This is a genomic window from Halomicroarcula saliterrae (assembly GCF_031624395.1).
GTDB classification, from domain to species: Archaea; Halobacteriota; Halobacteria; order Halobacteriales; family Haloarculaceae; genus Haloarcula; species Haloarcula saliterrae.
In genome coordinates, this window is record NZ_JAMQON010000002.1 from 603,417 (window position 1) to 650,850 (window position 47,434).

The 47,434-nt window shown below is 63.2% G+C and carries 37 protein-coding genes (1 of these 37 running past the window's edge); 14 read left to right on the forward strand and 23 right to left on the reverse strand.

The window, feature by feature from the left end; all coding sequences use genetic code 11:
• Together metX and NDI56_RS11120 are read right to left on the reverse strand one after the other, a co-directional pair.
• Positions 1 to 1,149: the 5' portion of a homoserine O-acetyltransferase MetX gene (metX, locus tag NDI56_RS11115; protein ID WP_310919587.1), read on the reverse strand. The gene continues 48 nt to the left of window position 1, outside the view; 1,149 of the gene's 1,197 nt are visible here — the first part of the coding sequence; the start codon lies at positions 1,147 to 1,149; its stop codon lies beyond the left edge, outside the window.
• Between the two features lies 1 nt (position 1,150).
• A complete protein-coding gene (locus NDI56_RS11120) occupies positions 1,151 to 2,437 on the reverse strand; it encodes an O-acetylhomoserine aminocarboxypropyltransferase/cysteine synthase family protein (RefSeq protein ID WP_310919588.1) in 1,287 nt (428 codons plus the stop codon).
• A 164-nt stretch (positions 2,438 to 2,601) separates the two neighbouring features.
• Here NDI56_RS11120 and NDI56_RS11125 point away from each other — a divergent pair, with 164 nt between their 5' ends.
• Positions 2,602 to 3,555: an AAA family ATPase gene (locus NDI56_RS11125; protein ID WP_310919589.1), complete on the forward strand. Its 954-nt coding sequence runs from the start codon at positions 2,602 to 2,604 to the stop codon at positions 3,553 to 3,555.
• 1 nt (position 3,556) lies between these two features.
• On the opposite strand, the gene NDI56_RS11130 is transcribed toward NDI56_RS11125, so the two are convergent.
• From NDI56_RS11130 to NDI56_RS11145, 4 genes are read right to left on the reverse strand one after another with little or no spacing between them, the layout of a single operon-like run.
• Entirely contained in the window at positions 3,557 to 5,152 is a 1,596-nt protein-coding gene (locus tag NDI56_RS11130) for a DUF7519 family protein (protein ID WP_310919590.1), read from the reverse strand.
• A gap of 2 nt (positions 5,153 to 5,154) precedes the next feature.
• The gene (locus NDI56_RS11135; RefSeq protein ID WP_310919591.1) at positions 5,155 to 6,510 is read right to left on the reverse strand and encodes a DUF58 domain-containing protein; all 1,356 of its coding nucleotides are present in this window, start codon (positions 6,508 to 6,510) and stop codon (positions 5,155 to 5,157) included.
• On the reverse strand, positions 6,510 to 7,109 hold the full coding sequence (locus tag NDI56_RS11140) for a DUF7269 family protein (RefSeq protein ID WP_310919592.1): 600 nt from the start codon (positions 7,107 to 7,109) through the stop codon (positions 6,510 to 6,512). Before NDI56_RS11140 ends, NDI56_RS11135 begins: the two co-directional genes overlap by 1 nt.
• Positions 7,106 to 9,313 (reverse strand): hypothetical protein, encoded by a 2,208-nt coding sequence (locus NDI56_RS11145; RefSeq protein ID WP_310919593.1) that lies wholly within the window; start codon positions 9,311 to 9,313, stop codon positions 7,106 to 7,108. The genes NDI56_RS11140 and NDI56_RS11145 overlap by 4 nt, the downstream gene beginning before the upstream one ends.
• Positions 9,314 to 9,430: 117 nt before the next feature.
• On the opposite strand from NDI56_RS11145, the gene NDI56_RS11150 reads away from it, so the two are divergent.
• The 3 genes from NDI56_RS11150 to NDI56_RS11160 all read left to right on the forward strand — a co-directional run bounded on the left by NDI56_RS11150 (position 9,431) and on the right by NDI56_RS11160 (position 11,745).
• Positions 9,431 to 9,706: a DUF7967 family protein gene (locus tag NDI56_RS11150; RefSeq protein ID WP_310919594.1), complete on the forward strand. Its 276-nt coding sequence runs from the start codon at positions 9,431 to 9,433 to the stop codon at positions 9,704 to 9,706.
• A 78-nt stretch (positions 9,707 to 9,784) separates the two neighbouring features.
• A complete protein-coding gene (locus NDI56_RS11155) occupies positions 9,785 to 10,702 on the forward strand; it encodes an ABC transporter ATP-binding protein (protein WP_310919595.1) in 918 nt (305 codons plus the stop codon).
• A complete protein-coding gene (locus tag NDI56_RS11160) occupies positions 10,699 to 11,745 on the forward strand; it encodes an ABC transporter permease subunit (RefSeq protein ID WP_310919597.1) in 1,047 nt (348 codons plus the stop codon). Before NDI56_RS11155 ends, NDI56_RS11160 begins: the two co-directional genes overlap by 4 nt.
• A gap of 17 nt (positions 11,746 to 11,762) precedes the next feature.
• Here the strand turns inward: NDI56_RS11160 and ligA are convergent, their stop codons facing one another.
• Entirely contained in the window at positions 11,763 to 13,913 is a 2,151-nt protein-coding gene (gene ligA, locus NDI56_RS11165) for an NAD-dependent DNA ligase LigA (RefSeq protein WP_310919599.1), read from the reverse strand.
• A 93-nt stretch (positions 13,914 to 14,006) separates the two neighbouring features.
• On the opposite strand from ligA, the gene NDI56_RS11170 reads away from it, so the two are divergent.
• The gene (locus NDI56_RS11170) at positions 14,007 to 14,636 is read left to right on the forward strand and encodes a protein sorting system archaetidylserine decarboxylase (protein ID WP_310919600.1); all 630 of its coding nucleotides are present in this window, start codon (positions 14,007 to 14,009) and stop codon (positions 14,634 to 14,636) included.
• A 5-nt stretch (positions 14,637 to 14,641) separates the two neighbouring features.
• Here the strand turns inward: NDI56_RS11170 and NDI56_RS11175 are convergent, their stop codons facing one another.
• Entirely contained in the window at positions 14,642 to 15,751 is a 1,110-nt protein-coding gene (locus NDI56_RS11175; RefSeq protein ID WP_310919601.1) for a pyridoxal-phosphate-dependent aminotransferase family protein, read from the reverse strand.
• A 67-nt stretch (positions 15,752 to 15,818) separates the two neighbouring features.
• Positions 15,819 to 16,298, reverse strand: a complete 480-nt coding sequence (locus tag NDI56_RS11180) for a hypothetical protein (protein WP_310919603.1) — start codon at positions 16,296 to 16,298, stop codon at positions 15,819 to 15,821.
• Between the two features lie 78 nt (positions 16,299 to 16,376).
• On the opposite strand from NDI56_RS11180, the gene NDI56_RS11185 reads away from it, so the two are divergent.
• From NDI56_RS11185 to NDI56_RS11195, 3 genes are all read left to right on the forward strand, one after another.
• Entirely contained in the window at positions 16,377 to 16,994 is a 618-nt protein-coding gene (locus NDI56_RS11185; RefSeq protein WP_310919604.1) for a hypothetical protein, read from the forward strand.
• A gap of 33 nt (positions 16,995 to 17,027) precedes the next feature.
• Positions 17,028 to 18,761, forward strand: coding sequence for an excinuclease ABC subunit C (locus tag NDI56_RS11190; RefSeq protein WP_310919605.1), 1,734 nt, complete (start codon positions 17,028 to 17,030; stop codon positions 18,759 to 18,761).
• Positions 18,762 to 19,151: 390 nt separating this feature from the next.
• Entirely contained in the window at positions 19,152 to 19,505 is a 354-nt protein-coding gene (locus NDI56_RS11195; protein WP_310919606.1) for a DUF7344 domain-containing protein, read from the forward strand.
• A 54-nt stretch (positions 19,506 to 19,559) separates the two neighbouring features.
• Here NDI56_RS11195 and NDI56_RS11200 read toward each other — a convergent pair whose 3' ends face one another.
• Positions 19,560 to 20,249, reverse strand: a complete 690-nt coding sequence (locus NDI56_RS11200) for a helix-turn-helix domain-containing protein (protein WP_310919608.1) — start codon at positions 20,247 to 20,249, stop codon at positions 19,560 to 19,562.
• 214 nt (positions 20,250 to 20,463) lie between these two features.
• Between NDI56_RS11200 and NDI56_RS11205 the strand changes: the two genes are divergently transcribed.
• Both NDI56_RS11205 and NDI56_RS11210 read left to right on the forward strand, forming a co-directional pair.
• Positions 20,464 to 20,673 carry a hypothetical protein gene (locus NDI56_RS11205; protein WP_310919609.1) on the forward strand — a complete coding sequence of 70 codons (210 nt, stop codon included), beginning with the start codon at positions 20,464 to 20,466 and terminating at the stop codon, positions 20,671 to 20,673.
• A gap of 219 nt (positions 20,674 to 20,892) precedes the next feature.
• Positions 20,893 to 21,813 (forward strand): M48 family metallopeptidase, encoded by a 921-nt coding sequence (locus NDI56_RS11210; protein ID WP_310919610.1) that lies wholly within the window; start codon positions 20,893 to 20,895, stop codon positions 21,811 to 21,813.
• Here the strand turns inward: NDI56_RS11210 and NDI56_RS11215 are convergent.
• From NDI56_RS11215 to NDI56_RS11225, 3 genes are all read right to left on the reverse strand, one after another.
• Positions 21,810 to 22,745 carry a hypothetical protein gene (locus NDI56_RS11215; RefSeq protein WP_310919611.1) on the reverse strand — a complete coding sequence of 312 codons (936 nt, stop codon included), beginning with the start codon at positions 22,743 to 22,745 and terminating at the stop codon, positions 21,810 to 21,812. The genes NDI56_RS11210 and NDI56_RS11215 overlap by 4 nt on opposite strands.
• Positions 22,746 to 22,848: 103 nt before the next feature.
• Positions 22,849 to 23,247 carry a DUF5518 domain-containing protein gene (locus NDI56_RS11220; RefSeq protein ID WP_310919612.1) on the reverse strand — a complete coding sequence of 133 codons (399 nt, stop codon included), beginning with the start codon at positions 23,245 to 23,247 and terminating at the stop codon, positions 22,849 to 22,851.
• A 233-nt stretch (positions 23,248 to 23,480) separates the two neighbouring features.
• Positions 23,481 to 24,323 carry an alpha/beta fold hydrolase gene (locus NDI56_RS11225; RefSeq protein WP_310919613.1) on the reverse strand — a complete coding sequence of 281 codons (843 nt, stop codon included), beginning with the start codon at positions 24,321 to 24,323 and terminating at the stop codon, positions 23,481 to 23,483.
• Between the two features lie 251 nt (positions 24,324 to 24,574).
• On the opposite strand from NDI56_RS11225, the gene NDI56_RS11230 reads away from it, so the two are divergent.
• A complete protein-coding gene (locus tag NDI56_RS11230; RefSeq protein ID WP_310919614.1) occupies positions 24,575 to 25,330 on the forward strand; it encodes a hypothetical protein in 756 nt (251 codons plus the stop codon).
• Positions 25,331 to 25,335: 5 nt separating this feature from the next.
• Here NDI56_RS11230 and NDI56_RS11235 read toward each other — a convergent pair whose 3' ends face one another.
• Positions 25,336 to 26,631, reverse strand: coding sequence for a PKD domain-containing protein (locus tag NDI56_RS11235; protein ID WP_310919615.1), 1,296 nt, complete (start codon positions 26,629 to 26,631; stop codon positions 25,336 to 25,338).
• Between the two features lie 160 nt (positions 26,632 to 26,791).
• On the opposite strand from NDI56_RS11235, the gene NDI56_RS11240 reads away from it, so the two are divergent.
• On the forward strand, positions 26,792 to 27,655 hold the full coding sequence (locus NDI56_RS11240; protein ID WP_310919616.1) for an SDR family oxidoreductase: 864 nt from the start codon (positions 26,792 to 26,794) through the stop codon (positions 27,653 to 27,655).
• A gap of 158 nt (positions 27,656 to 27,813) precedes the next feature.
• Here NDI56_RS11240 and NDI56_RS11245 read toward each other — a convergent pair whose 3' ends face one another.
• The 3 genes from NDI56_RS11245 to NDI56_RS11255 all read right to left on the reverse strand — a co-directional run bounded on the left by NDI56_RS11245 (position 27,814) and on the right by NDI56_RS11255 (position 32,143).
• Positions 27,814 to 29,196 carry a TIGR00341 family protein gene (locus tag NDI56_RS11245; RefSeq protein ID WP_310919617.1) on the reverse strand — a complete coding sequence of 461 codons (1,383 nt, stop codon included), beginning with the start codon at positions 29,194 to 29,196 and terminating at the stop codon, positions 27,814 to 27,816.
• A 918-nt stretch (positions 29,197 to 30,114) separates the two neighbouring features.
• Entirely contained in the window at positions 30,115 to 31,788 is a 1,674-nt protein-coding gene (locus NDI56_RS11250) for a hypothetical protein (protein ID WP_310919618.1), read from the reverse strand.
• Entirely contained in the window at positions 31,775 to 32,143 is a 369-nt protein-coding gene (locus tag NDI56_RS11255; protein WP_310919619.1) for a hypothetical protein, read from the reverse strand. The genes NDI56_RS11250 and NDI56_RS11255 overlap by 14 nt, the downstream gene beginning before the upstream one ends.
• 90 nt (positions 32,144 to 32,233) lie before the next feature.
• Here NDI56_RS11255 and NDI56_RS21855 point away from each other — a divergent pair, with 90 nt between their 5' ends.
• Positions 32,234 to 32,464, forward strand: a complete 231-nt coding sequence (locus tag NDI56_RS21855) for an HVO_A0114 family putative DNA-binding protein (protein ID WP_470303407.1) — start codon at positions 32,234 to 32,236, stop codon at positions 32,462 to 32,464.
• A gap of 313 nt (positions 32,465 to 32,777) precedes the next feature.
• Positions 32,778 to 33,947, forward strand: a complete 1,170-nt coding sequence (locus NDI56_RS11260; RefSeq protein WP_310919620.1) for a homing endonuclease associated repeat-containing protein — start codon at positions 32,778 to 32,780, stop codon at positions 33,945 to 33,947.
• A gap of 88 nt (positions 33,948 to 34,035) precedes the next feature.
• Here the strand turns inward: NDI56_RS11260 and NDI56_RS11265 are convergent, their stop codons facing one another.
• The 6 genes from NDI56_RS11265 to NDI56_RS11290 form a co-directional block, all read right to left on the reverse strand.
• On the reverse strand, positions 34,036 to 37,245 hold the full coding sequence (locus tag NDI56_RS11265; RefSeq protein ID WP_310919621.1) for a PD-(D/E)XK nuclease family protein: 3,210 nt from the start codon (positions 37,243 to 37,245) through the stop codon (positions 34,036 to 34,038).
• Positions 37,242 to 39,347, reverse strand: a complete 2,106-nt coding sequence (locus NDI56_RS11270; protein ID WP_310919622.1) for a hypothetical protein — start codon at positions 39,345 to 39,347, stop codon at positions 37,242 to 37,244. The genes NDI56_RS11265 and NDI56_RS11270 overlap by 4 nt, the downstream gene beginning before the upstream one ends.
• Positions 39,344 to 42,079 carry a DEAD/DEAH box helicase gene (locus tag NDI56_RS11275; protein ID WP_310919623.1) on the reverse strand — a complete coding sequence of 912 codons (2,736 nt, stop codon included), beginning with the start codon at positions 42,077 to 42,079 and terminating at the stop codon, positions 39,344 to 39,346. The genes NDI56_RS11270 and NDI56_RS11275 overlap by 4 nt, the downstream gene beginning before the upstream one ends.
• Positions 42,076 to 45,447: a coiled-coil domain-containing protein gene (locus tag NDI56_RS11280; protein ID WP_310919624.1), complete on the reverse strand. Its 3,372-nt coding sequence runs from the start codon at positions 45,445 to 45,447 to the stop codon at positions 42,076 to 42,078. The genes NDI56_RS11275 and NDI56_RS11280 overlap by 4 nt, the downstream gene beginning before the upstream one ends.
• On the reverse strand, positions 45,440 to 46,186 hold the full coding sequence (locus NDI56_RS11285; protein WP_310919625.1) for a hypothetical protein: 747 nt from the start codon (positions 46,184 to 46,186) through the stop codon (positions 45,440 to 45,442). The genes NDI56_RS11280 and NDI56_RS11285 overlap by 8 nt, the downstream gene beginning before the upstream one ends.
• Before the next feature lie 129 nt (positions 46,187 to 46,315).
• A complete protein-coding gene (locus tag NDI56_RS11290) occupies positions 46,316 to 47,251 on the reverse strand; it encodes a DUF5797 family protein (protein WP_310919626.1) in 936 nt (311 codons plus the stop codon).
• Between the last annotated feature and the right edge of the window lie 183 nt (positions 47,252 to 47,434).

Consider the following 47,434-nt stretch of genomic DNA (forward strand, 5'->3'; position numbering starts at 1 on the left):
GTCCACCGTCTCCTCGGTGTCGGAGATGGCGCTTCCGTCGAGTCCCACCTCCAGGAAGTCCGCGAGCGGCGGTCCGACGCTGTCGGGCTCGACGAGGAACGCGTCGTGACCGTAGTCGGAGTCGACGACGTGGTGGGCGACCGGCGTGTCGCTTCCGCGCAGCGCGTCGGCCAGGGCCTCGCTCTGCTCGCTGGTGAAGTGCCAGTCCCCGGTGAACGACATGACGAGGGCGTCCCCGTCGAAGGCCGCCAGCGCGTCGGCGTCGGACTCGAAGCCGCTGGCGAGGTCGTAGTTGTCCATCGCCCGCGTGAGATAGAGGTAGCTGTTGGCGTCGAAGCGCTCGACGAACTTCGAGGCGTTGTAATCGAGGTAGGACTCCACGTCCCGGTACGGGAAAAAGCGGCCGGCGGGGTCCGTGGGGAAGGCCCGCTCGGCCTCGCGGGTCGCGGCCCGGCGGCCGAACCGCCGCTCCATGCTCGACTTCGAGAAGTACATCACGTGGCCGATTTCGCGGGCGAGTGCCAGCCCCTGGTCGGGGTGGTCGCCCCCGTAGTAGTGCCCGCCCTGCCAGTTCTCGTCGGTGGTGATGGCCCGGCGGGCGATACCATCGAGGGCGAGACACTGCGGGTCGAGGCGGCCGGCGGCGGCGATGGGGACGATCTTCTCGACGTGGTCGGGGTGGCGCTTGGCCCATTCGAGGACGTTCATGCCGCCGACGCTGCCGCCGACGACGGCGTACAGCGCGGGCACCCCCAGTTCGTCGAGGAGTCGCCGCTGGGCCTCCGTCCAGTCGGCGACCGTGACGGGCGGGAAGTCGGGGCCGTAGGGCTCGCCGCTCTCGGGGTTCTCGCTCGCGGGGCCGCTCGTCCCGTAGCAGGAGCCGGGGACGTTCACACAGATCACGAAGTACTCCGTGGTGTCGATGGCCTTGCCCGGCCCGACGATGTCGTCCCACCAGGCGTAGGCCTGGTCGCCCTCCTCGAAGCGGCCACGCGAGGCGACGTGAGCGCTCCCGGTCAGGGCGTGACAGACCAGCACGGCGTTGTCGCCCTCGAACTCGCCGTACGTTTCGTAGGCCAGCTCCAGGTTCTCGATGGTCTCGCCGCACTGGAACTCGAACTCGCCGACGGAGACGGTACTGGAGTCCATCTCAGCTCACCCGGGACACGGCGTCGTCGATGTCTTCGATGATATCCTCGGGGTCCTCGATGCCGACGCTCATGCGGACGAGGTCCGGGCTGACGCCGCTCGCGCGCTGTTCTTCCTCGGAGAGCTGTGCGTGGGTGGTGCTGGCTGGGTGGATGACCAGCGTCTTCGCGTCGCCGATGTTGGCCAGGAACTGTGCGAGCTCGGTCTCCTCGCAGAAACGCTTGCTCGCCTCGTAGCCGCCCGAGAGCCCGAACGTGACGACGCCGCCGTACCCGCCCTCCAAGTACTCCTGTGCGAGCCCATGGGTCTCGTGGTCGGAGAGCCCGGGGTAAGTGACCCACGCGACCTCGGGATGGTCCCGGAGGTGTTCGGCCACCGTCAGGGCGTTCGAGCAGTGCCGCTCCATCCGAAGCGAGAGGGTCTCGGTCCCCTGCAGCGTCACCCAGGCGTCGAAGGGCTTCTGGCCGTCGCCCAGCGCGCGCAGGCCGCGCTGGCGGGCCGCCACGGCGAAGGCGCGGTCGCCGAAGCGCTCGGCGAAGCTGAACCCGAAACCGGGGTTCTCCCCGCCGATTTCGGGGTACTTTTCCGGGTGTTCGCCCCACGGGAACGAGCCGCCGTCCGCGAGCACGCCACCGACGGTCGAGCCGGAGCCGTGAATCCACTTGGTCGTCGACTCCCAGACGATGTCGGCGCCGTGGTCGAGCGGGCGACAGAGCGCGGGCGTCCCGAAGGTGTTGTCGACGAAGAGGGGGACGCCGTGGTCGTGGGCCACGTCCGCGATCTCCTGGAGGGGCGGGACCACGAGTGACGGATTGCCGATGGTCTCGCAGTGGACGTAGGCAGTGTCGTCGTCGATAGCCTCGGCGTAGGACTGCGGGTCGAGCGTGTCGACGAAGCGCGTCTCGATACCGCGCTGACTCGCGGTGGTAGCCAGATAGGAGTGGGTGCCACCGTAGATAGAAGAGGCCGAGACCACGTTGTCGCCCGCGCTCGCGAGCACGGTCGTCGCGGCGTCCAGCGCGGCCATTCCGGAGCCTGTGGCGACGGCGTCGACGGCGCCTTCGAGCGACGCCAGACGCGTTTCCAGCATCCGCACGGTCGGGTTGTCGAACCGCGAGTAGACGTTGCCGTCGTCCTCCAGCGCGTACCGGTCGGCCGCAGTCTCCGCGTCCTCGAAGACGTACGAGGAGGTCTGATAGATCGGGGGCGCTCGCGCCCCTGTAGCGGGGTCCGGCTCCTCCTGGCCGGCGTGGACACAGCGTGTCCCGAATCCGTAGTGGTCAGTCATGTGTGGTGTGCATATATCTCCACGCATCTATAACCACGAGTTACGGCAAAACTCTCCCCCATACCTGCGACGGTGTGACAGCCCACGTTTCACCGCGGTCCGGGCCCACCGTGTGCAACTGCGACAGCAGCGGGATATTTCATGCAGGCACACTATCCCGGAATATGGACCACACCGCTGTCGGCGACGCGTGCGACCGCGTCCTCGACACCGTCGGAACCGCGGTCATCGCCGACGAAACGTTCTTGCAGACGGTTCTGAGCGGGGTTCTGGCCCGCGGCCACGTCCTGCTGGAGGACGTGCCCGGCACGGGGAAGACACTCACCGCGCAGTCTTTCGCTACCGCGCTCGGCCTCTCGTTCAACAGAATTCAGTTCACTCCCGACCTGTTGCCGGCCGACATCACCGGGTCGAACGTGTTCGACGAGGCCGCGGGCACCTTCGAGTTCCAGCCCGGCCCCGTCTTCGCCAACGTCGTCCTCGCCGACGAGATAAACCGCGCACCGCCCAAGACGCAGGCGGCGCTGCTCGAAGCGATGGGCGAAAAGCAGGTGACCGTCGACGGTGACACCCACGAGCTCCCGGAGCCGTTTTTCGTCATCGCGACGCAGAACCCGGTCGAACAGGAGGGGACCTTCGGGCTGCCGGAGGCCCAGCGGGACCGCTTCATCGTCAAGACGGAGATGGGCTACCCCGAGTTCGACGGCGAACGCGAGCTGCTGGACCGCCGGGCCGACCGAACGGCACAGGCGCCGACGGTGTCGGCGGTCATCGACGGCGAACGCGTCACGGCGCTGCAAGGGGCCGTCGAGGCCGTGACCGTCGACGGGAAGCTGCGGGACTACATCGTCGAACTCGCTCGCGCCACGCGCGAAGACGACCGGGTCAGCGTCGGCGTCTCGCCGCGCGGTATCCAGCGCCTCTTCGAGGTGAGCCGCGCGGCCGCCGTCATAGAGCACCGGGAGTACGTGGTGCCCGACGACATCAAACGGGTCGTCGAGCAGGTGTTCGCCCACCGCCTCGTGCTGACGGCCGACGCCAGCGTCCGCGGCGTCGACCGGGCGACGGTCGTCCGGGAGGTCGTCGACAGCGTCGAGGTACCGGCGGTCACCGCGTAGCTCACCGCAGCGACACGACCAGTGCGACGGCGGCACACAGCGCGACCAGCAGGGTGAGGTAGCCGGTGTCGGGCGCCGGCGATATCGACCCACGGGCGACCCCGAGGACGGCGACCGTCAGCGCCACGCCCACGCCGCCGACCGCGACCGTCCCACCGGTGTGTGTCAGTTCCGTCCGGCGGGTCGCCGCGACTGTCCCGACCTCGCGGCGGAGCCGCGTCCCGAAGGCCCCGGCGTCCCAGACGACGACGCTCCCGACGAGCCCCGCGAGGACGACCGGGGTCGACGCACCGAGCGTCGCCGCGAAGGTGCTCGCGGCGAACAGCCCGGCCGCCGCGACGTGGACGCCGGCGTACTGCTCGTCGATGTACCGGACGACCAGCGCGAGCCAGAGGCCGCTGGTGAGGGTGCCGGCGACGCTGAGAACGGCGAGAGACGCGAACAGGAGAACCGGCCCGGCGCCGTAGCTCGCTACCAGCGGCGTCAGCTGCTGGTCGAACAGCAGACGGACCGGGGTCGGCGCGCCCGACTGGACGAGCGTCTGCACCCGCCCGACGGCGGGCCCGGCGATAGCGAAGAGTCCGACGGCGAGCACGCTGCCCCCGACGTACGGCGCCGCGGCAGTGCCGACTCGCTCGGTCGAACTCCGGGCGGTCCGCTGGACGACCCAGACCGCCAGCCGCGTCACGGCGCTGGCGACGAACAGCGTCCACATCGCCGTCCGGAGTCCCGGCGAGCCCGTGAGTGCCACCAGCAGGTCGTACGCCGTCGGCGCCAGCGCGCCGGCGATTTCCGGCTGCCCGAAGCGGAGTTCGACCGCGGCGGCCACGACGCTCGCCCCGACCAGCACGAGCGCGGTCCAGCGGAGTCGCCGGGCGACCGCTTCCACTGTGGCTCCCAAGTCGGGGGAGTCGGGCGTCTCCGGCACCAATTCGGTGAGCGGCAGCGCCGTCACCGCCCGCTCGAACGCGAGCGTGACGACGGCGAGACACAGACAGAACACGGCGAGGTGGGTGTCTCCCGGCGTCGGGGCAAACAGCGGGTCGACGACCGGCGCGAGCACCGCCCCGACTGCGGTCCGCGAGCCGTCGCCGCCGTCGGTCGCAGACAGCGAGACGATACTGTTGGCGATGGCGACCCCGGCGACCACCGCGAGCGCCAGCCCCGTCCGGCCGACGACACCGAGATAGGTGGCGCTCCGGTCGCGGTCGTAGGCCCCCCGCGTCGAGATGGCCGCCCCGAAGACGGCGAGGACACAGCCGCCGGTCACTACCAGCGCCGCCAGTGTGCCGGGGCCGCCCGTGACCGAGGACTCGCCGAGCGCCGCGGCGACGGTGCCCGCAGCGACCGCCACCAGTCCCGCGGCGATGGGGGCCACGAGGAGGCTGGCGAGGAGTCGACCGGCGGGCGTCCACTGGTCACAGCCGACCAGCCACATCGAGAGCGCGAGCACCAGCCCGACCCCGACCACAGATGCCAGTAGCGGCGCGGTGGCGACCGTCGAGAGGAGGACGGCGACCAGTAGCCCCGTCAGGCCGAGCACGACGGCTCGGCTGGTCCCGGGCAGTCCCGTCGGGTCGTCGCTAGTATCAGTCATGGTCAGCCACTGAAGAGGTCCACAAAGGACGCGCGCAGCGCCACGTCGATGGGGCTGTCGAGGTCCCAGTCGACGACGCTCGTCCCGGTCAGTTCCGCCCGCCGGAGGCGGGCCGCGCGGTCGAGGGCGAACACCGACGTGCCGACGGTGTCCCGACGGGCGACGTCGGGCGCGACCAGCGTCGTCAAGTAGTCCCGCAGGGTGAGCGACTCGGCGAGTGCTACGGGCCAGTCGTCGGTCAGCGGCGAGAAGACGACGACCTGGGCCGTCGGCGGGAGCCGGGCGCGTATCGCTCGCGCGTCGTCGCACCCGCCGTCGGTCGTCGGGACGCTCGGCGGGACGGTTTCGGACGCATCGCCGGCCTCGCCTCCGACGGTCGTCGCGTCCCGGGCCGCGGCGGCCCCGACACCGTCGAAGAGACGGGCCACACGGGCGGCTGTGTGCTCGTCGGCGTCGTCGACCCAGGCGAGCCCGTCCGGACCGAGGCCGCCGGGCACGTCGGCGTCGTCGAGGCCGACGGCGGCGACGCTGACGACGGCGTTCGCGGCCGAGAGCGCGTCGAACAGCCGCTCGGCGGCGTAGGCCGAGAGCTCGGCGCCCGTCGGGTAGCCCGCCGCCGGCGTCAGCCGGGCCGCCGGGCGGGCGTCGACGAGCAGCACCGTCCGGACCGCCTGCTCCTCGCGGTAGTCGATAGTCGTCAGCTCGCTGGTCTTGGCGTACCGGCGCCAGTCGAGGCGGTTGACGGGGTCGCCGCGCTGGTAGCTCCGGGTCGAGTGAAACTCCAGCCCGTCGCCGCCGCTGTCGGTCGGGAGCGTCCCCACACGCGGGAGCGTCGCGTCCGTCAGCGGGGCCTCGGAGACGGTGTTGGCACAGGTGAGCGTCCCGTCGCCGTCGGCCGACAGCTCGACGGTCACCTCGTCGCTGGCCGAGAGCGTCCGAACCCTGACGGCGGCGGTGTCGAAGTCGTGGGACCCGCGCTTGGCCATCACCGAGTACGTCAGCGTCGCCGCCTCGCCCGAGCGCAGCGACATGCAATCCCGCGGGCTCCCGTCGACGACGGCGAGTTCCGCCGGGACGCCGTCGATGACCCGCACGTCCGTTAGCGCGGCCGGCCCGGTGTTCTCGACCGTCAGCTCGACGCGCACCGGCTCGCCGGGAGTCGGCTCGCCGTCGGTGACAGTGCGGGTGAGTTCGAGCGCGGCGTCGGCCGGAACCCGGGAGAGCGAGCCGTAGACGACGTAAGTCAGCGGGACGACGACGGCCGCGAGGAGGGCGGCGTTACCCCACAGCAGCCCCACACAGACCAGCAAGAGCGTGCCGGCCATGCCGCCGCTCCAGCGGTGTACGCGCCGCCGCATCACCGCCCCTCCCCGAGCCTCTCGATGGCACGGACTGTCCGTCTGAGACGGCGTTCGCGCTCGCTCTCGGGGTCCAGCCACAGCCGGAGCCGCGCCGGCAGCGGCTGTGCGGTGTCGGGGTCGAACATCGCCGTCGCGACGGCGTCGCCGGTCCACGCACCGGACTCGATGGCTCGCTCGGCCGCTTCGCGGGAGCACTCGGCGTCTATCGCGTACGCGGTCACCGCCGTCGCCCGGAGCCGGTCGACCATCGCCGTCATCGCGTTCGGGTCCCCGGCGACCGCCTCGTCGAACATCGTATCGAGGGGCGCCCCGGTCAGCGGTGTCTCCGCTGTGGTCACCGACTCCGGCGGCGTCGACACGGCGTCGTCGAACGCGGTCTGTCCCCGATCCGACTCCGTCATCTGCCACCCGACGAAGACGCCCAGAAGGCCGATGGCGGCGACGAGCCAGGTCGGCCGAATCTGTCCGCTGAGCCGCTGCAGCAGCGGCAACACGCCGGCGAAGGCGTCCGGAGCGACGGCGAGCGCCGCGGCGGCGGCGGTGCCCAGAACGCCGAGAAAGCCGAAGCCGAACAGCTTGAGTTCGCGGAGGGTCACGGCGCACCGCCCTCGTCGGCCGCGTCCGTGTCGCCGGCCGTCCGCTCGATCGTCCGGATAGCCCCCTCGACGGCCGAGACGTGGTCCTGTGGGTCGTACTGGCCGTACTCGACGGCCCGGTAGGCCTCCCGGAGCGTCCCGACGGCCTCCGGCGGGATGTCGTCTTCCTCGATAGCGTGGGCCGCGATTTCACCCGGGGTCGCGGTCCGCACGTCGCGAAGCGAGACGCAACCGAGGAACCGGCCCCACGCCGCGCGGACGGTCGCTCGGTCGTCGGCCGGGTCGGTGTCGGTTCGCGGGTCGGCCGCCGTCGCCGCCGAGTCGGCCGTCGCCCTCGCCGCGGCGAGGCGAGTCCGGACCCACCCACGCAGCGCCGCCCATAGCTCGGGCAGCGTCCGCCGGCGGGCGAGAGCGGCCCGGAGGGCAGCGACTGTCAGCTCGAACCGCGTTCGCAGTCGCCCGATGGCGGTGTCGACGGCGGCCACGAGCCACAGCAGGGCGGTCACGAGCAGTTGCCCCGCCCGCCGGAACCACACCGAGAGGGTCCGCCCGGAGACGCCGCGGCGTCGCAACAGGTATCCGACCCCGCCCGCGAGCGCGAGGGCGGTCACGAGAACGGCCGCGAGGTTCCGCAGGAGGCCGTCGACGGCAGTCTCCCTGAGCTGCCCGTACTTCCTGACGGTCACGGTGACGCTGCCGGCCAGTGGCAGTCCCGCCGTCGCGGTACCGTTGGGACCGGTCTGAGCGACCGCGTCACCGCCCAGTGCGACCGTCGCGTTCGGGACCGCTTCGCCGCCCGCTGTGACGGTCACCGCGAGCCCAGTCCCCGGCAGCGCGAGCGGGAGCGACGGGCTGGTCTCGACCGCGAGGCCCGCGAGCGACACCGTTCGCTCCCCGCTGGCCGAACCGCGCACGACGCCGAGAGTGTAGTTCCCGGGGTCGGTCGGCAGGGTCACGCTGGCGCGACCGGCGTCGTCGGTCGTCGCGATCTGCTCGCCGCCGACGGTCACCGCCGCGTCGCGAACGGGCACGTCGTCGACTGTCGCGGTGAGCGTGACGGTGCCATCGGTCACGAGCGGGCCCGACAGCGCCAGTGTCACGTTGGTGTCCACTGTGAACGTCTCGTTCGACACCTGCCGGAGCCCGGGGCCGGCGACGGCGAAGAGCCGGTCGCCACCGCGGGGCGGCGCGAGCGACGCCCGTGTCGAGGCGTCGATCGTGACGTTGAGCCGCGACTCGTAGGGCACCCGCCCAGTGACGGTCCCCGCGTCGTCCGTCGTCCCGATAGAGTCACCGTTGAACGAGACCCGCACCCCCGCCGCCGGCGTCCCGCCGTCGGTCACAGTCACCTCGACTACCGCCCCGGCGGTGGCGGACCGGTTCAGCGAGACGGTGTAGTCGTCCGCCGCGTCGGCCGACTCGGTCTCGTTGCTGGTCTGATTGGCGTTCGACTGGTTGCCGACTGTCCGGTCGTCGGTCTGTTCGCTCGGCCCGTCGTCGCTCGGCTGTTCACCAGTCTGGTCACCGCTCGGCTGCTCGCCCGTCCGGTCACCGCTCGATGATTCACCCGTCCGGTCACCGCTCGGCTGCTCGCTCGGCCCGTCGTCGCTCAATGAGTCACCGCTCGATGGCTCACCCGTTTGGTCACCGCTCGGCTGCTCGCCCGTCCGGTCACCGCTCGATGATTCACCCGTTTGGCCACCGCTCGGCTGCTCGCTCGGTCCGTCGTCGCTCAATGAGTCACCGCTCGATGGCTCACCCGTTTGGTCACCGCTCGATGGCTCACCCGTTTGGTCACCGCTCGATGGCTCACCCGTCCGGTCACCGCTCGGCTGTTCACCAGTCCGGTCACCGCTCGGCTGCTCACCCGTCCGGTCACCGCTCGGCTGTTCACCAGTCCGGTCACCCGTCGGCCGGTCGCCGGCCGTCCGCTCACCGGGCATCCGCTCGCTCGTCGGTCGCTCGCCTGATGGCTGCGCCGTCGTTACCTCGCTCGTCGACTGCCCGCCGGGGGCCCTGTCGCTGCCGGAGTCGGCCGGAAAGAGTCCCGTACCGTCCCCGCCCGGACCGCTCGGGCCCGCCAGTGTCAGACCCGGGAGCGCCGCCGCCGCGACGACGACGGCGAGAATGCAGACGACGGCGAGAAACGCCCTGAGATACTCGCGTTTCGTGGACGTGTCGGCCAGAGAGTCAGTGTCGGGCATACAGAGAACGACGGATATATTCAGAACCTGAATTATCTAGGATAATAAATCTACTGTCACGTTCGGCCGGGGACCGCACCGCAAACCCCTTTCGACCGCCGGCTGTACCCGCAACCCATGACTGACTCCGAGGAGACGGTGCGGTGCTGGCTGGTCGAACGGTCGAGTTTCGGGGACGAGCGGATGGTGACGCTCGTCTACGCCCCACCCGAGGGCGACCGCCACCTCACCAAACAGCTGTCGACGAATCTCCTGCTTCGCAAGCGCGTGACGGCGGCCATGGACGTCGAACCCGAACGGCTGGTTCCGGTCGACGACACCGAGACCCGCGAGCGCTACGCCGCCGAGGCGGCCCGGATGGCCGACACGCACGAGCCCGACGAAGAAGTCTGACCGCGTCCTCCCCGAACTCCCGGTCGTGTCGCCTGACAATATGAAAGACTATACCCGAGGGTGGACCAACCGACGCATATGACCGCCATCGAACTGGACGGCCTCCGCAAGGAGTACGCTGACGTCGTCGCGCTGGACGGCGTCGACCTCACCGTCGAGGAGGGTGAGGTGTTCGGCTTTCTGGGTCCCAACGGGGCCGGGAAGTCGACGACCATCAACGTGCTGCTCGATTTCGTCCGCCCGACGGCCGGGTCAGCGAAGGTACTGGGTCACGACGTTCGCGAGGAGTCGGAAGCCATCCGCGAGCGCATCGGCGTCCTCCCGGAGGGGTACGACGTGTACGAGCGCCTCACCGGCCGCGAACACATGGAGTTCGTCATCGAGTCGAAAGACGCGGACGACGACCCCGAGGAACTCCTGGAGCGGGTCGGTGTCGCCGACGCCATCGACCGCCGGGCCGGCGGCTACTCCAAGGGGATGAAACAGCGGCTCGTGCTGGCGATGGCGCTGGTCGACGAGCCCGACCTCCTCATCCTCGACGAGCCGACCACGGGTCTGGACCCCAACGGCGCCCGCCAGATGCGGGACCTCATCCGCGAGGAGAGCGAGCGCGGCGCGACCGTCTTCTTCTCCTCGCACATCCTCAGCCAGGTCGACGCCGTCTGTGACACCGTCGGCATCCTCCAGAACGGACAGCTCATCGCGAAAGACACCGTCGAGGGCCTTCGCGACGCCCAGGGCGACATGACGCTCGTCGTCACCGTCGCAAACACCGACGGCATCGAGGACGCGCTCGACGAGGTGCGCAAGCTCTCTTCCGTCTCGGGCGCACAGCTCGACACCGACCGGGTGACCGTCAGCTGTGAGAGCGGCGCGAAGATGTCCGTGCTCAACACCTTCGAGGACAACGGCGTCGCCGTCGAGGACTTCGACACGCAGGAGGCGTCGCTGGAGGACCTCTTCTCCAGCTACACCGAACAGGAGGTCGAAGCATGAGCACCGAGGCCGGCGCGCTGGCCAACTTCGACCGCGCGATGCGACGGACCTTCAGCTGGTACACCGTCTCGAAAAAGGAGTTCAAAGACGCCATCCGCTCGAAGGGGCTGTGGCTGCTCGGCGTCATCTTCACCCTGCTGTTCGTCAGCCCCGTCGCCGGGGCGCTGTATCTGGACTTCGGGGCCGGCACCAGCCAGCAGGCCCAGGCCATCCAGCAACAGGGGATGCAGTTCCTGCTGTCGAGCCTCTACACCAACACAGTGACCATTCTGGTTCCGATAATCGCCATCTTCGTCGGCTACGCGGCCATCTCCAAGGAGCGGACCTCCGGGTCGATGAAGATTCTGCTGTCGCTGCCCCACAGCCGCCGTGACGTGCTCGTCGGCAAGGTCATCGGCCGCTGTGCAGTGCTCGGCGTCCCGCTCGTCGTCTCGCTCGCCGTCACCGCCGCCTTCCTGATGGCGTCGGAGCTCGCCTTCAAGCCGGAGCTGTTCGCGCTGTTCTCGCTGTTCTCGGTCCTGTACGCCCTCGTCTTCGTCGCGATTACCGTCTCCATCTCGGGGGCGTTCAAGAAGACCCTCTGGTCCGGGGCCGCGAGCTTCATGGTCTACTTCTACTCCACGTTCCTCTGGAACGCGACCGTCAACAGCTTCGGCCAGCTGCTCCAGCAGCGACTGGGCGTCACCGGGGCCATCCGCTGGCATCTCGTCTTGCTCCTGAAACTCGCCAACCCGAACCAGGCCTACAAGACGCTCACGACCTCGATGCTGAACACCGGTGACACGCCCGTGCTACGGGCCCGCCTCTCCATGTTCGGCGGGAACGCGGACACACAGACCATCTGCACCGAGGTCCTCAACGGCACCTGGACGAGCCGCGCAGTGCAGTTCGGCGGCCAGACGGTCCAGGTCCCGACGTGTAACGGCGGCGGGACGCCAGTGCCGTTCTTCTACTCCGACCCCGTCGTGGCCGTGTTCATGGTCGCGTGGATCGGCATCGCCGCGACGGTCAGCTACTACACGTTCAGCCTGGCCGACCTGTAGGTCGGCCGCGACCCGTTTTACAGCGCGCCTCGCTCCGCGAGCAACGCCTCGAACTCGCTTTCGGAGAGCTCCTCGACGTCGTTCTCGTCGGCGTCTTCGCGCTTTCGCTGGCCCGCGTTCTCCCCGACCACCAGATAGTCGGTGTTGCCCGAGACGCTGGAGGTGGCCGAGCCGCCGGCGCGTTCGACGAGTTCCTGTGCGTCCCCGCGGGTGTACTCGTCGAGCGACCCGGTGAAGACGAAGGTGAGCCCCGCCAGGGCGTCGCCCGTCGACTGGTCGGCGGCCTGCGGGTCGACGTGGTCCAGCAGGCGGGAAAGCACCGCTCGGTTCCCCCCGTCCCGGAAGAAGTCGACGATGCTGCGGGCGACGACTGGACCGACGTCGGGGACCGCCTCGAACACCTCGAACGCCGCCTCGTCGTCGCCGACGGCTTCACCGAGCGTCACCTGGCCATCGGACGGTTCGTCGTCGCCCTCGGCGGCCTCGCGGATGGCCTCGAACGTGCCGAACTCGTGGGCGAGGTTCCGGGCCGTGACGCCGCCGACCTGCGGGATGCCAAGCGCCGTGAGGAACTCGTCGAGTTCGGGTTCGCGGGCGGCGTCGAGTTCGTCGACCAGGTTCCGGGCACTCGTCTCGCCCCACCCCTCCAGCTCGGCGAGGTCGTCGACGGAGAGCTCGTAGAGGTCCGCGGCGTTCTCGACGAGGTCCGCATCGAGGAGCTGCTCGACGGCCTTCTCGCCGAGCCCCTCGATGTCCAGCCCGGCCCGGCTGGCGTAGTGCTCGACTGAGCGTTCGCGCTGAGCGGGACAGGAGAGCCCGCCGGTACAGAAGGCCATGGGCCCGTCGCGTTCCACCTGACTCCCGCAGGCGGGACAGTCGTCCGGGAACTCGAAGTGGCCGTCACCGTTCCCCTCGACGACCTCGACCACGTCCGGAATCACGTCGCCGGCGCGCTTGATTCGCACGCGGTCGCCGATACCGACGCCGAGCTCTTCGATGAGCGAAGGGTTGTGCAGGGAGGCCCGCGTCACGGTGACGCCGCCGACCTCGACGGGGTCCATCAGCGCGACCGGGGTCAGCCGGCCGGTCCGGCCCACCTGCACGACGATGTCCCGGACCGTCGTCTCCTCCTTGCGGGCGGGGAACTTGTAGGCGAAGGCCCACCGCGGGGCGCGGCTGGTCGCGCCCAGTCGGTCGCAGGCGTCGCCGTCGTCGACCTTGAGGACGACGCCGTCTATCTCGTAGCCGAGGGCGTCGCGGGCGTCGAGTTGCTCGTTCCGGTAGTCGATGGCCGCCTCGATGTCGTCGACGACGCGGGTGCGGTCACAGACGCGCAACCCCCACTCCGGGAGGCGCTCGTGGATGCCCGCGTGGCTCCCGAAGTCGACGCTGGCATCGAGAACGCCGAAGAAGAACACCGCGAGCGGCCGCTCGGCGGTAATCGTGGGGTCCAGTTGCCGGAGCGTCCCCGCGGCGGCGTTGCGAGGGTTGGCGAAGGGGTCTTCCCCCGACTCGACGCGCTCGCGGTTGTACGCGGTGAAGGCCTCGCGGGGCATGTACACCTCGCCCCGCACCGCGAGAAAGTCGGGATACTCCCCGCGGAGGCGCTGGGGGACGCTGCTGATGGTCCGGACGTTTTCGGTGACGTCTTCGCCGACCTCGCCGTCGCCCCGCGTGGCCGCCCGGACGAACTCGCCGTCCTCGTAGACGACCTCGACGGAGAGGCCGTCGAACTTCGGCTCACAGAAGTACTGGACAGCGCCGTCGTAGTCGGTCTCCCGGAGGCCGCGACGCACTCGCTCGTCGAACTCGCGGACGTCCTCGACCTCCCCGCTCTGGTCGATAGAACCCATCGGCGCGACGTGTTCGACGTCTTCGAGCTCGTCCAGCGGTTCGCCGCCGACCCGCTGGGTGGGACTCCCCTCTGTGTCGAGGTCGAACTCGTCTTCGAGCTCCTGCAGTCGGGAGAAGAGCGCGTCGTAGGCCCGGTCGCCGATGACCGGGTCGGCCTCGACGTAGTAACGGTAGTCGTGGTAGCGGATGGCCTCGCGCAGCTGGTCGGCCTGCTCGCGGGCGGTCGCCTCGTCCAGTTCCTCGACGGGGGCGAAGTCCGTGTCCGGCGACTCGACGTGTGGGTTTGCCGATGGCCGCGACGGGTCGGCTGTCATTGTCCACAGTGGTAAACGCACCCTCTTTGAACGTTCGGTGCGCCGCCGATATCAATCACAAGACACTTATCCGACATGGGAGTCCCCGCACCCATGCAGTTCGCCCGCGGAAGCCTCCGATACGCCGCGGTTCCCGCCCTCCTGGCCGCACCGGCGGTGCTCCTGACGCCACTCGCCAGCGCTGCCTGTCTGCTGGCTGGCGCAGGGGTACTGTTCTTCCACCGCGACCCGGAGCGGTCGACGCCGCCGACGGGCGTGGTCTCACCGGCCGACGGACACGTCGCTGTCGTTCGCGAAGAGGACGACCGAGTACGGTTGGGCATCTACATGCGGGGCCGCGACGTCCACGTCAACCGCGCACCGATGGCCGGCGTCGTCGAGTCCGTCGACCACGTTCCCGGCGCGAACAAACTCGCCTTCCGCAAGGAGTCGGAACGCAACGAGCGCCTGCGGTTCACGTTCGAGGACTACGACGCGGAGATGATAGCCGGCGCGTTCGCCCGCCGGACCCGGTCGTACGTCGAGCCGGGCGAGTTCGTCGAACGCGGGCAACGCATCGGCCACATCTCCTTCTCCAGTCGCTTCGACGTCGTCCTGCCGCCGGAATACGATATCGGGGATCTCACCGTCGCCGAGGGGAACCGCGTGCTGGCCGGCGAAACGGTCGTCGCACGGCCGAGCGAGGCCGTGACCGTCGATGACTCGGCGGTCGCCGAAAAGTAGTCGGGTTACAGCCCAGCGACGTCTTCGATGGCGTCGGTGAGCGCCTCGATGGACTCGACGGTGTGTTCGCCCATGTGACCGATGCGGAACGACTCCTCGCTCAGGTCGCCGTAGCCGCTGGAAAACACCATGTCGTACTCCTCGGAGACGGCCTCGACCGTCGCGGCCACGTCGATGTCCTGCGTGTTCTCGACGCAGGTCACCGTCTGGGACTCGTACCCCTCCTCGGCGAACAGGCCGAAGTGCTCTCTGGCCCACTCGTGGGTGTACTCCTTCATGTCCTGGTGGCGCTGGTCGCGGGCCTCGTGGCCCTCTTCGAGCATGTGTTTCATCTGCTTGCGGTAGGCCAGCATGATGGGGATAGCAGGAGTAGAATGGGTCTGGCCCTTCCGGTCGTAGTAGTCCAGACAGCGCTGGAAACCGCCGTACCACGAGGCGGAGTCTTTCTCCAGTTCGCGCTCGTAGGCGGCGTCGCTGACGGTACACACCGCGAGGCCGGGCGGCATCGCGAAGGCCTTCTGGGTCGAGGTGAAGATGGCGTCGATGTTGTGGGCCTCGATGTCGATGTAGTCGCCGCCCAGACAGGAGATGGCGTCGACGACGAAGTACGTGTCCGGGTAGTCGCCGAGCAGGTCACCGATCTCCTCGACGGGGTTGCGCACGCCCGTGGAGGTCTCGTTCATCACGACGCCGACAGCGTCGTACCCCTCGTCGCTCGACTCCAGCGCGTCACGGATGTCCTCGGGCTTGACCGCCGTGCCCCAGTCGTACTCGACGCGGTCGACCGATTTGCCGAGTCGCTCCGCGACGTTGGCCTGACGTTCGCTGAAGCTCCCGGAGGTCCCAACCAGCATGTTGTCCTCGACGAGGTTCAGGGTCGTCGCCTCCCAGAACTCGGTGCCGGAGGCCGACAGGACGATGACGTTGTCGTCGGTGTCGAGGAACTCCTTCGTGTCCTCGACGATGGTCGTATAGAGGTCGGTCATCCGGTCCATCCGGTGGCCGAACATCGGCTGGGCCATCTCCTGAACGACGTCGTCACGAACTTCGGTCGGGCCGGGGAGATACAGCGTCTTCTCGGGATAATCGCCTGTGTATTCCTGTTTCTTGGTCACGTGAGCCACCTAGTACCGGCACTTTCGCGTGCGGTGGCATGGTAGTTTTGATACGGTGGCGCCCGCGTCAGCCGACGGCCCGGGCGACCGACGAGACCACGATAGCGTACGCGAGCGGTCCCAAGAGCGAGCCCAGCGAGAGCTGACCGGTACCCGGGAGGACCAGCGCGAGCGACCAGAGCGCCAGCGGCGCCACGGCGAGTGCGGAGCCACCACGGGAGAACGCCTCGCCCAGCGAGGGTTGTCTGGCGGCAAAGAGGCCGGCGGCGAGGGCGGCGACGGCGGCCAGAACCAGCGTGTTCGGCGGGGCGACGAAGGGCAGTGTCACCAGACCGAAGACGGCCACGAGGAAGCCGACCGTCGTGGCGTCGCTGCTCCCGTCGTCGACCGACTCATCGTAGTCCGCCTGCTGGTCGGCACGGTCCTGAACGGGGCGCCCGCTGTCCGCGTCGATAGCGCTCGGAAAGTCCACACCGCAGTGCATACACCACGTCGCCGTCGAGCTGACCTTCCCGGCACACTCCGGGCAGCGGGGGTCAGAAACCATACCGCATATCGGTACGGTGCCGTGTTAGCCGTTGGGGTCGGGGCTAGATTCATACCTGAAGACCGGACAAGGTACGCTATGGACTGGGTCGCGCAGGCCGAACAGCTCCTGTACGACGGCGAGTCGATACGAGAGACGGTCCCGGTCGGAGCCAGCGGCGTCGTCGTGACGAGCCACCGCCTGCTGGCCTTTACCCCCGACCGAGAGGGTGCGAACTTCCGCCAGGTCGACCGGCCAAACGTCGAGGGAGCGACGTACCGGACCAGCGGCGAGTTCCGGTTCCTTCAGCAGGCGGTGAAGGCGCTCGTCGTGGGCGCGGTGCTGGTCGTCGCCGGAACGACCGTCAGTCTCGACGGGATGGTCTCCGGTATCTCGCTGGACAGCGGGGGCGCGGCGGGCGCCGTCGGTATCGGCGGTATGCTGGGACTGCTCCAGTCGATGCTGTCCCTGCTGGCGCAACTGGACGACCTGCTGCGGTTGTTCGGCGGACTCGCGCTGGCGTTCGGGGTGGTCGTGCTGGCGGTGTACGTCTGGAGCCGCGAGCGACTGCTCGTCATCGCCGTCGCCGGCGGCGACGACATCGAACTGACCGCGCCCGACGACGAGGGCGCCGTCGAGCAGTTGCGGGCCGCGGTGGTCCCGGGCGACGAGGGAGCGGCGCCGCCGTCGCCCCCTGCCGACGACCCGCTGGCGTGACGTTCAACACCGCCGAGCGCCTACCGGCCCCTGATGGACGCAGACGGCGTTCGCGAGCGGGCGAGTGCGCTCCCCGACGAGCCCGGCATCTACCAGTTCGAGGACGGCGACGGGCGCGTCCTCTACGTCGGCAAGGCCGTCTCGCTGCGTGAGCGGGTTCGTTCGTACGCCGACCCGCGCAGCCACCGTATCGCGAAGATGGTCCAGCGGGCGGCGGCCATCGACTTCGCGGTCACCGACACCGAGACGCAGGCGCTCCTGCTGGAAGCCAACCTTATAAAACGCCACCGGCCGCCGTACAACGTCCGGCTGAAAGACGACAAGTCCTACCCGCTGGTCCAGTTCACCGACCACGCAGTCCCGCGCATCGAGGTGACCCGGGACCCCGACGAAGGGGCGACCGTCTACGGTCCGTTCACCGACAAGGGCCGCGTGGAGACGGTCGTGAAGGCCCTGCGGGAGACCTACGGGCTGCGGGGCTGTTCGGACCACAAGTACAGCAACCGCGACCGGCCGTGTCTCGACTACGAGATGGGTATCTGCACCGCGCCCTGTACCGGCGAGATCTCCCGGAGCGACTACGCCGCCGACGTCGAGAGCGCCAGACGCTTCTTCGAGGGCGAGGTGGGCGCGCTCGCTGACCCGCTCCGACGGGAGATGGAGCACGCCGCTCAGGACCGGGAGTTCGAGCGGGCCGCGAACCTGCGGGACAAACTGGGCGCCGTCGAGGCGCTCCACGGCGAGAGCGACACCGCCGTCAGCGACGCGGGCAGCGGGGCCGCGACCGACGTGCTGGGCGCCGTCGTCGAGGGCGACAGGGCGGTCGTCGCACGGCTCCACGCCGAGGGCGGGAAACTGGTCGAACGCGACCGGTACACGCTCGATGCCCCCGACGGCGAGGGGCCGGCCGGCGTCTACCGGGCGTTCATCCCGCAGTTCTACGCCGAGCGGGAGCTCCCCAGCCGAATCCTCTGTGGGGAGGACCCGGCCGACGCGGACATCGAGCGGTGGCTCGACGGCGAAGGCGTCTCCCTGCGGGTTCCCGGGGCCGGCCGGGAGGCGACGCTCGTGGACCTGGCGCTGAAGAACGCCCAGCAGCGCGGCGGGCGCGACGACGGCGTGGCCGCGCTGGCCGACGCGCTGGGTATCGACCGCCCGACGCGCATCGAGGGGTTCGACGTGAGTCACGCACAGGGGAAAAGCGCCGTCGGGTCGAACGTCCTCGCCGTCGACGGCGACCCCGACACGAGCGGCTACCGGCGCAAGAAGCTCACCGAGCGCAACGACGACTACGCCAACATGCGCGAGCTCGTCCGCTGGCGGGCGGCGCGTGCCGTCGAAGGCAGGGACGACCGCCCGGACCCCGACCTGCTGCTCATCGACGGCGGCGACGGGCAACTCGGAGCCGCCCGGGACGCGCTGGCCGAGACCGGCTGGGACGTACCCGCTATCGCGCTCGCGAAGGACGAGGAACTGGTCGTCACGCCGGAGCGGGCGTACGACTGGGCCGACGACGCCCCCCACCTGCATCTCCTCCAGCGGGTCCGGGACGAGGCCCACCGATTTGCCGTCCAGTACCACCAGACGCTGCGGGACGAGGTATCGACACCGCTCGACGACCTCCCGGGCATCGGTCCCGCGACCCGCAAGGCCCTGCTCCGGCGCTTTGGCAGCGTCGAGCGCATCCGTGCGGCCGACAGCGAGGAGCTGACCACCGTCGACGGCGTCGGGAGCGCCACAGCGGAGACGATTCGGACGCGGCTGTGAGTCCGCTGTCGCCGTGGCCGACCTCTTTCGGGCCGGAGGAAGGCTCAGACACTCGTAATTCTGGTTGAGAACCAGCAGCGCGGCGGTCAGCAGTCGACCGCATCGCTGACCGAGCCACGGGGAGCGGGGCCGCATAAACGTCTATGTGCGATATCAAACGGCGGCAGAGAGCGGTCACCGGGGAGTCGGGCGGTGGCCTGCAACCGCCACAGCACTGCTTCGCCGCTCGTTCGGGTCCATCAAATTTTCCGAGATATACCACCGATTGTGTGATCTGTATCCGTATTCTAATTGAATATCTCAGTTTATCCCGATTGTAATGAGATGAATGACATTTGCCATGGTGTGCCAACGTCAGGACTTACCCGTATGTCAATATAATGGTATTCCATGACGGAAAATTCGACGTTGGCCGGGGCGGACAAGCTCGGTCCCGCACTGGAGGTTCTCGCAAACAGGTACCGACGGGAGTTGCTGCTGGCACTCCTGATAGAGAACCCACAGAACGACGACGACCGCGACCCGCTCGACATCATCGACCCCCCACAGGAACCCGAACTGCTCGAAACCGAGCTGTTTCACAAACACCTGCCGAAGCTCGAGGCGATGGGGTTCATCGAGTGGGACCGAGACAGCGGGAAGGTAGTGAAAGGACCCGACTGGGACGATATCGAACCCGTGCTCTCGCTTATCTACCATCACCAGGACGAGCTGCCGTCCGGCTGGCTCTCCAGTGGCGATTGAAACGGTTCACTCACCGCTGTCGTGCGGTCGGTCTGCGTCGATTTTCGGCGGCTACTACAGCTCCCGTCCCGACGGGTCGAACTCATCCTGGGCCTCTATCGCCGCGACCAGCGAGTTGTCCACGAGCGCGACGATAGCGCGCCGGAGGCGCTCGGTCACCGCCTGGTCGGAGATGCCGAACTCGTCGGCCAGGTCCTGCGTAGACAGCTCCCGGGGCAGCGAGTAGTACCCCCCTTGCACCGCCCGCACCAGCGTGTCGCGCTGGCGCTGTGTCAGCCCGTAGAACGGGCCGCTCTCCGGTCGCGTCGGGTTGTAGATGCGACCGACTTCGAGCGTGATGTTCGCGTCCGAGCAGTACGCCTTGAACGAACCCAGCGACTCGTGAGAGTGGAATCGGAGCTCGATCTCCCACGTCTGTGGCCCGCCGGTGGCGCTGAGCAGGTTGGCGTTCGTCTCGTGGATGCCCCGGAACAGGCGGTCTTCGGTGACGTCCCAGTCGAGGGCGAACAGCGTCCGGTCGTCGTGTGAGCTCACCTCCTGGATATCACGCACGGAGGGGTGGTCCTGTACCGCCTCCCTGAACGCCTGACTCTCGTCCGTGCCGAAAATAGAGAAGAAAGGGACAGCCTGCTCCCCGAGTGGCACCAAGTTCTCGAGGACGATGCTGCTCCCGCTGGAGATGTCCAGAATCCGTCCCAACTCAAACGAGTTGGCATGGACACGCAGATGCGCGATAACGCTCATTTCGTAAGCGTTGCGCCGTCGTGTGTAAATATCGGCGGCATGGCACACCAACCTGCCACCACAACATGGTGTACCATGTTTGTCGGCAGGCCTTTGTAGGTGGCACTCCTCGTAACATCCGGATAAACGCCCTTCGCGGAGAGCTTCCTCACAGTAGTCCTGCGGCGCACTGAGTCGGACCACAGCTTCGGGTCGCGGCCGAGTACCACATCTAATGAAAGACGACTACAAATCCGCGGTCACGATCACAAATCCGGACGAATTCGAGGCCGCGCTGGCCGCGATTATCGAGATAGCCATCGAAGACGACGTCGACGTCCGCGGCGCCTGGGAGTTCCGGACAGACGGCTCGACCCGCGACTGGGATGTCAACATCACCGAGCTGGCAAAGCGATTCGAGGGCGACGACCGTAGTACCGATTGAAACGGGTTCCGCACCGACCGAACCGTCCTCAGAAATCGAAGATTTCTGATGGGCTGCACGAGAGCTTCGCTCTCGTGAACGGCTGTCGTGCGGTCGGGTGTGCATCGATGCTCGATGGCTACTGTAGTTCCGGAGGGCGCCACTCCGCGTGGGACACGGACGAACCGGACGGGTGGCTCCGACCCAAGGGATTTCTCCGTGCCGGGACTACCGAACGACATGAATCCGGGGCGGCGATTCGTGCTGGCGACGGTAGGCCTCGGTTCGCTGGTGGTGTATCTCCTCGTCGGCGTCGTGGCCTACCGGTTCCTCCTCCTTGTGTGGGCCCAGCGCCCGCCGACGGCGGTCGTCGTCGCAACCGTCCTCGGCACGGCGCTGCTCTTTGGCGTCGTCAGCTACTGGACGGGGACGGCACGGCTCAAGCGGTCGCTGGACGCGGTTCTCTTGCCCCGGTCGCGGGCGCCGGCGCTGTACCGACGATACGACCGGCTGACCGACCGGATGCGCGCCGGCGAGCCGTCGCTGCTGGTCGCTCGGCTCCCGGTGCCCAACGCCTTCGCCGTCGGTGGGCCGGGCGGGGCCATCGTCGTCGACCGGCGGCTCTTTGCCCTGCTGTCGCTCGACGAGATGGAGACGCTGCTGGCCCACGAGCTCGCACACTTCGAGCGCCGGGACGCGCTGGTCCAGACGCTCGGCTACAGCCTCACCCAGAGCCTCGTCGGGCTCGTCGGCATCGCGCTGTTCCCGGTCATCGTGGTGACGGGCGGCATCGCCCGGGCGCTCGCACTGCTCCGGGGGAACCCCGAGTCGTGGTCCCGGTCGTGGCTCGGACGGGCCCAGCGCGGGGCGCTGGGCGCCGTCGCCCTGCTCGGCTTCGCCGTGACACTGCTGGTGCTCTCGTACTCCAGACGCCGGGAGTGGGCGGCCGACGACCGGGCGGCGACGGTCACCGGGAACCCGCTGGCGCTCGCCCGGGCGCTCCGCAAGATAGAGCGCGCTTCGACGCCGGACATGGGACCGTTGACACCCCTGTACGTCCACGGAACCGAGGACAACCCCCTGTCGAAGCTGCTGTCGACGCATCCGCCGATGGGCGACCGCGTGGCCCGCCTCAAACAGATGGCGGGCCTGGAGGTCTAGTCGGAATCGGCGGCGAGGAGGGTCGCGAGCGTTCCCCGTAACTCACCGGTCGTCGGGCTCTGGGGGACCTGTGTGAGCAGGTCGTCCCGGAGCGCGGCGAGCGCCCCGTCGACGCCGAGTCGCTCCACGCGGTGGCCGTGTTTCAGCGCGATACGAGGAGAGACATCGAACAGCAGGTCCTGCTTCCCGATGACCGAGTGCGTGATGACCAGTGCTTCGGCCGCGCTGTCGACGAAGGCCGCTCGCTCGGGGTCGGTCCCGACACTATCGAGGGCGGCCGAGAGCAGCGTTTCGAGGCGGTCGGTCCGGTCAGCCAGCGCGGGCGGTGCCGGGAGCGTCGTCGTGCCGTCGGGGTGCTCCGGGGTCATGCTGTCCCGGGGCGCATAGGAGAGCGTGGCCCCGCTGACCGGCGCTGTCGCGTCCGGCAGTGGCGACGTCAGCCGCTTCGAGGGCCGCGTGTCGGTGAACACGACGACGACGTTGGCCGGCTCGCCGGTGACTGGCTCGTCTGAACCCCCGGGAGCGTACTCGTACCCCCGCCAGAGGGCCTCTCGGAGCGTCCCCGGAACCGGGCCGGTGTCGCCGCGGAGTTCGACGTGGAGAACGACGGGGCCGTCGGCGCTCCGGTCGAGGATAGCCCACAGCGAATCGACCGCGTCCCGCGCCAGCGGCGAGAGCCGATAGCAGGGACAGTCGCGCTCGGCCGCGAGCAGCCGCGCGAGCGCCAGTCCCCGCCAGCCGGTCAGGTCGGCGACGTACAGCCAGGGAAGCGCCTGGACCGGCCCGAGAGTCGGGTCGCCTGCCGTCGGGTCGATGCGGTCGGACACCAAGTCGAGGTATGACGCGACCGTCTCACGTTCCGGCCGGAAGTAGTCCGCGACCGCCGGCGGGAGCGCCGTCTCGACAGTACAGTGAGGTGGGACCGATGGCATGTGGCCGACGTTCGACCGTCGAGCGGAAAATACTGCCGAGGCGCGACACCGTCGATAGGGGCGCGGACGCGAGCGGTATCCAGAAAAACTGTTCAGAAAGCGGCTAGCGAGGCGTCGTCGCCGTGGTCGGTTCGCGGACCCGGCGGCGCTTCATCCAGCCACCGATTGCGCCGGCGACGCCGCCGGGTATCGCCTGCACGAACAGGGCGAGCACGGCGACCGAGGCGCCGGCGACGGCGGGGACGACCCCGACGAACAGGGCGGCGCCGATAGTCAGAGCGACGAGGAGGACCAGCGCACCGACGATGGTGGCCAGTGCACCGTGTATCGCCCCGTTGCCGACGCCCGACACCATGTAGCCGGCGACGAAGCCGCCGACGAGTCCGGGCAGCGCGAGGAGGTAGACGGAGCTCTCCGTGAGCGAGCCCGCCCACGAGACGAACGCTCCGAGAGCGATCGCGACGACGAATCCGGTCAGTACTGCACGCCAGTTGATGTTCATAATCACCTCACCATTGGGACCACTCGGGCATAGTGTGGCGTGCGCTATCCGAGCGGTAAGCTATGAGGCTGGGGCCGGACAGGCGTCAGATGCACTCCTGTCGCTTCCCGACGGGACACGTCACCTGAGCGATGTCGAGGGACCGACGATACTGATTCGATATAGCGCAATGTGATTTATACTCGGAACATCACCGCACGCACCGGACACCGACAGAACTGCCAACGATGGCCTCAGCCGGCCGAAATCGCCGACTCGACGTGTTCTGCGACCGCCGCCGGATTCTCTCTGGGTGCCCAGTGAGCGCAGTCGCCGAGTACCGTCAGCTCCGCGCCGGGAATCCGGTCGACGGCCCGCCGCGCCCACGCCACCGGGAACAGGTCGTCGTGAGCGCCGTGGAGCACGTGTGTCGGCACGGAGAACTCGGTGAATCGGTCGGTAAACGTCGTCCGGTACCCCCCGCGTGTGACCTCGGCGTCGCGGAACCGTCGAAACGCCACACCGGCGGTGGGCCGCTGGACCTCCCGGTAGACGGCGTCGACGGCCGCCGCGGGCAAGCTGTCGAGATCGTGGACGATACCACCGAGACTCGCGCGCGTGAGCCGCCGACTCCGGCGGAAGGCGGCGACAGCGATCTCGTTGCCCAGCTGGACGCGGGCGAGCGCGTACGAGAGCAGGCCGTTCGGGAGTTCACGGCCGAGTCCGTACGAGTCGATGGGGACCAGTCGCGCGACGAGGTCGGGCCGGTCCAGCGCGACCTGCATCGCGACACCGCCGCCCACGGAGACCCCGACGAGCGTCACTGGCCCCAGGTCGAGTTCGTCGAGCACGCCCGCGACCACCGCGGCGTGTCGCTGGATGGAGTAGGACCCCGGAGGCACCTCGCTCTCGCCGTAGCCGAGCAGGTCCGGGGCGACGACCCGATAGTCCGGCGTGAGCCGGTCGATGACGGGCGGCCACGAGACATGAGCGGCGTCGATGATGCCGCCGTGGAGCAAGACGACGGTCGGCCCGGAGCCTCCCTCGCGGTAGTGGATGCGATTGCCCTCGGCCGTGACGGCGCCGTCAGTGACCATACCGACAGTCCGCGCGCCAGCCACTGAAGGATGTCGCCGCGGACAGGAGCTCCCCGCGGCCGAATCTGTGTCCCGTAGCTCGGCCGCCATAAATCGTTGAGCGCTATATCAAATACTCTGACAGCCGCGGCCTGCATGCAGCGAGAGTAGCCAGTTCGTCGGCCGGACGCCCCGAAGCGGCTACGGCCGACCGCCGGGCGGAGATGTGACGGTGAATTTATACGTCGTCCGGCCTGTGTTCGTCACAGAGAATGCGGAATAAACCGACCAGACGGCGGCTGCTGACAGCCGGCGGGCTCGCGGGACTGCTGGGGCTCTCCGGGTGCCTCCGACTGTCCGCCGGCGAGGACGGCGAAACGCCGACGGGGACGAGAGCCCCCACAGCGGGGCCGGCCGGTGGGAGGACCGGCGCCACACCGACGGAGTCGGTCGACGGCGATGCGACGGCGGTGGTCGACGGGTTCGAAGACGGGGGCCTCCCGGACCACTGGTCCGTCACGGACCCCGACGACAGCGCCAGCGTGGCGGTCACGACGGAACGGGCCTACGCCGGGAACGGATCGCTCCGGGTCAGCGCCGGCGATCCCCTGGCCATCGAGACCGACCTCGACGGGGTCACGCTACAGGACGGCGACGAGTTCCACGCCTGGGTGTACACCGAGTCGCCGGAGGCGTCTGTCACACTCCGGCTCGCCGGTGGACCGGCCGGGTCCCCGGCTATCCGTTTGACCCGTTTCGGCACCGTCGTGTACGACACGACCGGAAGCGAGCGGACGGCGCTCGGCAGCGACGACGGCGTCGGGGGATGGCACCGCCTCGGGCTGCGGGTCTACCCGTCCGTTGAGGAGGTACAGTTCTCCGTGCGCCAGCCCGACGGAACCACGGTGCTGTCTGACCGAGTCGAGTCGCCCGGGGGCCACGAGTCGTTCGTGATTCGGGGTGGCGGCGGCCGGCAGGGCGACGAGTTCTACCTCGACGAGGTCACGGCCGGGCCAGTCCGTCGGTGACCGGCTCAGGCGGAGCGCCTGCCGGCCACGAAGGCCAGCGCGACCGCCGTGACGAACGTGACCGCAACGACGAGCATGGCCGGCCCGCTCGAACCCGAGCCCGACCCGTCGGTGGTGTCAGTAGACGTGAGACCGGTGCGAGCCGTGTCCGTCGCCGTCCGGCTGGCTGTCACGGTTATCCGTCCGGGCGACGGCGTCGCTGTCGGCGTCTCGGTCCCACTGTCCGTGACTTCGGGCGACGGCGTCGCTGTCGGCGTCTCGGTCCCGCCGTCCGTAACCTCAGGGGACGGCGCCGCTGTCGGCGTCTCAGTCCCACCGTCCGTGACTTCTGGCGACGGGTCGGGCTCGACGACGACGGTCGCAGTGGCGTTGTCGCGAGCACCGGCCGTGTCGACGGCAGTCAGTCGGACGGTCACGCGCGTCGTCGTGTTCACTTCGGACGGTGGCTGGTAGCGGCCGAGACTGACGGCGCCGGGCCCATCGACGACCGTCCAGGAGAGCCGGCGCAGTCGGCTGTCCGGGTCCGTCGACGCAGTGGCGTTCAGCCTGACGGCGTCGCCCGCGGTCGTGGTGTAGTTGCCGCCGGCGTCGGCGGTCGGCGGGAGGTTCGAGTCCTCGACACGGACCGTCAGATTTCGCCGGGTCGTCTCCCCCCGTCTGTCGCTGGCGGTGAACTGGACGGTCGCGGCGTCACCGTCGGTCACGGCGGACGGGGCCCGATACGTGTCCCCCGACAGCGTGCCGACGCCATCGAGCAGCTCCCAGCGGGTGGTGGTGACGTAGCCGTCCGGGTCCCGGACCCGGTCGGCCGCCAGCGTGACGACCGCACCGGTCGAAACGGTGACGTTGTCGGGCAGCACCACCGTCGGGGCGGCGTTGTCGTTGTCGATGAGAATCGTCGCCCTGTCGGTCGCCGCGGCCCCGTCGTCGTCACGAACGGTCAGTTCGACGGTGACTGTGGTGCCGTTGCTGACACTGCTCGGGGCCTCGTACTCCCCGTCGGAGATAGAGCCGGGACCATCGGCCACCCACCAGGAGGTCGAGTCGACGGCCCCGTCAGGGTCGCTCGACCCCTGGGAGAAGAGCGACACCGTTCCGCCCTCTCCGACCTCGTAGGGCCCGTTGGCCTCCGCGGTCGGTGGCTCGTTTGTCGACTCGTTCTCGGCCAGCGCGGCCCGTTTGGCGGGTGTCACACCGATCGACGCCGCTGACTCGTCGCTCACCGTGGCACCCGCGGTCGCGAACCCGGTCAGGAGGAGGGCGACTGCGACCAGCGCCGGCAGTTTAATTCCGTACGCCATCGTCCGGATTGAAACGGCCGTCCGGGTAATAGAAGTTGTGAACCGGTCAGCGAGCCGAACGGATGCCACACCGAGACGCGGTCGGTCACGGGGCGCTGTTCCCCGACGTGAGATGCAGTTAACACGACTGCCGACAAACGTTCGTTAGAGGTGACACGATATGGCTAACTCGGATATAGAACTCTCCGCACCGGAACTGACCGAGGGTGACTTCCTCCGAATCGACGACCCGCAGTTCGGGACCGAAAACGTCGCCGTCGTCACGGGCGCGGCCTCCGGCATCGGCCGGGCGACGGCGGTCGGGCTCGCGGCCAACGGGCTGACCGTGATCGGCGCAGATATCGACGCCGAGGGTCTGGACGAGACGGCCGACATCGCCGAGGGGTTCGACGCACCGGGGACCGTCCACGGCGTCGAGACCGACCTGACCGACGACGGCGACGTCGAGGCCGTCGTCGAAGCCGCGGCCGACGAGGGCGCGCTCAGATACGTCGCTAACATCGCCGGCATGCAACACATCGCCAGCATTGCCGAGTTCCCGATGGAGAAGTACGACCTACTGCTCGACATCATGCTCCGGTCGCCGTTCAAGATGGCCCAGGAGGCCATCCCGCACATCGAGGCCACCGACGACGGCGTCGGTGCCATCGCCAACATGTCCTCGGTCCACGGCCACTACGCGACCAAGGACAAGGCGGCCTACATCACCGCGAAACACGGGTTAGCTGGACTCACTCGTTCGATTGCCGTCGAGGGTAGCGGCACCCTCCGGGGGTTCTCGGTCAGCGTCGGTTACGTGTTGACGCCGCTGATGGTGAACCAGATAGAAGACACCGCCGAGGAACGGGACATCTCGAAGCGCGAGGTCGTCGAGAACGTGATGCTCGGGCAGGCCCGCACGAAAGAGATGATGACGCCGGCGGAGGTCGCGAACCTCTTCGTCTTTGGCTTCTCTTCGCACGCGAAACACCTCAACGGCGGCGACCTGCTGTTCGACGGCGGGTACACCCACACGTACGAGTGAGTGCCCGATTCGCTGGGCGCGACGACCTCGTATCGGTGTACCACTCTTCGTTCGCGGACACAAAAGAGGTCGCTGAGAATCTACCGCGCCGTATCGCGGACCCCGGGTACCGATGTCAAACACCCGGAGAAGAGCCTCTGTGTCGAATATCGCTCCTGTCAGCGAGCGGCGTTCGGGGGGAGCGGCGCCTGTGACGACGGACGGGCAGTATCGGTTTCGATGTACCGGACCTCGACGGTCACGTCGTGGCCGGTCTCCGCTCGGACGCGCCGCTGCACCCGGTCGGCGAGCTGTGGGTACGGTCGGTCGGACGGCGTCGCGACGGTGACGACGACTCGCCGCGGTCGATGTACGGGGACCACCTCGGACAGCACCGCCCGGGGGAGCGCGAGTGACGGACCGGCGTAGTCGACGGTGAATTCGACGAGTTCGAGGCCGTCGTAGGCCGGACGAGTGAGCGTCTCGTCGGTCGCCGTCCTGACGCTCCGCTCGAACTGGGCGTCCTGGACCGAGGCGAACGTGATACCCCCCAGGAAGACCGACAACACCGAGATGAGGACGAGCAAGACGGCGGCGCGCTTGAGCGTCGTGCTCCGTGAGTGTTCCCGCTTCGCCGAGTCCCGGGGCTGATACCCGAGATACCGGAGCGTTACGAGCGCAGAGAGGTTGATGGCGAGGACGTTCACGAGCACGAGCACCCCGGCGCTGAACGCCGCGAAGGGCTCTCCCCAGGCGACGGCGATGCCCGCTGCAGCGGCGGGCGGAATGAGCGCGGCGGCTATCATCACTCCGACGAGCACCGCCGACGCCCCCGAGGAGAGGCTGAAAATCCCGGCGACGCCCGCGCCGAGCGCGATGACGAGCGAGAGGAAATCAGGCGCGAGGCGCCCGCCGATTTCCGCGATGCGCGTGATATCCTGCCCCGGGGGAAACAGCGGTATCAGCCGAAGGAGCGAGGCGAACGCCCCGGCAGTCACGACCGCGAGAGAGACGCCGACGACCTGGAGCCCGACCCCGCGACGGAACATCGCCGGGTCGTCGAGCGCCGTGCCGACACTCGCGGACAGCGCCGGCCCCATGAGCGGGGCGATGACCATCGCACCGACGACGACGGCCGCCGAATCGAGCAACAGCCCCGCCGTCGCGACGAGCGAACTGGTGACCGTCAGGACGAGAAAGGTCTTGTTGCCGGGAGACAGCTCGCGCGCCCGGATGCGGAGCTCCGCGCGGGAGATGCGTATCTGCCAGCTCATCTCCGCACTGTAGCGGTCCAGCAACTGCTGGAACCGTCGCGAGAGGTCGACCTCGACGTCGCTGATGATGACGTGTGCGTCGTCGCTGAGCCCGGCGTCGCGGAGGTCGTCGATGACCGGTTCGACGGCGTTCCTGGGCAGCGGAAAGGTGACGATAGCCGCGTAGTCTTCGACCCCGCCCCGACCGCTGGTCTCCGACGTCAGATAGTAGTCGATATCCGCTGCTTCCAGTGTGTCGACGACCGCGGCTCGTTCACCGACGGGAACGCTGATTTCGACGACTCGCATAGGCAGAGTTCTACGCGAGAGAACATACTGTCTGTTGACAGTTGGCCGGTGGCCCCGGGCGGAATTTTCTCCGGAAACCGGAAATTGAACCCACTGCTCGGTCGTACACAGATGATGGCGACGTCTGAGAGCGTGTGCAGTGTTCAGTCCGCCGGGGTATCTATCGCTTCGAGATATATGACAACGGAGATTAAGTTCCCCGGACAGTGTTCGGTCGATCTCGGCAATCGCACCGCGCGGAACTGCGATGTAGGCCACCTGGCCTCGTTCAGCCCGTCGTACGTCTAGAGGATACCCTCTGCGTGTCGACACCTCCGTACTCGGTAATGTCCTTGGCTTCGACGGCGACCAGCGGCGGGTCGTGGCCAAGCTGTTCGACCGCGAGGAGTTCGGATGTAAGAGCTCGGAGCCAACGAGGTTAGAACAGTCGCTGTCGACGCGGGCGTGGTTGAACGGCGCGAGGATCTTTCGAACTGGGTGTCGGACTAGTCGTCCCCGGGGAACAGCCGCCGCTTCGCGTAGGCGAGAACGTGTGGTTCGGAGATCGAGCCTGCGGCCATAGACATGGGTTATTTATTTTGAACAGGGTGAGGAGCGGTCTAACAGCCCAGATGTTGGTTTGGTGTTAATGGGTCCTGCTAGATTGTGAACCGACTGCAGACTCGCTGTGCTCGTTTGCCAGGGTTCAAATCCTCGTGCGGCAGCTTTCGGTCGTCGCCTCCGCTCCTCGCAGATTCTGGATGGGCCCTGCCGGGGATACTCCAGAACGTGCTGGGTCGTCAGCTAGCTATACAATGAGCGTCTGTGGCCTCTGAAGAGGGTTTAGAACTGTACCAATTTCTGGAAGGAACGATGTCGGGGTAGCGATGGAGCGCATCGGTACGTCGTTCAACACCCTCATCGCCCTCGAAGGAACTCTCAGCGAAGGCCGGCGCTCTCCGCAGCGTCCGTCTCCAGCGGGTCGACCGGATCACCGTCGTCATCGAACGCGCCCTGGTTGTAGAGGTCGACGAAAGGGCTGAACCGCTCAGGGAGGACGGACAGCCCCTCCTCGTCGAGTGCGACGAGAGCCCGAATTGCGAACCGGCGTCGTTTCTCCGATCGGTTAGTCCCGACAGTCTCGACCAGTGTCTCGGTCAAGCCGTCCGGAACAGTTTCCCAGTGCTCAGCCGTCTCCTCGATTAATTGCGAGTGCTGGTAGCGAAGGGGCGGCTCCCATTCGGCACGGGCGTAGGCATCGGGAACGACGTGGGCCCCGAGGTTCGGATGGGCGTCGACGAGTGCGGACATCGTCTTCCGGACATCACTTCTTAGCAGGTTCTCCGCGAGAATTTCCGGGACACCTTCGATGGCAGCTGGGTTCCGGTCGGCCACGTCGACCACGAGGTTGCGGTAAAACCGCGAGCTGTAGTCGAGTTCACCCTCGACGAGTAGCCGATAACCCTGGCGGAGCTGGTCAGCGACGAATTCCGGGTGGTCTGGTGCGAGGAGCGCGAGCGGGTCGTTCCCGTCGGTTGCCGCCGTATCTTGGGCGATCACGGCGGCCAAGGTCTCACCGGGCGGGTCAAACGAGTGGTCGGCAACACGGACGAGCCGCGAGAGCCCGATCAGATACGGGTCGTCGCTCCGCCATCGGTCGGTCCTCGTGTTCGTGACCGTGAATCTTTGCCGGAGGTGTTCGTACACAGGGCCGACCGCGTCTTGTTCGACCAGCGCCACCCGCAGTGCGAGACGCGGGAATCGTCGGCCCATCGCTCTGGGATCGTCACGCTGGGCCGCAGTGATGACATCGTCCGCGATGTCCCCGACAGGGACAACACCCGCCGATACGAGCGTATCCAGCAGGCGAGCCGCCCACGTACGGACCCTGCGGCGCTCGTCGTGAAGGCGTGCCGCGATCGCAGTGCCATGACCAGCCAGGAGTACCGCGTCGTACTCGTCGAATCCCTGCTCAAGCGTCATGAGCGCCGCGTGACGGGCCGACGCGACTGGGCGGGTGTAAGTGCAGTATCCGTTCACCGGATCCCCGAACGTCTCGACAAGGCTTTCGACGGCGGTCCCAGGGTCGGGATGAGCGCCGAGCAGGGCCGCTCCGTGTTCGAAAAATATCTTCCCGATTCGTCGTCGGACCGCAGGATCGGGGTCGTGTAACCGCTCAACCAACGTCGCGGCGATGTGTTCCGACGGCAGTGGTCGGAACTCGGTATCATCGAGCGCCTCCTCTATAATGTCCCCGAGTCGGTGAGTATCTGCCGCTGCCTGGCGGACGACCGGGGACTCATCGTCGAGCGCGTCGAAGGCTGCTGCCGCAAATTCGGCCCGATCGGTGATATTCTGGTCCGCATAGTACCTTTCGCCATAGACGCCGACGTGACTGGCGATAACCGCACCGACGCTCCTGACGGTGGGATCGTCGTCGCCGAGCATGGCCAAAGACTGTGTGAGGAGGGCTGGTGGAAGGTTCCCCCACGTGTTGACGTCATCAAGCAGCACCTCCTGGATTTGTATCGCGATTGCGGCCCGTTCATCCGGGTCGGCCCCGTCGAGTCGGCGAGCCAGGTCTGCGAGGCCGGTAGAGTCAGACGGCGGCATGGATCCCGTAGCGCATCCGGTAGTAGTCGAAATGTTCCCCGTACCACCAGCGGCCAGGAGTCGTGTGTAGTTCGTCGGTCTGGTCCGCCGACTCGTCGAACTGGTCGTAGTATTCGCTGACGGTGGCACCTTCACCACCCTCATGCGATGCGACCCAGACGAGTCGGTCGATATGACGGCTCACTGTACGGAGTTCCGACACTGGTGCGGTGTAGTACTCCCCGAACAAGACTACCGAATCGTCGACCTGTTGCCCACCTTGCGCCCATTCGGTGTCGAGTCCTGCGTCGAGTACCGCCTCCGGATTGCCATCCTCTGCTAATTCCGCGACGACCCAGTACTGATCTTCCGCCATAGCGAAGGGTCACAGTAATCCCACTAAATCCTGTGGGACAGTCGCATGATCGACTTCCACGACCACTGAGCGATACGTTCTAGCTTGTATGTGATCAGAGATCATGAACCCGAGAGCATTCGCGAGACAGCACGACTGGTCGGCCGTGACAAGAAGAGCGTTCACGAAGGACTGACGACACTCGAAGTGCTGGGCGTCATCCGCTTCGAGGCAGCCGGGCGGGCAAAGAAGCCGGTATTCACCTACGACGAACTCGTCGTAATGCCGCTTGCGCACGATACCGGAGCCCGGGCTACTGCCGCCCGCTATTCTAGCCACTGAGACATATTTGTGCTCGATCCACCCATCTACTCTCGTTTACTCACAACGTTTTATCAGACGATGTCAAACCAGCCGACAGGCCAGAGCCATCCCACTGATTGACGGGAATAGCCAATTCTCAATTAGCCTATTCTGAATTAGTCTATTCGAGCGTTTATTTAGACAGATCCATCGGACCGACTGCGAGGCCTATTGAAGCTACCCGCACCTATCGAGGGCGGATAAAACTACCGAGGACGGGGAGACAGAGAGTAACAACAATCACTATAATCCACACAAACTACAAGATGTTCTATCTTTAGCTACTAGATAGATGGTAGCAAGCGAGGAGTTCTACGAACTCCCTCAGGAAGATCAGCAAAGCCTAGTGGCTGACCGGCGGGTGATTCTTAATCAGTCGCCAATAAATAAGATCCCTGAATACGGAGCACCTATTCGAGTTCTCGATAAGCCGCTTGCTACAGTAATATTCGATAAGCTTCGGAGTAGCCAGTACACAATCTCTGAACTCGCCAACGAGATTGGGGTTCGGGAAAAACATGTGCGGCACATCATCAACAAGCATCGCCACCGGAGGTTCGAGGACTTGCTCGAAGAATACCAAGCAGTCTTGCGGGCAAAAGACACCAGAGGGCCTGCCGTTGTGTATTCGCTTGAGTCTGTCCCGTACTTTGCACGGGTGGTAGATCCGACACTGAGTTGTTCGCTGCTTAGGTGGACCGATGAGCTCTTAACCAGGTTTGACACCACCAGACAAATTCCCGGTGGCAAAGTCACTGAAATCGACGAGGATTACGCCTTCGTTATTGCAGATTACTGGGGTTTCGACCCCGACGACGCGTTCGACTATCTCACTGAATTCAATCGGCGGTATGTCGAAACCGCGCTCGGGCCGCTTCCCGTGGTCGAAACCGAAGAGCAATACGGAAGCGTACGGAACCGGTTCGCTGAACCTGCAACCGTGCAATCGAGACGGAAGAATATTGATGGAAACACACCGCAGCGTAAAGTCGAAATGTTCGCAGACGAGTATGACACCGGTGCATTGGGAATGAGTTTTTTCCAATGTTTCTCGTTGACCATGTTCGACCTGATGGAATATGCATGCCATCGAAACCCGGCAATCGAGGATGTAATCCAAGAACAACTTGAGAAGGCACTCGAGTGGTTAGAACCCGAATCCGAGGAGGGGGGATACGCGCCGCCGCAACCAGAGCAAGAACCCACCGTAGTTGGGGACCCGGGACAGTCCGAGACAGGGCAAACTACAGATGGGTCGGATGAAGGCCTCAACTGGAACGAGCGGGAACTACTCATTGAGCTTGTCGGGCTAACGCAGGAGTTGGGCGGTCTTCCGTCGGAGACAGATATCGACGATCAAACGCCATACTCTCATGAGGAATATGAGCAACAGTTTGGGTCACTTATGAACGCATTCAGGCTAGCAGGAATTCTCAGCGAGGGGGTCTCAACGTCACAATGAGTAGGAGGCAATAGGTTTGCAGGCCACCAACGTGCGAATCAGTTCCGAGAGTCAAGCCCCTGCCTTGTTCGACTGAGAACCTCGTCGGCTACAGGTCTATGAGTTGTTCAGTCAACGTGTTTCGGGCGAGAGTCTCTTCATCACCGAGGATTGTGACGTGCTCAGCGGCTGAAAGTAACGTGTAAAGTGTCTCGATGTTGTTCACGGGAGGACGAACGATGTTTTCGTCGTTTGCGACGGTGAGGGACACGATTGCGTTTTCAGCGATGTCGCCATCGAGGGCGTCTGGGGTGACAACTGGGATGTCGAGACCGCGTTCACTAAGTTCTGTACCGATAGCAACGGCCTGTGCCTCAAAGGGCGTAACGATAATCGAGCAGTCCTGATTGGCAGCCAGCTCAGCTGCGGCTTCTGCTTCTTGCGGATTGGAGACAAGTCGACGTGTGAAATACGGTGTTTCGGCGAGGTTGATATCAACGGTGACAACGTGCCCCGTTTCGCGATTAGGCGCAACGTCATTGTTTTCGACCTGGAAGCGGGCCTCGCCGAAGGTGTAGGTCTGGCCAACTCGGAACTCGGAAGCATCAATGGCGTTCAAGTCATCAAGTTGTGAGGCAACATAAAGTGCATCCCCACGGTCAACCGCTTCTAAGAAGATGTCTCGGGGTTGGTCGGTTTCGCCGGCTGAATGAATCCGCCGCTCGATGGTCATGTATTTTTCAGCGCGTTTTTCTTCGCCGGGTACGTGATGGAACGATGCTGATCCGCCAACACCGTTCAAGTCGGTATCAAGTGGCTCGAAGAAATCGGCGACAGGCGACGCCGCCTCTCCTTGGATAGAAATCGATGTCGCCGAATCGCTGGACATTGTGCTGAACCGTTTGTGGGCATTAACGAAGTAGGATTCTGCAAGCCCTTTCTCACGGGCATCTTCGCTCACCATTTCTGGGCCCTCTCGGTTGATATCGCCGACCGCGACTGTTCGGTCCCCAAGTTCCCGGAGGAAAACGAATTCGGGTTCAGTTAGGGTCTCCGCACCCAGGAGGACGACCGCATCAAAGAACCGGTCCGAATGTGACCGGTGTGACTCGTCGCCCTCGGTCATCGAATGGAAGACACCTTCCTGCAACGCATACTGAGCTCGCGAGAGGAGAACATTAGACTCGTCAATTGCTTGATATAGCTGGTGGGAGTTGCTGTCTGGTCCATAGGCGTTGTCTCGGTCGACGAACCCGTCGACGTGGATTACATCGTTCCCCTCGATGAGATGGTCAGCCATTGTCTGGAATTCCGAGAGCCGAGCACCTAGTACCAGAACTCGTTGGTCGGACTCGTTAATCGGGTCGCCATCAAGGGAGCTGAGTCGTGTCTGCGTGATTGTTTGGACAAGTTGTGTGAGTTTTGCTGAACGACTGACTCGAGCTGGTAAATCGATGAACACCTGCCGGTTATCGAGATAGTCTGTAATCTCGCTGATTGCGTGAGGCGCAATTCGTTGGGATTGTGTGGATATCTCTCCGGATTCTCGGAGTCGCGGGTCGAGACCGATTCGTTGGGCGTAGTCAAGTTCCGAGAGCAGGCGTCGGGGCAGTGATGTTGACTCTAGAGCTCGCTCCGCTTGATACGTGGTCGCTGACTGTTTGTACCGAGGGGCAGGTGAGCCGTCAAATTCGAAGATATGGTGGCCGTCTTGGGTGCCACAGTAGGTGGCGACGGCGTGACTATCTTCGTTTGCTGGGACAAGTCGGACAACAGTACCAGGTTCAAACTGGCGACTGCTATCCCCGGAATAGGTTAGTCGCCGTGCAGAGAGCTCCGACTCAAATGAGAGTTTCGACAGTTGCATGCCTGCGTGTTCCAAAACCTCGTCAGTCATCCGAGCCATCGTTTGGCCGGCATCCTTTCGAGCGCGTTTCTCCTCTTGGAGCGCCGAGCGCAGTTCGTTGTAATGATCTGTGACACTAGGGTTCCGATATTCGAGTCGCTGGTCGCACTCGTGGTAGAGCGGGCACTCGGTCGTCACCTCGCCCTCCGCATTCGTCTCGTGGCACGCCCATCGCCGCTCCGATTGACAATGGAATTTACAAGCGGAGGGGAGTGTCTGCCCGGTGCCGGCGCCGCTGCCAATCGTGTCCTCGTCCTTGAAGTAGCACCCGGAACAGTTTCTGTCGTACGTGGTTGGAACCGCGAACGAGTCTCGTAGCGTCGCCGCCTGGTTGCGGAGTTCCATGATATCGATGAGGTGATCATGCTCCAGTTCGACGCGCTCGTAGACGGGTGCAGACTCGGTTTCCAAGCTTGGATAAATCACCATGCCCGGCGGGAGCTCGTCTAATGCTTCGTCGATACTTGTTCCTTGATCAAGGGCTTCTAGTAACAAACCGAACATATATAATCGTAGTTGGAATCTATGCTGGCGTTGCATCCCGTCTTCGAGGAAATAGTTGGTTTTTAGATCGAGGGCGCGCCCATCAATCAAAAGATCGACGCGACCATTGAGACCATATGCGTCGGCGATAGTCCGCTCAGTTTCGAGGTTTTCAGTTCCCTGAATGAGTTGGGTGAATGTCCGATCTGTAAGCAGATTCCGAATGGCGGCCTCAGCGAATTCTTTGATGTCATTAGTGCTTACCCAAGCAAGCCGGCACAATGTCATTTCCATCGAAAAACTTTCCTCAATGACAGTGCCGAGCAATGTCTCGATATCACCGTCTGTCCATCCGGACTGGAAGTTCGTAGCGAATTCGGGGTCCTCTATCGCGCGTTCCAACGCGCGGTGAGCGATTTTACCTTTAATCGCGCCTTTCGAAATATCGTAGCGTTTTGGATTGTAGACGTTTTTTTCGTACCGCAGGTCATAGATCCGTGGGCATTCGTTTGCCGACCGCATCTCGCTTTTTCCGATCGTCATGTCGGGGTTCCGGACGAACAGCGAGGTCACGTTTAGATACCACTTGTCTTCGCGATACACAGGGATTGCCCGGACGAGTAATTCCTCACCTCGCTGGAGGGGTACCATATCTACGAGGTTTTGAATGGCCTTGTCCGTTTCTTCAAGACGGCCCCATTCTGAATCCTCGTGCCAGAATGAGAGTAGGACGTCCTCGCTGAGTCGTGCTGTTGGGTCATCGACGGGGTACAGAGTCTTTTCACCGCCGGTCATACCCGTCGACGGGATTCCGGTTACTTCGCACCGGATCGTGAGTTCCTTCTCTTGGAACGCCTGTGCAGGTTGGGACAAATCCTTAATTGCATATTGATCTTCGTTCTGAACAACATCGTGTAGGGAGACAATCATGTGTTAGTCACCTCTGGAAGAGCAGTTTGTAGCAAACGCTTGTCGAGCATTTGCGTCTGGTAGCGATACGCATACATCGAGTCCTGCCGCTCGAGACAGTCTGGACAAGCTCGAATACACTGCTTGGTAATCTCTTCGACACGGTCTGCAAGTTCACTGAGGTCTCTGCGTTGTGAACCCCGGTTTGCGAACCGTTCGTACGTGTTCCGGACCCGGGAGTCGACGAAGGTCTCTTCTTCAAGCCCGAGAACGACGTCCATCGCTGTCGGCGTGCGAGTGAGGTCGTCTGCAATCCGCTGGTATGCCTGGGCAACCGCACCATAGAAACGAGCGAGTTCTTTCGTTTCGTAGAGTGATGCGATGCGGCGATTGAAGATAGAGAGCGTTTCTTCCTCATCAGCCAGGTCAGAACGACAGATGCCGGTAGCCGTATCCACAGCGAGGTCGAAGAGATCGCGTCGAATCGCGTCGTCATCACCATCGCCCCCGGTATAAATATCATAGAGGACAGACGCATCCCGTTCTGCAAGCAGTGACAATACCAGATCCTCAGCCAGGGAGATGTGACAAGAACACTGCCTTGAGAGTGGGTGATGGATGTCGAGTTCCCCGTCTTTGAGTCGTTTGAACACTTCCTTGCTGGTGCCGGCGCCACCCTGTATCGAGTCGTAGAGAGCGATTTGGACAGCTTCAACATCTTTACTCTGGTAGTTGGCGTCGTACCAGGTTTCGAAGTCGCTGCCTCCGAGACCGGCTTTAACGGCCCAACCGGCGACGGCATTCTGCAGAGAGTGGACGAGCACTTGTTCGGCGAACTCCTGTTGGGTTGTGAGGGCTACACAGTGCTCCAGGATTTCTCGCAGTTCCTCAGTATGCTCCCTGAACAGGGTTTTGAGGTCTTCGCGCTCTTCTGTATCGTATCCTAGCAACCGGAGGCGGCTCGGCCCGGAATCGGGGATCACTTTATCAAGGACACCGCAAATCTCCTTGACTGACGACTTGAATACGGTTGCAGAACCGTCATCTACCGTCCGAAGCCAGTAATCTACGGCTTGCAGCGCTTTGAACACTGGTCCAACACTATAGACGTTCTGTATCGCTCGATCTTTGAAGAAGAGATCATCCCATAGTTCACGATATAATTGGGCGAAGCCGAGATCCCGCTGCAGTGACTCGTTCGATTCCAGTACCGTCCGTACCGAGTCTTCGACCCAGTCTCGGGGCGTATCAAATAGGAGGACCTGGCTTTTTTCCTCGCTGGTTACGAATCCGACCCGATTGTCCTTATCGTTAAAATACCGGACAACCTCCGAGAATGTACGTTGGTCTTGGCGATACAGGGTTAGTACCGTCGCATAGTAGCACTTCAGAAAGACAGATTCGTCGGAGAAGACAATCCGACTAAATAGGTCGTCGCCAACTTCAGTGTCGAAACCTTCAATATCACCGCCGAGTCGGTGGAGGTGTTTGAACCAGAGAAAATTCGATGTGGGGTCGCTCATCCCTAGGTCAATCACGTCCTCGTCCAGGGCGTCGTCGGGTTTGTAATTCAGGACGTGATTATTGACGGTGTCAAAGAAGTAACGCGGTGATTCCGGTTCTTTGACGAAAATTTCTTCTGGGATATAGAGACCGACCTCGTCGGGCGTGTATCCAAATGGTGTGTACCCTTCCGAATCCATGGATCCAATAATATCTTCGAGTGGGTAGTCGTCGCGGAATTCGAAGCCAGGTGTGATGTCAACGTAACCATCGCGTTGAGAAGCATCGAAGTCCCCGGTCCACATTTCGAAGTCCCACCGGCGTTTGTACCCGCCTGGCAAGTAGTATGACAGCATCAAGTCGAGTGGCTCCGAGTCGAGGAGGCCGCCCCCGTTGGATGTGACGGGAATGTTACCGCCAACCTGTTCAGAAATAAACGTTCCAGGGACAGTGAGTGGGCGCTCAGCTTCGGGATCGATTTCGAACAAGTCCGGGATATGGCAGTATGGTTGAACGGGACCGTACCTGGTCCGCTCGGCGAGATCATCGTAGAAACGGACGATGGATTCAATTCGTGTCTGGAGTTTTCGCTGGTTGCTCCTCTTGTCACTATCACTCATTCGGTGTCACCTCCGGCGGCGTCAAGCCCCTCCAGCATCTCGAACTGGGTCAGAAGTTTCTGCAGTTGTTCTTTTTCCCGCTCAATTTGCTTCGATTTTGTCCCGGACTCAATGCGGAGGGCTTCCCAAAACTTCTCAAAGCCCCCCGATTCCTCTAGTTGTTCGTGGGGGGCTAGTGCCATCTCAGTCAGATGGATGTAGTCAGTAAGGTCGTCAAGCACCCCTTCCAGGAAGTCGAGGTCTGACGAAGAAAATGCACCGTCGAGCCATGCAACAATTTCCTCGCGGTCGGTTTCGAGTATATTGATGAGTTCCGGCATCTCAAGTCGCCGATATATTTCATCAGAGACATCCTGATGCTGGACGTTGATGTAATCGAAAATTGCCGAGACAATATGCTGTGTTCGGACGAATTCGTTCTCTTCGTCAAGAGATATTTTCAAGTATTCATCGCTTGGATTGCTCAATAATTCTTCGTGATGGAAATAGAACGAGTCTTCTGGGAATGTACCGAGAACAACGACTGAAATCGGTTGATCACCAGGATCACGTCCGCCACGACCTTTCCGCTGGACGAATCCTGGGATGTTCATCGGCGCCCGGTACTGAAAAGTCCCGATAATACTTGGATGGTCAAATCCTACTTCGAGAGCGCTTGTTGTCACCATCATATCCCACGCGTCGTCATTGACTCCGGTGCCATCCGGGGTTTCTGTGCGGCCGCTTTTGTGGAGATAGACGTCCATCGACTCGAGGAAGTCGTCTTGTAGCGTCCACCAGCATTCCCCGGCTTCGTAGACGGGGCAAGGGTTCAGTTCGGGGTTGGGTGGCAGCGGTTCACAGACAGCTGTCTCATGGCTAGCCGCTGACCCGCGGAATAACTCTTTCGGGCAATCTGGATTTGTCTGCTCGGTATCTGGAAGGAATGCATCCGGTTTCCGAAGCGAATAGAGTCCGGCATCGTCGTTGTCGTCGGTGCCTTCGGCGTCTTGGATGTAGTCGCCCAGGCGTTTGACGGAGTCAATCGAGTCAACGAATCCAAGAATCTTGTCTTTCGCGTCGTCGTCTTCAGGGCGTTCTTTTAGGATGGTGTGGTAGAACGCGAACGCAACCTGAATCATTGTTGACAAGTTTGTCACATTTGTCTCGTCGAACTCCTCCCACTCTGAACGCGGTTTGAAAACGTCATCGCCCTGTGGGATTTGGACGGTTCGGGGTTCCGTGGATTTAACGAAGACGAGGTACTCCCACCCAATCTCCTCAAGTTCCGGTTCCAAGTCCTCGCTTCGACTATCGTCCATCTCCTCGAGGTCTTCTTTCGAATACGGCTTAATTTGCTCGGCGTCTGAAGCTTCAAAAATCCGTTTGGTGAAATCTTCCGCGTTCGAGATCGTGGCACTAGACGCCACCAGCACCGGGTCCTGTTCGTCGGCGACGGCGCTCATCGTTGCTTTCAGGCGTCGCATCAAGTTCGCAACGTGCATCCCGTACTGGTCAGTGTATACGTGAACCTCGTCCAACACGACGAATTTCGGTGGATGACCACGCTTCCAGAACTGGTTCTGGCCATACGGATCCATCAACCGGCGGTGAAGCGTATCAGGTGTCGTGATGAAGATATCCGCCTGGGATTGATTCCCTGTAGAGACGTAATCGACGACGTGGTCAGAGTCTTCTGAACACTCGAAGTCGTCTTCAGCAGACATACGACCGCCGCACTCCGGACAGTCGATTTCGACATCGTCGCTACTGCTATGCTGGAGGTTTACCGTAAACGGCAGTTCATTGAACGGAGTAGAGTCATCGGCTTCGATGAGGTCACTAATCGTGTAGAGATAGTGGACAATGCGTTCGAATTGGTTGTCACAGAGATCCGTCCGCGGGTACGCGAGTAGTGCTCGCGCCCCGTTCAGATTCGCCTGGGCTGCGGTAAGGGCATATGTCAGAAGCGGGAACAGGAACGCCTCCGTTTTCCCGCCGCCGGTGCTTGCTGTAATGACGCGGGCAGTCCCATCGTTGTCGTCGGTGACACTCTGCAGGTAGAGGCGCTGGAACGCTCGGCCTTGGTACTTCGCGAGGCCGGTCATCCCCAGTTCATGACAGAGTTCCCGAACGAGTGTTAGCGCTTCTTCCACCGCATCCTGCCAGTCACCGGTTGTGTCGAAAGCATCGGCTAGCTCGGCTGCGGGATCGGAGGTTCGGACATCCTGGTATATGTCACGGACAATGGAGTTGATGCGTTTGCCATCCTCACCCCACTTCGGTTTCTCGCGGGACTGAATGTCCATCTTCACCATTTTCGTTAGACTCGGGGTGAATTCGTAGTCTTCACCGACGAACCGCTGGCGGAGCAACGCGAAGTATCGGGTAACCTCAGCGACGCGACTTCGGACTCTTTGGCGGTCGTACACGTACAAGATCGTGTTCCGTTCTTCAAGTTCGTCGATGAGTCGCTGGAAAACTAATCGACTCGCATGATCCTCTCCGACTTTTCGAGGAACGGCATCCGTGAACCGGTTGTCGTCAGCAATTGAATCCACGAAATCTCCATAGAGGTCCTGGAGTGCGACGGTTGCATCGTAGTCTCCGGCATTGATCTGGCGTTTGCACCGCTCATTGATTCGCCGGAGAAGCCGCTGTTCGAGTTCGCGCTTGAACGAGGTCGGAAGTTCCGACCAAACTTCCTCGAGGACATCGAGGTCGCCGCGTTGCCCGGATGTGGCGCGACTCATTCTGATTTCACCAAGCGAATATCGCTGACGTCACCTTCGTTGTACAGTTGGCGGGCCCACGAGAGAGCATCATCCCAGTCGAAGTCAGTCATTTCGACGATTTCTGAGAGCGAGCCGTTGGTTTCTTCAACTGCCTGTTTGAACCTCTCTTCCGGTGTCGGGCCTTCCAACAGGTCCCGCAGTACCTGGAGTTGTTGCTCGGCTTCGGCGAAATGGCCTTGTTTGACATTCTCCCGGGTATTCTGGAATAGTTCCAGTGCCTCCGGGTCGTCTTTCTGTTTGATATCGCTCTGAATACTATCGAGGTTCGTCTGGAGTTGCTCCTGTCTCGTCGCAATTCGCTCAGTCTGGTCGGCAACATCCTCGAGGGGAGAGAATTGCTCTTGGAGATACGTCAGTGCATCATCGTATCTCGTGGCACTGTAGAGCTCGTCGTACTCATCGAAGATTTCCTCAAATTCATTTAATTTCCGGTTGAGTTCATTGTGCTGGGGATTCTCTTCGCTGATGGACGCAATGTCGCTCTCGACATCCTGTTTCAATTGCTGGGCTTCTTGATATTTTTTTACGCATCGCTGTTTCGCGCCAGCGATGTCGTCTAAATCCTGTTCGATATCGTCGAGTTCCGATTCAACTTCCGACACTCGGTCGGCAAGGTCTGAATACGCCTCGTCCGAGACTAATTCACGGAGTTCCCCGATGAGCGAGGAGAGTTCCTCTCGCCAGACACCGAAATCGTCGACGTGGACGTCTTCCTGTTCGATATCCTCGACACGCTCCTCAAGTTCTTCGGCGCGTATTGCGAGATTTTCGACCTCGCCTTCCAGTTGTTCTTGCTGGGATTCAATCTGTGACTGGAGTTCATCGCGGACAGATTCGGCATTTCCCCGCGCGTCTTTCACTCGTTTTAGGTCCCCGGAATCCGGGTTCAGCGCGCTATCGACATCATTGATCGTGGTTTCGATGTCATCGAGTTGATTGTCATAGTCGTTGAGTTCAGGGATGTTTAATTCCAGTGCTCGTTCGTACTTCTCTCGGGCCTCTTCGAGACGGCCTCTCCCCTTAGTGGCGGTCTCATCAACCTGATCGGCGACGCTGACAACATCATACGTGACGCCTTCCCCGGCCCTTCCTTGCTCCCGCTCGACATACCCCGCAATCCGGAGTCGGTCAAGATACCACTGGAGCATCTCACCTTCTTCACCGTCGTTACATCCAAGGACGAATCTCGCCTTGATTTCGTCCTTGAGCTCATCACGAGTGAGTGGTCCTTTGTCCTGTAGGATGGCGTAGACTTGGTACCATGGCGGGCGGTCATCTTCGACATCGGGGTACATCCAATGTTGGCCATTTTTTGCTACCAGGGATTGCTCGCGGTAGCCATTCATTGTCTCACTTCGGAGCTCGAACTGTTGCAGGTCTAATTCGTCTCTAAGCCCGGTGATTGTGAAATCTTTCTGTGGGTTTTGCTCCATCTTCTCCACGACACGCCGACCGATTGAATCGGGATACGGAAGGACGGTCTCCTGAATCGCATCGGTGAGTCGTTCGTTCACACTGAGCGAATCAACGAAGTCTGGGACGTCGAAGGCGTCATCTTCCAACTCGACATCAGAGTCACCGAGCCCGAGGAGTTTCCCATAGGCATACTCCTCCCGCTGTTTTTCAGTAAGGTCAATTGTTAGGACGCGGTTCCGGTAGTAGTCCTCTCGCAGTCCTTCGAGATTCTTGACATATTTGTTGAGTTCTGCGGATTCGCTTTGGCCCTGTTTGAGGAGGATTCCGAAGGATGCGCCTTTCTCTTCGATAGCATTTATGAACAGTTCCGCGAGTTGTTTGGGTAACTCCGGACCATTGTAGACTGCCACGGCGACAGTGGGTTTCCGATAGCCTTCCCCAACTTGGTATTCCACCAACCAAGCTTCGAGTTGATAATCTTCGTATTCAACCTGAACTGGGTCTGGAAATATAGTGGCGTAATCAGCTTCCCGGAGGGCGATTGCGAAGCCTCGAGTCATCGGGGCTTGATATTTGTTCTCAGCGCTAGTGGCCCGGATATCGAGATCGGCGATGAGTGTGCCCTCACCACCCGATGTCCCGAAGAGGAAGTCCTTCACCTCGTCATGGAGTTTATAACAGTATCGGCCGTGTTCGTCGATTCGTTCAAGAACTCTGAGGTCGGTATCGCTTGTGACTGAAATTGGTTGCAGCAACGCTTCGGGGTCACACGTGAACCCTTCTTGTGTAATCTGGTCGTCTTCACCGATGAGTCGGCCCCGTAGATTTTCGAAGTCATTCGCAGCATCTGAGTCGAATTCGCGGAGCGCCTGTTCGAGGTCACTGAGTGCAGTCGTCGATAAAATCTGTTCATCACGGACGAGCGAGTCAAAGCCCCGGATTGCGTAGAAGATGGCGTCGCCATTGACGGCTTCCAAATCCGCTTCAGCCGCGTATTGGAGTGCTGAGGCGTAAATCGATAGAATCTCTCGTGGGTGCCCATTGGTAAGCGACTGGACGACCTGGACAGTGTCCTCGACGATAGGGTAGAGTTCGCCCTGGTTTGTTGTGCGATGATGGTCAAGTCGGTCGACCAGCAATTCTTTCACGTCATCTTCGAGGAGATTCCCCAGTCGAATCGGGCGACGTTGCGCGAATCGTTGGAAGAGCGCATTGCCGAGGGGTTGGCCGTCTTCTTCCTCATACCCCGTAATTCGGGTTTTTGCTTTCTGTGAGAACCCGAGGAGGATGTGAATGCGTGCTGCACTGAGCTCGTTGACAACGTGGAGGAACGATCGGACGAAGTCTTTGACTTTTGATTCGTCAGCATTGACGATGTCCTCGGCTTCGTCGATGAAAATGAAGATGCTGTTATAGTCGTGCCCTGAGGTCGCTTCTTGGGACAGTTTTCGGAGGTTTGTCGCCACGTTTTTCATCAATTGTTCCATCTCGAAGGTTTCCTCAACGCTAGATTCGGGTTCGACTGGGTCGAGATCTTCTACCAAATCTTCTAGTTCCGGGGCGAAGTCAAGGGTTTCTTCGATTATTTCGTTGTATAGGGCTCGAATACTCAACCCGAGGTTCCCAACATATGCTCCGATGGCATGGTGAGTTGTTCCATTGACATTAACGCCGTTTTTCAAGCGTTCCCGTAATTGGATGAGATGATGGCTCTTGCCAGTCCCATAATCGCCGAAGACCAGTGCCCGACTCATATTCTCAGGGTGCTGCAGTGCGTCTTGCACGAAGTCGTCGAGACGCGCTTCCTGGTCTTCGCGGCCGACGATATCATAGGTGGTTGCAGTTTCTTCGTCTGCAATGGTTCGTTCGAAGGGGTTCGTATCGACGCCGAATTGGTCGTATTTACTCATGGATTCGGGCAGAGGTGAATGCGTCTTTGTCAATGGTCAGTTCGCCGTAACTGCTGGGGGTGACGAACCCAGCTCTCTCTAATCGTGAGAGGTGTTTCTCGAAGGTTGATTTCTCAACCCCATACATCAACTCCAAGCGTTCGAAGAGTTCCTGTTCCGTGACACCGTTATCATTGCCGGTGATAGCTTCGTATTCTTCGTAGAGGATGTGGGCTAGGAGCGTGATTGGGCACGTACCGTCCACGTATCCGCGGTCAGTTTTTCTGAGGACATCCGCGTCGGTGAGAAGATTGATTCCGACATCGATAGTAAAGTCATTGAGTTTGTTGCCGAAGGGATCTAGTCCAGCGAGTTGTCGCTTGATTTCGTATTTTTCGAGTGGCTTATTTCGATATACTTCTTTAGCGATGCTAAGCAGCTCTGGGTGGGCGTACGTGAGATTAGTGAGGATTCGTTCGTATGCTTCCGTGTCATCGGCTGCCTGAATTGATTCGCTTACTTCCTTTCCAGAGTATAACAACTCCGAATTGTGGGTGACATCGGCATCTGCGGTAAGCCGGATGTTGTCGTCGTCTTCGAGGAGTAGCAAGGCGTTTTGTAATTCCTTAATTACGTCCTCTGCGCCTTCCTCTGAGTCAGGTTGATTTGCACCCAGGTTCTTCCGTTCGACAAGAGCTGACCGAAGCGAGTCATTAGTATATGAGTCGTCTTCGGTGAGCAGTTTGATTGCGGCGTACAATTGATAGAATCTCGCATACTGTAATGTCACAGTTTTAGATACTCCACGGGTCCCTGATTATACGTAGACTTACTAAATAAAGGTTAACGCGGGATGGCGATTTCGTGGGGTGAATTTGAGTTAGAGATGTCATAATCGAGACCAGTCAACTCCAGAGTCACTATCATTCTTTTCCTGGGTGGAGACCTCGAGATTGATTCGGCCTTGTCCCGGAACACGAGGCGGTTCTTTACTCAATTCGATTTTGCCGTCGTTTGCGAGTCCTTCTACGTATTTGCGAGCAGATTCCGTCGCACAGATGAATTGGTCAGAGTTCCGGGTAGTCAGGCCGTTGAGTTCGTCTTGGAGGTAGGTCCAGACGGCTTTCCCGTCTTCGAAGCCCCAGCGGTCCGCTAACTGCCCGTTAGACGTTGGTTGGTGTTCGACGATGTCGACGACCCGGCGGTCACGCGTGTCGAGGTCTTCCGTCGTCGCGATGGTAAATGGTTCCCACGGGGTTGGTCCGCCAGCCCACAAGTCACCGTAGAGGCATCGATAGAAGATTTCGCCACCCTGAATGATAAGCTCTCGGAGCTGGGCATCGCTTTCGATGGTTGCATATTCGTTGAGGTCGAATAAATACAGGGCGAACGATTGGAACGCGCCGAGTGATGGGGTGCGGCGACACCGGGATTTGTGAAACGCGATGTTCTTTTTGACGCTGCGGACGTCATGGCGTTTCCGCTGGTAACTGTCTGGGATGCTTCGGAATCGTTCAGTGACACGGTCAGGGTTCGAGAGGTCCTCCACCACGGGGAGTGGTCCAAGTGTCGATGTCGCCAATCCAGGGATATCACTGAATTGTGCCCGGAGTTCATCACCCGGAATTCCCCAGTATTCGGATAGGCGGTCAACATAGTCGCCGTAAGCGTTACGACGGGATTTCGTGGCGATTTCTGGTGCGGAGATCGGGCATCGGTCGTTCGCGTCTAACAGATACCCGCTGAGCGTTGGGTCGAGATATCGAGTTTCGAACGGGAGGACCTCGATTGTGTAGACGTAGGCAGCACCGTTGGTGTCTGCCACTCTGAGGACACCATAGTGATTCGTCAGTAGTTCGAGCGGTTCGTATTTCAACCAGTGGCACTGTAGTTTCGCTAGCCGCGACAGCTACGACTGCGTTATCTCGGTAGAAAGCGAAGAGACAGATTGGTTTGACATCCGAAATCCGCCTCTTCACCCGTGTTACGGTCGCTAAGTCTAAATCAG

Bases quoted from the DNA above. Each gene is read 5' to 3' on its own strand.
- NDI56_RS11120 (WP_310919588.1), bottom strand. From the start codon at position 2,437: ATGACTGACCACTACGGATTCGGGACACGCTGTGTCCACGCCGGCCAG.
- NDI56_RS11125 (WP_310919589.1), top strand. From the start codon at position 2,602: ATGGACCACACCGCTGTCGGCGACGCGTGCGACCGCGTCCTCGACACC.
- NDI56_RS11130 (WP_310919590.1), bottom strand. From the start codon at position 5,152: ATGACTGATACTAGCGACGACCCGACGGGACTGCCCGGGACCAGCCGA.
- NDI56_RS11135 (WP_310919591.1), bottom strand. From the start codon at position 6,510: ATGCGGCGGCGCGTACACCGCTGGAGCGGCGGCATGGCCGGCACGCTC.
- NDI56_RS11145 (WP_310919593.1), bottom strand. From the start codon at position 9,313: ATGCCCGACACTGACTCTCTGGCCGACACGTCCACGAAACGCGAGTAT.
- NDI56_RS11150 (WP_310919594.1), top strand. From the start codon at position 9,431: ATGACTGACTCCGAGGAGACGGTGCGGTGCTGGCTGGTCGAACGGTCG.
- NDI56_RS11155 (WP_310919595.1), top strand. From the start codon at position 9,785: ATGACCGCCATCGAACTGGACGGCCTCCGCAAGGAGTACGCTGACGTC.
- NDI56_RS11160 (WP_310919597.1), top strand. From the start codon at position 10,699: ATGAGCACCGAGGCCGGCGCGCTGGCCAACTTCGACCGCGCGATGCGA.
- ligA (WP_310919599.1), bottom strand. From the start codon at position 13,913: ATGACAGCCGACCCGTCGCGGCCATCGGCAAACCCACACGTCGAGTCG.
- NDI56_RS11170 (WP_310919600.1), top strand. From the start codon at position 14,007: ATGCAGTTCGCCCGCGGAAGCCTCCGATACGCCGCGGTTCCCGCCCTC.
- NDI56_RS11180 (WP_310919603.1), bottom strand. From the start codon at position 16,298: ATGGTTTCTGACCCCCGCTGCCCGGAGTGTGCCGGGAAGGTCAGCTCG.
- NDI56_RS11185 (WP_310919604.1), top strand. From the start codon at position 16,377: ATGGACTGGGTCGCGCAGGCCGAACAGCTCCTGTACGACGGCGAGTCG.
- NDI56_RS11190 (WP_310919605.1), top strand. From the start codon at position 17,028: ATGGACGCAGACGGCGTTCGCGAGCGGGCGAGTGCGCTCCCCGACGAG.
- NDI56_RS11195 (WP_310919606.1), top strand. From the start codon at position 19,152: ATGACGGAAAATTCGACGTTGGCCGGGGCGGACAAGCTCGGTCCCGCA.
- NDI56_RS11200 (WP_310919608.1), bottom strand. From the start codon at position 20,249: ATGAGCGTTATCGCGCATCTGCGTGTCCATGCCAACTCGTTTGAGTTG.
- NDI56_RS11205 (WP_310919609.1), top strand. From the start codon at position 20,464: ATGAAAGACGACTACAAATCCGCGGTCACGATCACAAATCCGGACGAA.
- NDI56_RS11210 (WP_310919610.1), top strand. From the start codon at position 20,893: ATGAATCCGGGGCGGCGATTCGTGCTGGCGACGGTAGGCCTCGGTTCG.
- NDI56_RS11215 (WP_310919611.1), bottom strand. From the start codon at position 22,745: ATGCCATCGGTCCCACCTCACTGTACTGTCGAGACGGCGCTCCCGCCG.
- NDI56_RS11220 (WP_310919612.1), bottom strand. From the start codon at position 23,247: ATGAACATCAACTGGCGTGCAGTACTGACCGGATTCGTCGTCGCGATC.
- NDI56_RS11225 (WP_310919613.1), bottom strand. From the start codon at position 24,323: ATGGTCACTGACGGCGCCGTCACGGCCGAGGGCAATCGCATCCACTAC.
- NDI56_RS11230 (WP_310919614.1), top strand. From the start codon at position 24,575: ATGCGGAATAAACCGACCAGACGGCGGCTGCTGACAGCCGGCGGGCTC.
- NDI56_RS11235 (WP_310919615.1), bottom strand. From the start codon at position 26,631: ATGGCGTACGGAATTAAACTGCCGGCGCTGGTCGCAGTCGCCCTCCTC.
- NDI56_RS11240 (WP_310919616.1), top strand. From the start codon at position 26,792: ATGGCTAACTCGGATATAGAACTCTCCGCACCGGAACTGACCGAGGGT.
- NDI56_RS11245 (WP_310919617.1), bottom strand. From the start codon at position 29,196: ATGCGAGTCGTCGAAATCAGCGTTCCCGTCGGTGAACGAGCCGCGGTC.
- NDI56_RS11250 (WP_310919618.1), bottom strand. From the start codon at position 31,788: ATGCCGCCGTCTGACTCTACCGGCCTCGCAGACCTGGCTCGCCGACTC.
- NDI56_RS11255 (WP_310919619.1), bottom strand. From the start codon at position 32,143: ATGGCGGAAGATCAGTACTGGGTCGTCGCGGAATTAGCAGAGGATGGC.
- NDI56_RS11260 (WP_310919620.1), top strand. From the start codon at position 32,778: ATGGTAGCAAGCGAGGAGTTCTACGAACTCCCTCAGGAAGATCAGCAA.
- NDI56_RS11265 (WP_310919621.1), bottom strand. From the start codon at position 37,245: ATGATTGTCTCCCTACACGATGTTGTTCAGAACGAAGATCAATATGCA.
- NDI56_RS11270 (WP_310919622.1), bottom strand. From the start codon at position 39,347: ATGAGTGATAGTGACAAGAGGAGCAACCAGCGAAAACTCCAGACACGA.
- NDI56_RS11275 (WP_310919623.1), bottom strand. From the start codon at position 42,079: ATGAGTCGCGCCACATCCGGGCAACGCGGCGACCTCGATGTCCTCGAG.
- NDI56_RS11280 (WP_310919624.1), bottom strand. From the start codon at position 45,447: ATGAGTAAATACGACCAATTCGGCGTCGATACGAACCCCTTCGAACGA.